This is a genomic window from Mycolicibacterium sp. lyk4-40-TYG-92 (assembly GCF_030209435.1).
Classification (GTDB): domain Bacteria; phylum Actinomycetota; class Actinomycetes; order Mycobacteriales; family Mycobacteriaceae; genus Mycobacterium.
The window spans coordinates 57,672-110,204 of sequence record NZ_JARVRX010000008.1; the positions used below are offsets into that span (position 1 = coordinate 57,672).

Genomic DNA, 52,533 nt, shown 5'->3' on the forward strand with positions numbered 1-52,533 from the left:
TGATCGCCTTTGTCCATCGCGAAGAACACCTGGGTGTCGTTGAGCGCCGCAACAGCCTGGGCGGTGACATAGTCCGGGTCGCCGGCGCCGATACCGATGACATGGATGGTGCGCATCAGCGAAGGCTAGCGACCCGCGGCGGCCCCACTTTTATCCAGTACCGCAGGTATTGACTACCTCTGGTATCGGACGTAGCTTCGGATTACAGACACTTTCGAAGGGATGTCAACGATGACAGCTTCGGTCAAGGGCCAGACCACGCGCGCGGAATTCGCCGAGCGCCTGCTCAAAGGCTCAGTGCGCAAGTCTTACGCGCCGATCGTCGATATCGACTGGGATGCACCGATCGACCCGGACAAATACTTCCTGCCACCGAAAGTCGTCTCGCTGTACGGCACCCCGATCTGGGAATCGATGAGCCGCGCCGAGCAGATCGAGCTGTCCCGCCAGGAACTCGTGAACACCCTGTCGGCGGGCATCTGGTTCGAGAACATCCTCAACCAGGCCCTGCTGCGCAAGGCGATGCATCAGGACCCGACCGCGAGCGCCACCCACTACGAGCTGACCGAACTCGGCGACGAGACCCGGCACATGGTGATGTTCGGCAAGGCCATCGAGAAGGTCGGCGCCGACCCGGTGCGGCCGAAGTGGTACCAGCGCACGATCATCAACATGCTGCCGTTCGCGTTCCAGGGCTCGGTGCTGTGGGTTGCCGCGTTGATCGGCGAGGAGATCTTCGATTCATTGCAGCGGCAGATGATGGACGACCCTGAGCTGCAGCCGATGGTGCAGCGACTCATGCGCATTCACGTCACCGAAGAGGCCCGGCACATCCAGTTCGCCCGCGACGGGTTGCGCAAGCGCGCACCGGAGATGTCGTGGCCCAAGCGTTTCTGGATCGGCAACCTCAACGGCATCGGCGGTCTGTTCTTCCGGTTCCTGTTCACCAACAAGGTGCAGTACCGCCGCGTCGGCCTGGACGCCCGCGCGGCCCGCCGGATGGCGCGGACGTCCCCGCACCGGATCGAGACGCAGATCGCCGGCTTCGCGCCGCTCGCGTCGTTCCTGGAGGAAGTTGGACTCCTCGGCCCCATCGCGCGGCGGATGTGGCGACGGAGCGGGTTCCTGCCTGGCGGCCCTGTCGCGCCCGCGGCCCGGGCGGAGATCGCCGAACCCGAAGACCTGTACGACGGGCCCGCCACCATCGACGGCCGCGAGGTCCGGGTCCGGCTGGCCGGCCACCTCGATCCGATCGACGGCCAGTACCACTGGCGTGGAACGGTTTTCGAGGCGCTCGAGGAGCTGCCCCGCGGCACCGTCACCGTGACGGTCGGCGAACGCTCCGCGACAGCACGCGTCACCGAACGCAGCCAGCAGGGCGGCTACGCCGTCAGCGGCGTCGGCTTGCCGCCGTTCCCGCTGGCCTGACAACCACTGAATGGGCCATACCCATTCCACAAAACTAGAACACGTTCTAGCATCTGGGTCATGAGGTTCACCTACGCCGAAGCGATGACCGACCCGAAGTACTACATCCCGCTGGCCAAGGCGGCTGACGAAGCCGGCTACCACGCGATGACCATTCCGGACAGCATCGCGTACCCCTTCGAGTCCGACTCGTCGTACCCGTACACCGCCGACGGCAGCCGCGAGTTCCTCGACGGCAAGTCGTTCATCGAGTCGTTCTCGCTGATCGGCGCCCTATCGGCCGTCACGACGAAGCTGCACTTCAACATCTTCGTGCTGAAGCTGCCCATCCGGCCGCCGGCCTTGGTCGCCAAGCAGGCCGGGTCGCTCGCCGCACTGTTCGACAACCGCCTGGGCCTGGGCGTCGGCACCAGCCCGTGGCCAGAGGACTACGAGGTCATGGGCGTACCGTTCGCCCGCCGCGGCAAGCGGATGGACGAGTGCATCGACGTCATCCGCGGCCTGACCTCGGGTGACTACTTCGAGTACCACGGCGAGTTCTACGACATCCCGAAGACCAAGATGACGCCCGCCCCGACCAAGCCGGTGCCGATCCTGGTCGGTGGCCACGCCGACGCCGCGCTCAAGCGCGCGGCGCGCAATGACGGCTGGATGCACGGTGGCGGCGACCCGGCCGAGCTCGACCCGCTGCTCAAGAAGCTCGCGCAGTACCGGGAATCCGAGGAGCGCATCGGGCTGTGCGACGAGTTCCAGATCCACGTCATCTCGATCGACGGCTTCACCGTCGACGGTGTGAAGCGCCTCGAGGACAAGGGCGTCACCGACGTCATCGTCGGCTTCCGCGTGCCCTACATCATGGGTGAAGACACCCAGCCGCTCGACGAGAAGATCAAGCACCTGGAGATGTTCGCCGAGAACGTCATCGCCAAGGTCTAGTCACCTCGCGAGCCGCGCCCTATTCGTCGACGATGTGGACCGCGGCCTCTTCAGCGGAGGCCGCGCTCCCGTCGATGCCGACGTCGCCTGCGAGCAGCTCACCGTCCTGTTCGCCGGCCACGAGTCGGCCGGACCGCTGGTCACCGACCTCGTCGTCGCCCCACTGCTCGTCGGGGTCGTCCACCGGGTCCAGCTGCATGGCCGGGTCAGGCTCTTCCTCGGCGAGGAGTTCATCGAGAGTCTCTTGATCGCGGGGCTCGCGCCATTTGTCCGACGGCACGTAGCCCTCGTCCAGCAGGTCATCGACCCCGCGGTCGATCAGCATGTCTTCCTGCGTCAGCTGGTCGTCGTCGTCGACGCTGTATTCGTCCGAGCCAGTCATGTCATCACCTTGCCACGGATCGCCGAGTCTGGCGAGCAGTCCCGCAGAGGGAGATGCCCCAAGTGAAAACCCCCAAAACCTGACGGTTCTGGGGGTTTTCGCGACTGTTCGCGCAATGACTACAGCGTGCGGCTGATGATCTCTTTCATGATTTCGCTTGTGCCGCCGTAAATCTTGTTGACCCGCGCGGCGGCGTACGCCCGGCCGATCGGGTACTCCATCATGTAGCCGTACCCGCCGAAGAACTGCACGCAGCGGTCGACGACGGCCACGGCCCGGTCGGCGGCGATGAGCTTGCCCATGGACGCGATCGCCGGATCATTGTCGCCGTCGATCAGCGCCTGCACGCAGTAGTCCACCGTGGTCTTGATGGACAGCACCTCGGCCTTGAGTTCGGCGAGCTGGAATCGGTTGTGCTGGAAATTGATCAGCGGCTTACCGAACGCCTCACGCTGCTTGGTGTACTTGATGGCCTCGAGCACCGCGGCCTCGGCCATGCCGGCGCAGATCGAACCGATGACGAGCCGCTCACGGGCCAGCTGCGACATCAGCTGGTAGAAGCCCAGCCCCTCCTGCTCACCGAGCAGGTTGGCGACCGGAACCCGCATGTCGGTGAAGAACAGCTCGCGGGTGTCCTGGCCGTGCTGACCGACCTTCTCCAGCACCCGGCCGCGCTCGAAGCCCGGCAGGTCGTTGACCTCGGCGACGATCAGCGACACGCCCGCCGCCCCCTGCGTGGGATCGGTCTTGGCGACGATCACCACCATGTCGCACAGAGACCCGTTGGAGATGAAGGTCTTTGAGCCGTTGATGACGTAGTGGTCGCCGTCGCGGATGGCAGTGGTGCGCACGGCCTGCAGGTCCGACCCGGTCCCGGGCTCGGTCATCGCGATGGCGAGCACCGTCTCGCCGCTGATGATCTTCGGCATCCAGCGGGCCTTCTGCTCCGCGTTGCCGTAGGTGTCGATGTAGTGCGCCACGATCGGCGAGTGCACCGACCAGCCCGAGGCCGAATCATGGGCCAGCGCAAACTCTTCGGCCACCACAGCCGAGAACCCGAAGTCGCCGCCCGCGCCGCCGTACTCCTCGGGCAGGTCCAGGCCGAGCAGACCGGCGTCGCCGAGCTTGTTCCAGAACTCGCGGTCGACCTGGTGATTCTTGGCCCACCGCTCCTGGTTCGGCGTGGCCTCCTTGGCCAGGAACGCCGCCGCGTGCTGCCGCAGCTCGCGGTGCTGATCGGTCTCCCAGCTGGCCCGGTACTTCGGGAAGAGCTCTGACATTGGTCCACCTCGCTAGATTTCCGCGCGCTATACAACTGTATAGGCCCCTGTTCATGTGTACAGTACATTGATCCGGTTGCCGACGGGAGGTCTGATGGTTGATCCGAGGGCAACTGTCGACGACCTGACCGCCAAGGCGCGCATTCGCAACACCGCCCTGGACCTGTACGCCACCCACGGCGAAGACCGAATCTCGTTGCGCGCCATCGCCGCCGAGGCGGGCGTCGCGGTCGGCCTGGTGCAGCACCACTTCAAAACCAAGGCCGGCCTGCGCAACGCGGTGGACCAGCTGGTGGTCGACTACTTCGCGGGCGCGCTGGCCGAGGTGCCCGAGGATGCCTCCACGGCGGTACGCGACGAAGCCGTCCGCAACATGCTGCGGGCCAATCCGGCGGTGGTCGACTACGTGCGGCGCGCCCTGTTGCAACCCAACGTCGCCGACAGCCATCTCGTGGACGTGATCGTCGACCTCACGCAGCGGGAGGTACGGGCGGCCCGCAAGACCGGTCGCGCCTCGACCACCCGCCGCGAGAGCACCCAGGTCGTCGCCGTGCTGGCGCGGCAGATGGGCGAACTACTGTTGGCCCCCATGGTGGACGCGGTGTGGGCACGGGTGGCGCCGGATACGAAACCGCCACGGCTGCGGGTGACAGTCGACGAGACCGGGCAATGACGGTCACCGTCGACGAGTTCGAGGTTGCGGACGCCGCCGATTCGTGGACCGCTGCCGGCTTCACCGTCGACTCGAACGACGTATGCCGGATCGGCGGTGTCCGGGTCCGGTTGGCCGGACGCGGGCGCGGCACGGGCATCGTCGGCTGGTCGCTGCGGGGCGTGCCGGCAGACCAGCCCCTCGACGGGATCCCCACCACTCGCTCGGAAGTGCCCGCGCCAACTCCGGCGGAGCACGCGAACGGGGCGCTCTCCATCGACCACGTGGTCCTGCTGTCGCCCGATCTGAATCGGACCGCCGCCGCGCTGGCGGCTGTCGATGTCCACCCGCGCCGGGAACGGGACGGCCAGCTCGGTGGCCGGCCGATGCGCCAGATCTTCTTCCGGCTGGGTGAGGTGATCCTCGAGGTCGTCGGCTCGCCCGAGACGACAGCCGACGGCCCGTCCACCTTGTGGGGCCTGACGTACGTCGTAGCGGACATCGACGCCACCGCCGCGTTCTTCGGCGACCGCACCACGCCGGTCAAGCCGGCGGTACAACCCGGACGCCGGATCACCACGCTGCGTCATCAAGAATTCGGAATGTCGGTCCGCACGGCGATGATCTCCGGGCACTGAGTCCTGACGCAATGTCGGTCTGAGAGCGCCGATAAACGTATATACGGTTAACGACGCGCTCAGACCGACGTTGTGATCGAGCCGGCCCGGGACGCTAACCTCACACCATGACCGACCGCGGCTCCGTCTTCGACGGCATCTCGATCGGCCAGCCGGCGACCGGCGCCCTGATCGACGCGGGGTACCGCACCACTGCGGACCTGCCCGCTGATCTCGACGAACTTCTCACCCTGCACGGTGTCGGCCCGAAAGCCGTGCGGCTTCTCAAGGAGGCACGCCAGTAATGACCGACGACGTCGTGGTCATCCACACCGACGGCGGCTGCCGCCCCAATCCCGGCCCCGGTGGCTGGGGCGCGGTGCTGCGCATGCGCCATCACGTGCGGGAAATGTTCGGTGGCGAGCCCGGCGAAACCAGCAACAACCGCATGGAGCTGACGGCGCCCATCATGGCGCTCGAAGCACTGACGCGGCCCGTCGTGGTGCACCTGCACACCGACAGCACCTACGTCCGCAACGGCATCACCAAGTGGGTCCACGGCTGGGAACGCAACGGCTGGATGACGGCGTCGAAGCAGCCCGTGAAGAATGTCGACCTCTGGAAGCGGCTGCAGGCCGCCTGTGCACGGCATGAGGTCGAGTGGTTCTGGGTGAAGGGACACAACGGCGTCGCCGACAACGAGTTGGCCGATCAGCTGGCGACACGCGGCCTGGAAGAGGCCGTCGCCGGGGCACTCACTCCCATGTGACCTCGGCGGGCGTTTTGTCCGGCCGCAGACCCCGCCAACTGGGCTGACGCAACCGATTGTCCGTCGTGCGCTCGCTGTACCGCACCTCGCCCACCAGCTCGGGTCGCACGTACGTCACACCTTTGGCATCCACAGTGGAAAGTGGTGCGGTGAAAGGGGATTCGCCCGTTTCGAGCGGCTTCAGCATCGCCTTCAGATCACCCAGCATCTTGTCGGTGAACCCGGTCCCGACGCGGCCGACGAACTGCAGGCCATCCCCCTCCGGTACGCCGACCAACAGCGCCCCGATACCGCTGGTGCGGCCGCCCTCCCCGGCACGCCAGCCGCCGATCACCACCTCCTGGGTGCGCCAGAACTTGTCCTTCACCCAGGCCTCCGACCGCCCGGGCCGGTATCCGGAGTCCCACTTCTTCGCGACCACCCCTTCGAAGCCGCGCTCATCCGCGAACTTCAGGGGGTCGTCCGCCGGCAACAGTGGCGGCACCGTCAACGCACCGTCAGAAGCCAGTGTTTCCAACAGCTTTCGCCGATCCCGGTACTTCGCGCGCGTCAGGTCACGTCCGTCGAGGGACAGGATGTCGAAGCACCAGAACTCGATGTGACTGCCGGAACCGCGATTCTGCATGGCCTGAAAACTGGGTACGCCGTCCTGCAGGGCCACCACCTCGCCGTCCAGGATCACGTGATGATCGGCGAGATCTGCTGCCAGCGACTGCAATTGCGGAAACTCCCCCGTGATGTCGCGGCCGCTGCGTGCGGTGAGCCGGACGCGGCCGTGGTCGGCGTCGACCAGGAGCCGGTAGCCGTCCCACTTTCCCTCGAAAGCCCAGTGGTCCGGGGATAGTCGTCCCACTGATCCGTGGGTGGCCAGCATGGGTTGCAGCCGTTGCTCTTTCATCCGGCGTACCAGCCAGTTCTTGCCTTCGGTCTGGATCAGCACGTACCGCCCGGAGACCCGGCTACCGTGGAGATTGACGATGACCTCGCCGTTTTCGCCTGAGTCCCGGAACTTTTCGGTGTCGTAGGTGCCCGAGTCCCAGATCGTGACGTGTCCGCCGCCGTATTCACCCTTGGGAATGTCGCCCTCGAAGGTGGCGTATTCCAGCGGGTGGTCTTCGGTGTGCACCGCCAGGTGGTTGACGGTGGAGGTCTCCGGAAGGTTCTTCGGCACCGCCCAACTGACCAGCACGCCATCGCGTTCCAGCCGGAAGTCGTAATGCAGCCGGCGGGCGTGGTGTTCTTGGATGACGAACGTGTTGTTCTGCCCCGTCGCGGGCTGGGCCGCGGGCACCGGTTCCGGTGTCCTGCCCGGGTCCCGCATGCTGCGGTAGGTGGTGAGCCGATCCGCCACCGGCGCGTCGCCATCCATTCCCGCGAGCAGGTCGCCGTCGCGAGCCAAGCGGGCCAGCACCTCATCGAACCGCAGCTGGTGCAATTCCGGGTCGTCGAGTTCCTCCCAGGTACGCGGCGCAGCGACCGTCGGCTCGTCGCGGCCGCGCAACGAGTACGGCGCCACCGTCGTCTTGGCCGAGGAGTTCTGACTCCAGTCCAGGAACACCTTGCCGGCCCGCAGACTGCGGGTCATGGTCGCGGTGACCAGCCCACCCATCGATGATTCGAGCTGCTGGGCAACACGTTTGGCGACAGCCGACGCGCCGCGGGAACTGACGGGCGACGGTAGCGGCACATACAGATGCAAACCCTTGCTGCCGCTGGTCACCGGATGGGCCTGCAGGTCCATGCCGGCGACGAGTTCGCGGACGGCTCGCGCCACCTCGCACAACTGGGTCATGGTGACACCCTCGCCGGGATCGAGGTCGAACACGATGCGCGTGGCGGGTCCCGGAACTGGGGCCTCGCCTGCCCCGCCGCGCCCGCCCGCATCGACAAAGCGCCATTGCGGCACATGTACTTCCAGGGACGCCTGCTGGGCGATCCAGGCCAGCCCCTCGGGGCTGTCGATGATCGGGTAGACGGTGGTCCCGCTGCGATGTGTGATGGCGCCGCGCGCCAGCCACTCCGGTGCCGACGACGCCAGCTGCTTCTCGAAGAACGGCTGCTGTGCAACACCATTGGGCCACCGTTTACGGGTGACCGGACGGCCCGCGATGTGCGGCAACATGGCGTCGGCGGCGGCGAGGTAATAGTCGAAGACGTCGGCCTTGGTCGTGCCGGTCGCCGGATAGAGCACTTTGTCGGGGTTGGTCAGCCGCACCCGCCCGAATTGCTCCACACCTCAAGTATCCAAGCCGCGGCGCGTTCATGGGCCATACTGGGGTATGCGGTCCATCTGGAAGGGGTCAGTCGCCTTCGGACTGGTCAATGTGCCGGTGAAGGTGTACAGCGCCACCGAGGATCACGACATCAAGTTTCATCAGGTGCACGCCAAGGACAACGGCCGCATCCGATACAAGCGGGTGTGCGAGGTCTGCGGCGAGGTCGTCGAGTTTCGGGATATCGCCAAGTCTTTCGAATCGGAGGACGGCCAGACCGTCATCATCACCGACGAGGACATCGCCACGCTGCCCGAAGAGCGCAGCCGCGAGATCGAGGTCGTGGAGTTCGTCCCGGCCGAGCAGATCGATCCACTCATGTACGACCGGAGTTACTTCCTGGAGCCCGACTCGAAGTCGTCGAAGTCGTACGTGCTGCTGGCCCAGACGCTGGCGCAGACCGACCGCGTGGCCATCGTGCACTTCTCGCTGCGCAACAAGACGCGGCTTGCGGCCTTGCGCGTCAAGGACTTCGGCAAGCGCAACGTGATGATCGTGCACACGCTGCTGTGGCCCGACGAGATCCGCGACCCCGACTTCCCGGTGCTGGACAAGGAAGTCGAGATCAAGAAGGCCGAGCTGACGATGGCCGGCCAGGTCGTGGACTCGATGACCGAGGACTTCAAGCCAGAGCAGTTCCACGACACCTACCGAGAGCAGATGGAAGAGCTCATCGAAGCCAAGATCGCAGGCGGCGAGGCGTTCACCACCGAAGAAGCGGCGACCGAACTGGACGCGACCGAGGACGTCTCCGACCTGCTGGCCAAACTGGAAGCCAGCGTGAAGTCCCGGAAGTCCAGCACGAAGTCGCGGAAGTCCTGAGCCGCCGTAGGCCTCTGGCGATGGGCGTCCCGCGGCCCTACGACGAACGTGTCGCTTTGGCGCGCATGCTCCGCGGGATCCGTCGCGAACCTGCACACTCGCCGTAGCACCCTGAGCGGCAGCCACCGGCCGGCCAGGTCGCCGTGCCCCCAACGGCAATTGCAACGTGTTCTAGAAATCCGTTCCCGCGGCGCCTCAAACTTGCTAGCGTGCCTAACAACGACCACGACGAGGCGAGTGAGGCACACGTGATTCTGGACAGATTCCGGCTCGACAACCAGGTAGCGGTGGTGACCGGCGCGGGCCGCGGCCTCGGCGCGGCCATTGCCGTCGCATTCGCTGAAGCGGGTGCTGACGTGGTGATTGCCTCTCGTACCGAGTCGCAGCTGCAGGAGGTCGCCGCGCAGGTCGAGGCCACCGGCCGCCGGGCGCACGTCATTGCCGCCGACCTCGCCCACCCGGACGAGACCGCCAAGCTCGCCGCCGCGGCGGTCGAGGCGTTCGGCCGACTAGACATCGTCGTCAACAACGTCGGCGGCACCATGCCCGGCCCGCTGATGTACACCTCGCCGCAGGATCTCAAAGACGCCTTCACGTTCAACGTCGCCACTGCGCATGCACTGACGCAGGCGGCCGTCCCGCTGATGCTCGAGCACGCAGGTGGCGGCAGCGTCATCAACATCACCTCGGCCGTCGGCCGGCTCGCGGGACGCGGATTCGCCGCGTACGGCACCGCCAAGGCGGCACTGGCGCACTACACGAAGCTCGCCGCCATGGACCTGTGCCCGAAGATCAGGGTCAACGGCATCGCGCCGGGTTCGATCCTCACCTCGGCGCTGGACATCGTCGCCTCCAACGAGTCGCTGCGCGACCCCATGGAGAAGGCCACTCCGCTGCGCCGCCTCGGTGACCCGGAAGACATCGCCGCCGCGGCGCTGTACCTGGCCTCACCGGCCGGCGCCTACGTCACCGGCAAGGTGCTGGAGGTCGACGGCGGCCTCACCTTTCCCAACCTTGATCTCCCCATCCCGGACCTGTGAGGAACGTCTGCATGCCCATCAAAGTCGCCGCAGTCGGCACTGGCAACGTCGGCCGCCATGCCCTGACTCAGCTCATCAATGACCCCGCCTACGAACTGACCGGCGTCTGGGTGTCCTCGGCCGCCAAGACCGGCAAGGACGCCGGAGAGCTTGCCGGACTTGACATTTCGACCGGAGTCACGGCCACCGACGACCTCGACGCCATCTTGGCCGGTAAGCCCGACTGCGTCGTCTACACCGCCATGGCCGACAACCGGCTGCCCGACGCACTGGAGGACTACCGGCGGATCCTCGCCGCCGGCGTCAACGTGGTCGCGAGTGCGGCGGTGTTCCTGCAGTATCCCTGGCAGGTGCTGCCCGCGGAACTGATAGCGCCGCTCGAAGATGCCGCCAAACAAGGCAATTCGTCGCTGTTTGTCAATGGCATCGACCCCGGCTTCGCCAATGACCTTCTCCCTCTTGCCCTCATGGGCACGTGCCAGAGCGTCGAGCAGGTCCGCTGCATGGAGATCGTCGACTACGCGACCTACGACAGCGCGACGGTGATGTTCGACGTGATGGGCTTCGGCAAGCCCATCGACGAGCTGCCGATGCTGCTGCAGCCCGGCGTGCTGAGCCTGGCCTGGGGTTCGGTGGTGCGCCAGCTGGCGGCGGGCCTCGGCATCGAACTCGACGAGGTGACCGAGACACACACCCGGGTGCCGGCGCCGGAGGACTTCGACATCGCGTCGGGCCACATCCCGGCAGGCACGACGGCAGCGATGCGGTTCGAGGTGCGCGGCATGAAGGACGGCCACCCGGCCGTCGTGCTCGAGCACATCACCCGCCTGCGTGACGACCTGTGCCCCGACTGGCCGCAGCCCGCCCAGGAGGGCGGCTCATACCGCGTCGAGGTGACCGGCGAGCCGTCATACGCCCTGGACCTGTGCCTGAGCAGCCGCAAGGGCGACCACAACCACGCCGGGCTCGTTGCCACCGCGGCACGTGTGGTGAACGCGATCCCGGCGGTCGTTGCCGCCGAGCCGGGCATCCGCACCACGCTGGATCTCCCGCTCGTCACCGGGAAAGGCCTGTACCGCCGCATCTGACGCCAAGGAGCAATCGAATGTCGGCTTGTGGTCGGGAATCCCGAGAATTCTCGACCACAAGCCGGCCCACCGTGAGCTAGCTTGGCGCCGCCTGGATCAACATGTCCGCCAGCGCCGCGGTGGCCGGCGTCAGACGGTCCCTGGGCTGCGACGCCAGATAGACCTGCCATGTGACGGTTTGCCGCAATTCGATGGCGCGCAGATCCTCGAATCCCGCGCATTCGGATGCGGGCATGAAAGTGGTCCCGAGCCCCTCGCGAACCAGTTCACCGATGACGGAGAAGCCGGCAGGGATCACGTGGACGGGCCGCGACTGGACGCCCGCAGCCAGAAAGGCGTTGTCCAGCAAGAGCCGAAAACCCCAGTCGGGCGGGAACCCGATCAGGTCCTCCTCCGCCAGATCGAGCAGACCGACGACCGACTCCGCTGCCATCGGGTGATCGTCGCGGCACACGAACAACATCGGCTCCTCGAACATCAGCCGCATCTCGAGCTGTGGCGGCAGCCTGTTGGGCACCGATACCAACGCCAGATCCAATGAACCGTCAACGAGCGCCGAAAGGTACGACGAGGCACCGGATTGATTGAGTTGCAACCGAAGCCGGACAAGTGGGTGCGCTCGATGAAACTCGCCGAGTACCTGGGCGACATTCATCGGGCCGTACGAGATCAACGATCCGAACTCGACGGTACCCATCAACCGGCCGCGGCTGGACGCCACCGATTCAGCGGCCGAACCCGCGACGCGCAACAGTTCGTGCGCCTGGGCGAGGAATCGTTCGCCGGCAACCGTGAGCTCGATCTGCTGACGGGAGCGATCGAACAATTGCACACCGAGCTCACGCTCCAGCTTGGCGACCGACGTCGAGACGGCCGACTGCACGACGTGGACGCGGCGTGCCGCTCGGGTGAAGCTCCGCTCGACAGCGACCGCCACGAAGTGCTCGACCTGTCGTAGCTCCACGTGCCAGATTATCTACGGCATAAATGGGGCATCTCAATATCAGTCAGTGAATATGCTGACCGACCACTGACCGCGTTGCCAGAATCTTGAGATTTCGGCTAACCTAACTTTTCTATTCGCAAACCCGGATAGAGAGTGAGTGCATGCTGACCGAGACCCGCGTACCGGCGCGCTCGTCGCGCCCGACCTGGTCCCTGCTGGGCCCGGCGTTCGTCGCTGCCATCGCCTACGTCGATCCGGGCAACGTCGCGGCCAACATCAGCGCGGGCGCGAAGTTCGGTTTCCTGCTGGTGTGGGTGATCCTGCTGGCCAACGTCATGGCCGGCCTGGTGCAGTACCTGTCCGCCAAACTGGGCCTGACGACCGGTCGGTCCCTGCCGGAGCTGGTGGCCGAGAACTGCCGCACCCCAACCCGGCTCGCCTTCTGGGTACAGGCCGAAATGGTCGCCGTGGCAACCGATCTCGCCGAAGTGGTGGGCGGCGCCATCGCGCTGCAACTGTTGTTCGGGCTGCCCATGCTGGTGGGCGGCATCATCACCGGTGTGGTCTCCATGTGCCTGCTGTCGGTGCAGAACCGGGGCGGCCAGCGGGCGTTCGAACGGATCATCGCGGGACTGCTGATGGTCATCACCATCGGCTTCCTCACCAGCCTGATCGTGGATCCGCCCGCGCCCGGCGCCGTGCTCGGCGGCGTGGTGCCCCACTTCGCCGGACCCGAGAGCCTCCTGCTGGCCACCGCGATCCTGGGTGCGACGGTCATGCCGCACGTCGTCTACCTGCACTCCGGCCTGGCCCGCGACCGGCACGGGAAGCCGGAGGCCGGCGCGCCACTGCGCCGCATGCTGCGTGTCACGCGCTTCGATGTCGCCCTGGCGATGGTGGTCGCGGGCGCAGTGAACCTGTCGATGCTGCTGGTCGCGGCGACGCACCTGCAGGGCGTCGAAGGCACCGACACCATCGCGGGCGCGCACGCCGCTGTCGGCCACGCCCTGGGCCCGGCGGTCGCGCTGTGCTTCGCCGTGGGCCTGTTGGCGTCGGGCCTGGCATCCTCGTCGGTCGGCGCGTATGCCGGCGCGATGATCATGCAGGGCCTGCTGAACCGGTCGTACCCGTTGTTGCTCCGGCGCGCCGTCACGGTCATTCCGGCGCTGGTGGTGTTGGCCGTCGGATTCGACCCGACGCGTGCGCTGGTCATCTCCCAGGTGGTGCTGTCGTTCGGCATCCCGTTCGCGCTCGTCCCGTTGGTCCGCCTGACCAGCAACCGCGCCGTGATGGGTGAGAACGTCAACCACCGCCTCGTCACGGCACTGGGATGGGCTGTGGCCGTTCTGATTTCGGTGCTGAACGTGGTGCTGATCTACCTGACCGTCACGGGCTGATCGCCGCCGCGATCTCGCCGCTGCGCACGGCCACGTTCGACAGCAGCGTCGCGCCGAGCCCGTGGCTGTGTTCGACGGTCGCGCCGTTGAGGTAGATGTCCCCGGGCGCGCCCCGCTTGGCCACCAACTTGTAGTCGCGGGTGGCCAGCGGACGGCCCTGCGCGTCGAATTCATAGCAGGGCGCCAGCTCGCCGAGGAATGCCGGCACGTCCATCGGCGCGTAGCCGGTCGCGTACACCACGGCATCGCAGCGCAGCGTCTCGGTCGTGTTGTCGATGCGGTTGCGCACGCCGAGCCGGACCTCCGCGTCGTCTTCGTCGGCGCCGGTGACGCTGCAGGCGCGGTGCAAGAACAGCCGGCGGGCCCCGCTCACTCGTTCGCCGTACTCGCGTTCATACAGTTCGGCGATGAGGTCGACGTCGACGGCCGAGTAGTTGGCCGAGCGGTGGTAGTCGAGCAGCCGTTGGCGCTCCGCACTGTCCGCGCCGTAGAACTCATCGACCGCGGCGGGATCGAAGATGCGGTTCACGAAGGCACTGTCGTCGGCGAGGCTGTACCCGTACCGACCGAACACCGCGTGCACCTCGGCGCCGGGGTAGGTGCGGTGCAGGTAGGAGACCACCTCGGCGGCGCTCTGCCCCGCGCCCACCACGGCGAACCGGCCGCGTTCCACCGGGCCGAGGGCGGCCATGGCACTGAGCAATTGGTGGCTGTGCCACTGGCGCGGGCTGGGCCGCGTGCCCGGTGGCAGCACCGGGTGCAGGCCCGTGCCCAGCACCAGGGTGCGCGCCGGGACGACCTCGCCGCGATCCAGCTGAACCGCGAATCCGGTATCGCTTCCGGTCACTCCGATCACTCGGCGGCCGTACCGCACGTCGGCGGCGAACTGGTCCGCGGCCCACTGCAGGTAGTCGTGGAACTCGTGTCGGCTCGGAAACACGTCGTGGCGACCGATGAAGTCGACGAGCCTGCCCCGAGCACCCAGATAGCTCACGAACGTGAATGCGCTCTGCGGATTACGCAGCGTCACCAGGTCTTTGAGGAACGGGATCTGCATCCGCGTGCCGGGCAGCAACATGTCGCGGTGCCAACCGAACTGCGGCTGGGCATCGACGAAGCGACCGTGCACGCCCCGCTCGGCGAGGGCCACCGCCAGCGCCAGGTTCGACGGCCCGAACCCGACTCCGAGCATGCCGGGAGCTTCAGGTCTGGACATGGTTGCGGGTGAGCCGAGCGAGGTAGAGCTGATGCACCATGTCGCGGTTGATCAGCACCACGAAATCGGCCATGTCGAATTCCGGGTCGTACGACGGTTCCCCACAGATCACGCCGCCGATCCGCAGGCTGCCGGCCACCATCGGCGGAATCCGCACCCGACCTGGATCGGGCAGGTCGACGAGCGGTATTCCGTTGACCTGCACCGGGTTTCGTGGTGTTACGTGAAACTCCGGCGGCGCCGGGTGCTGCCGGTACGCGCGGTCGAGAACGCCACGCACCAGCGCACCGCGCGAACCGCCGTCTGCCATGCGCACCGACAGACTGCCGATCGCCCACTGGTAACCGGTCAGTTCCTGATAGCGCAGAATGCCGGCCCACAGCATCGCCATGACCGCGCCGCTGCGATGGTCGGGATGCACGCTGGCACGGCCCAACTCGACCAGCGACGGCCGCAACGCATCGATGCCGGCACTCATCTCGAAGTTGGTGTCTGTGAAGATGCCGCCGGCCGCCCGGGCACCGTCCGGGGGCAGCAGCCGGTAGCACCCGACGATCGCCCCGGTCTGTTCGTCCCGGGCCAACAGGTGGTCGCTGTACGCGTCGAAGCGGTCGACATCGATCATCTCGCCGGTGCGCGGTCCGCGAATCGCCTGCGGGAGTGCGGCACCCAGCTCTTCGGCGAACGTCTGATACCGCAGTCGCTGCGCTGCTTCGATCTCATCGGGGTCGTCGGAGATGACGATGCTGTAGCGGCCGGAATCGGTCGCTGGGATGAGAACAGCAGCGCCGACCATAAGGTCTGAAAGTATCCGCATCAAGGCGCGGCGGTAGCAACTTCGGCTAATCCACAGACTCGGCACAGTTTGTTTGCCGGGCACCCACCCGGATGAGCAGCGCCACGATCAGCGTGGCCGTGGTGGCAGCCAGCGCGGCGGCCGTCAACGCGGATTCCATGCCGGCCGCGCCGGCTTCCCGCGCGAGCGTCACAACTGCGGGACGCAGCCGGTCGGGCACGACCTCGAGCGCTCGCAACCCGGCGCCGGCGGCCAGCCCGTCACTGAGCTGCCGGGCCGCTTCGGTCCCCAGGCCCGGTACTGCGGAAAGCCGCGAGGTCGCAAGGTCGCCCGCGTGCCGGCTGAACAACGCACCGAGCCCGGCGACGCCGGCCAGGATGCCGATCTGGCGGGCCGCGCTGACGGTTCCCGTGGCCATGCCGGCGTCGGACACCGGCACGAAGCGCAGCGCGGCGTCAGAGGTCAGCGCGGACAGCCCGCCGAGCCCCAGCCCGGCCACGACCGATCCCGAGATGAAGTGTGTCCAGGTCGTGTTCGCGTTTACTGCGGTCATCATCCACATGCCCACGGCAATCAACGCGACTCCGGCGGGAATGGTCGCCACCACCGGGATGCGCCGCGCCGCCAGCATTGCTGTGGGGGCACCGACGACGATGGCCAACGTGAGCGGCAACGCCCGCAGCCCGGCGCCGAAAGGGGTGAATCCCAACGTGTTCATGAAATACAACGCGAGGTAATTGGTCGACGCGATCAGCGTTCCGGTGGCGGCGAATGCAGCCAGGGAGACGCCGGCGAAACCGGGGCCGGCGAGCAGCCGCACGTCGAGCATCGGCTCGCGCAGACGCGACTCGCGCCGGCCGAAGACGGTCAGTGCGACCACACAGAATGCGCTCAGCCCCAACATGATCGGGCTGCCCCAGCCGAACCGGTTTCCCTCGATCAGCACGTACACACCCGCGAACAGCGCTGCCGTCAACACCACCGTGCCCCCGACGTCGACGGGGCGGGACTCTGCGACGACGCTTTCCGGGACGGCGAAGATGACGATGTACAGCGCGAGCACCCCGACCGGCAGATTGATCAGGAAGATCGACGGCCACCCGTACGCGGTGACCAGCGCACCACCCAGCAGCGGCCCCACGGCACCGCCGCCCCCCATCGCCGCGCCGTACGCGGCGATGGCGCCCGCCCGCTGTCGCGCATCGGGGAAAGCCGCCGCGAGCATCGGCAGCGACACCCCGAGAAGCACCGCACCGGCCGAGCCCTGCACCGCCCGCAGTCCGTTGAGCACGTCGATGTTGTGGGCCAGCGCGCATCCGGCCGAGGCGAACATGAACGCCACCAGGCCGCCGAGGTACAACCGCCGCCGTCCCAGCCGGTCCCCCACCGTCGCTGCGGTCAGCAACAAACCCGCCATCGGGAGGGCGTAGGCGTCGACCACCCACTGCAGCCCCGACAGGGGCGCGTGCAGGGAAGCCTGGATGTCGGCCAGCGCCGCGGCGACGATCGTCATGTCGAGCAGCAGCATGAACACCACCACGCAGACCGCGGTCAAGGTCAGTCTGGCGCTCACACCTGCAGTTTGCACCGGCGGGCAGGTCCCGCGCGTCCGTAAGGTCGAACACATGACGAGAGATTTCCGGTTCGGCGTCGGCCTGCGGCACACCGACAGTAAGTCAGCGGTCCACGACGCGGCGCGCCGCGCCGAGGACCTCGGCTATGACGTCCTCCTGGTGCCCGACCATCTGGGCGCTCCGGCCCCGTTTCCCGTGCTGGCGACCGCCGCTGCCGCGACCAGCACGCTGCACCTCGGCACGTTCGTGTTCAACGCATGCTTCTACAAGCCCGCGCTGCTGGCCCGCGACATCGCGGCCATGCGCGACCTGACCGAGGGGCGTTTCGAGACGGGCCTCGGCGCCGGGTACGTCAAGGAAGAATTCGACGCCGCCGAGCTGCCGTTCCCCAGCGCCGGGAAACGGGTGGAGTACACCGCGCACGTCACCTCGTATCTGCGCACCCACCTGCCCGACGTGCCGGTGATGATCGCCGGTGCCGGTAACAAGCTGCTGACGGTCGCCGCCCAGCAGGCACAGATCATCGGGTTGACCGGCGGCGGCCCGCGTACCGACGAGCATGATCCCCTCGCCGAGCGAATCTCGTTCGTGCGCAACGCCGCCGGTGACCGATTCGACGAATTGGAGCTGAACCTGGCCATCACCGCGGTGCCGACCGACGACTCCGGCATCCCGAACCTGTCGATGACCCGGCACTTCCAGCCAGAGCTCAGCGACGCCGAATTGATGGCGACGCCCGGTGTGCTCAGCGGCAGCACCACCGACATGGCCGCCCGGATCCGTGAGCTACGGGATCGCTATGGGGTGAGTTACTTCATTGTCCAGCAGCAGCATTCGGAGGCCTTCGCGAAGGTCATCGCAGAACTGCGCTGACAGCGCGAGCCGGGCTCGGCTGCGCCATGGGCTCGTAAACGGCCAACTGCAGCACGGCGTTCAGGATGAGCTGCGCGATGCCGTCCCACGGCGTGGCCTGCACGGGCTGAGTGGAAGCGAACGGCAATGCCACCGCGGTGGCCGGACCGGCTTTGGTGTCGATCGTGATGGTCTGCCGCGGCGCCCCGTAAATTCCGGTCTGGGTACCGGCGAACATGTCGTTGATCCAGCCGATGGCGAGGGTCTTCTCCGCTGCGATGTTGGGCGACCGTGAGAAGCCGGCCACGACGTATTCGGCGAATTGCAGCACGGGGTTCGCGCCCTGCAGTCCATCGATGTGCCGGCCCCCGACCAGCATGACCCCGTTGAACTGCCCGGGCCGGGCCGTTTCGAGTTCCCGCCCGACCAGGCCGTCGATGTTCCACACGTACGGTTCAGATGAAATGTCGTATATCGGGCGGTAATCGGCGCCGCTCAGCTTCTGCAGCGCGGCGGGTACGACACCGTTGAGATCGACCGAGTCCATCAGCACCACTCCCTGCAGATTCGCGGCCGCGCCGTTGCCCACCATGCGGCCGGCGGCCGAAGTGACCAGCGCGCCGCCGAGCGAATGGCCGACCAGGACGAACTTCGTGGGCAGCGTGACCTGGTATCCGGCTGCGGCGCCGGCACTTTCGGTCAGCGCCGAGCGGTCACCGGCGAACAGGTCGGCCACCGCCTGCTGGTCTGCCGAACCGCCGATCCACCGCGCCTTGGAGTCAAACGCGTTGGAGGACAACGTCGGAGCCACCACGATGCTATTGGTGCCCTGCGCCAGCGCGGCCAGCGTGTAGCTGTACATCGGGGCGACGGCCATGAAGCCGTGCTGGAAGTAGATCATCCGGGTCGCCGTATCCGCGTGCTCCGGGAAATACCAGTTCGCCTGGACCTTCTGCCCGGTGTCCGGCATGGTCAGGCTCGACACCTTGACCGTGACCGTGCTGCCCCGCGGCAGCACGGGCGGACCGGCGAACGCGAGCATAGCGCCGCCGACCACGTTGAACACGAACGATCCGATGACGTTGATCAGGCTGGGCCGTGCGGTTTTGACGGCCGTGGTCGTGGTGCCGGCGGTTGTGGCGCTGGTGGTCGTGGCTGCGACGGCTGCCGTCTTGACCACGGTGCTCGGCTGCGACGCCGTCGTCGTGGCCGCTGCCACGGCGGCGCCGGCCGGAGCCTGGGACTGCTTGGGCGGCACCGGGTTCGGAATCTTCACTGGCGGCGGTGCCGACTTGAGCCGAGCCGTCTGCGCCCGAACCGCTTGCTCCGGGCTGCTCGGTCGGGCTGTCGTGTCCTTCTCAGGTCCGCTTTTGTCGGGCCCGGTGGCGTCTGTGGCGTCTTTGGCCTTCTTGGTGCGCGGCGCATGGCCGGCGGACTTACGCCCCTGCCGATCGGTCGCGGCGTTCGACTTCCCGGTCTGCGAGGCCGTCGTCTGTGATGGCGTCGTTTGTGATGCGGTGTGCGACGCGCCATGTGGGGCGGCAGAAGCGTCGTCGGCCCACGCCGGCGCAATCGGCAGCCACAGCGCCAGACATCCCGAAGCCAGCAACACCCAAACCGCTCTGGACCACCCCGTCATCAACCGCACGCTAGCCCGCAGCTCGGCGCACGGGAGGTAAATGAACAAAATAGTTCTGTTGTTTCATTATGTCTGGCGCACCTGCGGCATACTGGTGAACCCATCGCTCTCATCCCCCGGCAGGACAGTCAAGTGTCAGCACCGCAGCGCAGGTCCCGAGGGCGCCCGGTCGGCGGCGGTAACAACACCGAGCAGGCCCGGCAGGTGTTGCTCGACGCCGCGGAGCAGTTCTTCATCGATGGCGGCAGCGGGAACTTCACCATGGAGGTCATCGCCGCCGAGGCGGGCTACTCACGCAGCGCGATCTACCGGCAGTTCGCCAACCGGCAAGAACTCATCGGAGCGTTGGTGCAACGCACCACCCAACGGCACATGCTGGCGATGCTGCAGCAGGTGGCCGCCGACGCGACAGCGGTCGATCTGCTGATCGACAGCCTGGTCATCGTCGCGACTCAGCTGGTGCACGATCCACTGCTGCAGACCATCGCCGCCCAGACCCCCGACGGCACCGTCGCCACCCTCATCGCCAACGATGACTCGCTGACCCGCATGGTCCAGTCGATGGTCGAAGGCTTGCTCGCCGACAGCACGTCAGGTCAGTTCCGGCCCGGCCTGCATCCGCATGACCTTGCGCAGTTCATCATTTCGACGGCACTGAGCCTGCTGTTGGACGTGGTGCCCGGCAGCAGCGATCCGGCGGTGGCGCGGAGCTACCTCGAGACCTTTGTGTTGCCGGCGATCGTCGACCGGCCGCCACCGCCGACGCGCGTGTTTCCGGAGTAGCGCACACGGGTAGCCAACCCCGGTGCTCAAGGAACTACAAGGCCGCCGGATCGCCATCCTCGCCGCCGACGGGGTCGAGAGGGTCGAACTCGATGAACCGCGCGCCGCGGTCGAGGAGGCCGGCGGCGCCGTCGAGGTGTTGTCGATCAAGGCCGGCGAAATCCAGGCCCGCAATCATGACCTCGAGCCGGCGGGCAGCATTGCGGTGGACCGCACCGTCGGCGAAGTGAGAGTCGACGCGTTCGACGCGCTGATCCTGCCCGGCGGCACGGTGAACCCCGACAAGCTGCGGGTCGACGCGACCGCAGTGGCGTTCGTGGGCGACTTCGTGCGCTCCGGCAAGCCCGTCGCCGCGATCTGTCACGGACCGTGGACCCTTGTCGAGGCCGATGTCGTCCGCGACCGCAAGGTGACCAGTTATCCGAGTGTCCGCACCGATCTGCGTAACGCCGGAGCCACCGTCGTCGATGAAGCAGTGTGTATCGACGGCAATCTCATCACCAGCCGTTCGCCCGCCGATCTACCGGCGTTCTGCGAGGCCATCACCGAGGCATTGGCGAGCAGTCCGGCACAGACCTGACATCGGCCGGACCATGGCAACCATGACCACTCATCCGCCTGCCGATGTAGCGGACGCGGCACCCAGCATTCGGCAGCGCAACTTCGTCTTCCTGGCCGTCGTGCTCGGGATGCTGCTGGCCGCGCTCGACCAGACCATCGTGGCGACAGCGCTGCCGACGGTCGTCGCCGACCTGGGCGGCGCCGGCCACCAGTCCTGGGTCGTCACCAGTTACCTGCTCGCCTCGACGATCGTGACCGCGGTGGTCGGCAAGCTCGGTGACATCTTCGGACGCAAGAAGGTCTTCCAGGTCGCCATCCTGCTGTTCCTGGCCGGCTCGGTCCTGTGTGGACTCTCGGAATCGATGGGCATGCTCGTCGCGTCGCGGGCGCTGCAGGGCCTCGGTGGTGGCGCGATCACCGTCACGGCCGTCGCGGTGATCGGCGAGGTCATCCCGCTGCGTGAGAGAGGCAAGTACCAAGGCGCTCTGGGCGCGGTGTTCGGCGTCACAACCGTCGTGGGCCCGCTGCTCGGCGGGCTGTTCACCGACCACCTGGGGTGGCGGTGGGCGTTCTGGATCAACGTGCCGGTGGCGGTGGTGGTCATCGGGATTGCGGCAGTGGCCATTCCCGAACTGGCGCGCGCCGGGCGCCCCATCGTCGACTATGCGGGCATCGTCCTGGTCGGACTCGGCGCTGCCGGCCTGACGCTGGCGACCAGCTGGGGTGGCACCACCTATGCCTGGGGTTCGGCGACGATCATCGGGTTGTTCGTCGCTTCGGCGCTGGCACTCGTCGGCTTCGTCATGGTGGAACGCCGTGCGCCCGAACCGATTCTGCCGATCCGCTTGTTCGCGAACCCGGTCTTCACGGTGTGCTGTGTGCTGTCGTTCGTCGTCGGGTTCGCGATGCTCGGTGCGCTGACGTTCCTGCCGACCTATATGCAGTTCGTCGACGGTGTCTCGGCAACCGCGTCCGGGCTGCGCACGCTGCCGATGGTGGCCGGCCTGCTCGTCACCTCACTGGGCAGCGGCGCGATCGTCGGCCGCACGGGGCAATACCGGATTTTCCCGATCGCCGGCACCGCCATCATGGCGCTGGGCTTCGTGCTGCTGTCACGGATGGACGCCGGTACCTCGACGCTCACCCAATCACTGTTCCTGCTGATCCTCGGTACCGGGATCGGGCTCAGCATGCAGGTGCTGATCCTGGTGGTGCAGAACACCGTCGACTTTTCCGATCTCGGGGTGGCCACCTCCGGCGTGACGTTCTTCCGAACCATCGGAAGTTCCTTCGGCGCCGCGATTTTCGGCTCGATGTTCGCGAACTTCCTGGGCGACCGTATTCCGTCGGCGATGCGAGCCAGCGGCGCACCGCCCGAGGCGGCGACGTCTCCGAAAGTGCTGCACGGCCTGCCGCACGACATCGCCGCCCCGATCATCAGCGCCTACGCCGATTCCCTGAGCCACGTGTTCCTGCTGGCGGCGCCCGTCGCGGTCGTCGGCTTCGTCCTGGCGCTGTTCCTCAAGCAGGTGCCGCTGCGCGACGCTGCCGCCAGCGGCAGCACCGACATGGGCGAGGGTTTCGGTATGCCGACCACCGAGTCGCCGGAGAAACTCATCGAAGTCGCCGTCGGCCGGTTATTGCAGCGCAGCAACGGCATTGACCTCGAGGCGGTGGCCCGCGCCTCGAACAGCCGACTGGGGACCGCGCAACTGTGGGCCCTGATGCTGATCTACCGGTACGCCGCAGTGACCGGGGCCGCGGACCTGCTCGACATCGCCGACGACCGGCGGGTGCCGCCACAGGTCCTCGAACCGATCTTCGATCGTCTGGTCGCCACCGGATTCACGACGCGCTCCGGAACCGAATTCTCGCTGACCCCGGCCGGTTCCGCCGAGGTGGGGGCGGCCCGCAACGTGATATCGAGCTGGATCACCGAGACCCTCACGCAGTCGGACGAATTCCAGGGTGTGCCCGAGCGCATCCATGTGCAGAGCGCGTTCGACCGCATCGCCAGCGGCCTGCTCGTGGAGCGGGAGTCGGCTCGGCGCCAGAGCCCACCGACGAAACTCGGTCCACCACATCGGTTTGTCGCCGAGCAACCCACCACCCGGATGCGCGCGGCGCGGCCGGAAGAGCCCCCGACGCGACCGTTCCGCCCCCACGCCACGCTTCCGCGCGGCTGACACGGTGGCCGGGACGGCCCTGTTTGCGGCTGGACCGTCCCGGCGGTGCCAATGCGGACCGACCGGACGCCCGGATCTGTGGAACCGGAGAGAAGCGACGGCGATGTCGGAGCAACTCCAGCGGACGTCGAGATCGGAATCCACCTGACGGTGGCTGAATACCCGTTCCCGCGTTTTGAAACACGCAATGTGGATGAGAGACAGCAAAAGCCGGGTGGATTGAGATTCGGGATCGCGGGTATATGACGACCGGTGCCGGGAGCCGTGGGCGAGCCACCACTGGCGGACCCGCGGCTCCCGGCAGCGAAACACAGAGGAGGACATCCCATGAAACTTTCAACTCGAATCACGGGCCTGATCCCAGCGCTGGCCGCGGTACCGGTGTGCCTGAGCGTCATCGCGCCCACGACGGCCCTCGCAGAGACTGACTGCACCCCGGAATCGGTTGCGAATACCGTCAGTTCGGCCACCGGCGCGGCCAGCAATTACCTGACTGCGCATCCTGATGCCAATCAGGTTGTGGTGGCGGCATATTCGCAGCCGCGGCCAGTGGCATCGGCCAATCTCCGGGCATATTTCACGGCCCACCCCCAGCAGTATCAGGACCTGCGCGGCATCCTGGCGCCGATCGGTGACACTCAGCAGCGGTGCAACATGACGGTGCTGTCACCCGAATTGGCGACCGCCTACACCGAATTCATGGCCGGCTGAGCATGGCGATGACCGGACCTCCGCAAGGCTGCCACCAGACGTCGTTGTGGTTGGCCGACCGCGAGATGTCGCCGGCCACGCCACCGGCGCCGGAGTCGACAGACTTGGCGTCGCCCGCCGACGTCGTCGTGATCGGCGCCGGCATCACCGGGCTGACCACCGCCGTGCTGCTGGCCCGGGCGGGCAAGAACGTCACGGTCGTCGAGGCACGGCACGTGGGCGCGGGCACGACCGGAAACACCACCGGCAAGCTGAGCGTGTTGCAGGGCAGCAAGCTGGCACGCATCGCCGCAAAGCACAACGCGGACATCCTGCGCGACTACGTCCGCGGCAACGCCGAGGGACGTGACTGGCTGGTGCGGCATTGCGAGAACCATGCGATCCCGTGGCAGTCCGAACCCGACCATGCCTACGCCCAGACGTTCTCCGGCATCGCAACCGCGCGCGACACGCTCAGCGCCTGCCGGGAAGCAGGATTGACGCAGGCCGAGTGGATCGACACCGCCGACGTTCCGTTTCCGTTCCACGGCGGCGTCCGGCTACGTGATCAGGCACAGCTCGATCCGATGCCCCTGCTGAACAGCCTGGCGGTCGAATTCGAAACCCACGGCGGCACACTGCTACAGGGCGTCCGCGCGGTGTCGGTCGCCGACGACGGACTGGTGCGCGTGGCGTTGCAGGCGACACACCCCACCGTCAATGATGACGGGTCCCACATGTCGGTCACCGCGCACCGGTGCATCCTGGCGACGGGGACGCCGATCCTGGACCGCGGCGGATTCTTCGCGCGGTTGACCGCGAAACGCTCCTACTGCATGGCATTTGACGTCGCTCGTGAGGCGACGGGCGGCATGTTCATCTCGGTCGACTCACCCACCCGGTCGATGCGCTACGCGCCATCGGCGAGCGGCGAGAAACTCGTGGTCGGTGGTGCCGGCCATCCGGTGGGGCGTGGCCACTCGCCCGCCCATGGCGTGACCGAGCTCGCCAAGTGGGCGGCACTGCACTATCCGGGAGCCCATCCGACCCACTTCTGGTCGGCGCAGGACTATTCGCCCGTCGATGAGTTGCCGTACGTCGGCCCACTGCTTCCAGGCTATGAAAAAATCCGGGTGGCAACGGGTTTCGACAAGTGGGGCCTGACCAACGGCGTTGCGGCGGCGCTCGCCCTCTCGGCGCAGCTGCTCGGCGGCCATATCGAATGGGCTCGCGCGTTCTCCAGTTGGAGTCCGCACGAACTACGTGGGGTGACTGCCGCACTGCGCGCGAACCTCGAGGTCGGCCTGAATCTCGCCAAAGGCTGGATCACTCCGATCTCCGCGTCGCCGAACAGGCTCACCGAAGGCGCCGGTGTGGTCAGCGGCCCCCCGTGGCAGTTACGTGCCGACAGCCTGATCGACGGCGAACAACGCACCGTGTCGGCGATCTGCCCGCACCTGGGCGGCGTGGTGCGGTGGAATGACGCCGATCGGTCCTGGGAGTGCCCGCTCCACGGTTCGCGGTTCGCCCCTGACGGGCGGCTTCTGGAGGGGCCCGCCACTCGAGGGCTCGCGGAGAAATCCCGACACTGTTGACCGCTGGTCAGTCGGTCGTCACTTCGACCGGTTGCGCCGGTCGGCAGCCCTGCGCAGCGCGCTGTTGTCATCCTCCAATTCGAGGATTCTGCTGATTCCCGCGATGTTGACGCCCGAGGCGACCAGCGCGACGATCCGCTCGATCCGGGCCACGTCGTCTGCGCTGTAGCGGCGGGTGCCGCCGTCGGTGCGCGCCGGCGTGAGAAGCCCGTGTCGCTCCCACAACCGCAGTGATTGCGTTGGCGCACCGGAAAGTTCAGCAGCCACCGTAATCCCGTACACCGCATGATCAGATGCCGGACCCGCGGCAGCGGGTCCTGCGCTCGGCGGCACCAGCCGGCGATCTGCATCGTTCATGAGATTTCCTGTTCCACTACTTGCATTGAATCATGTCTCGGTGCTATATAGAAATCTATGTCGAATGACATAGATAAGCTACCTTGAGCCACAGAGGTAGTAAATGGCGGAACGATACGGGCGTCAGCCGTAGGAACGCTTGGAGCACAACAGATGTCAGGAGAGAAGCAGGAATTGCACCTCGCGTACATCGAGCGCATCAGCGTGGCTCATCAGGCGCTGCGCGCCGCCCAGAGTGAACTGCGCGAGGCCGTCGAGGCGGCACATGCCGCCGGTCACACCTGGGACGTCATCGCGACAGCGCTGAGCACCACCGCACCTGCCGCGACCGACGCGTTCGACGACGTCCCCAGTATCGATGCCGTCGTTCAATCAGTTCTCGGGATTGACAAGGACACCGGCCCATCGGACGGCGAAAAGGCGTCGGTGGCCGGTCTGCAGTGACAGCGGGCCACCGGCCGATCAACCCGTGTGATGCAACGATGTCGCCTCGAGTTTGTGGACGAAGTCGCTGATATCCGCCGCAGTTGCGACGTCGACGGTTTCCCAACCGACCGCGACATCATGCGCGGCGCGCAGCAGTGCGGGCCCCTCGTCGATGAGGAGCCGACTCAGCCCAAGCGCAGCACAGGTTTTCAGCGCCGGCGCCAGGACCCACCGAGCTTTTTCATCCTGCCCCGCCGCCGCCAGACACCGGGCATATTGAAGACTGGCCTGCAGATGCGCCCGTGGTCGCTGCGGCTTGTCGATATGGTCGAGCCGGACCCGGGCCCGTTCGCACGCCGAAGCCGATGCCGCCGCCTCCCCGTCGAGCAGTAGCAGCCTGATTTGCGCGTCTTCCCTGAATTCCGCTGTCAGATTGCCGCTTTCATCGAGACCCTGCACGCCGTGCGCCATGACGCGGCGCACCAGCGCCTTGTCGATCTCCGTCCCGGATAGGGCCGCGACACGGATGCGTGTCAGCGTCAGTCCCGCCTCCAACCGGGGCAATCCCAGGGCCCGGGCGTGCCCGATACCCTCCGACAGCCGGAGCTCAGCACCGGCTGCGTCGCCGTGGGCACTCTTCACGTACGCACCCGCGCGGTAGGTCGCGAGCATCACGTCCACGATGCCGCCCTCGGCCCCGAGGGTGTACGCGTCGTCGAGCAGAACCTCCGCCTCCTCGAGTTGCCCACGCTCGTAGAGCAATTCACCCAGCAGCGCCCCGGCGAGTTTGGCGATGTACGTCGGGCGCCCGGACGGCAGCAGGGCGATCCTGATCGCATGACGCAGATGCGCCTCGGCGCCGGCGACATCAAGCTGCTCGTTGGCGGCCAGGGCGGCGATGAGGTAGCCGTAGCCGACGGTCATCGACCCCGCGATGGACCGACGATATTTGTGCCCCCACCGGTGCCAGCGCAGTGCCGCATCGAAGTTGAACTTGCGCAGCTCGACGTAGGAGAGGGTGTACGCCGCGCGGCACAGCACGAACGGCGCCAGGGTGTCTGTGCGGGCCACGCACGCCTGCGCCGCGGTCTCGGTGAACGCATCGATGTGGTCGGCATGCCCGGCCATCACCACCCGCAGCAGGTCCAATTCACAACGGACATCGTCGATTTCGTCGTCGCTCAGCAGGTCGACGTTGTCCTCGGCCAATTGCAGCGCATCGGCCACGGCGGCGGGCCGGCGGAGAATGACGTTGGCCCACGCCAGATTGGTCTGCAGCCGCGGCCGCTCCTCGGCCAAATTCGGGGGTAATTTGGCCGCCAGACCGAGCAGCGTCATGAGTTCGCATTGTTCGAGGAGATCCGCGGACACCTGCTCGACGGCGTCGACGGCTTGCTCGTCGTCACCCGCAGCCAGCCAATGATCGACGGCATCGTTGTACATCCGGTGCTTCATGAACCATTGGGCAGCCGTTCGGTTCAACTCCACGACGCGGTCTTCGTCGTCGCGTATCAACCGGTGCCGCAGGTAGTCCGCGAACAGATTGGCGTACCGGAACCACGTCCCCTCCGGGTCGGTGCGCCGCAGGAACAGATCCCGCCGCTCGATGTCCTCGAGGATTTCGCGGCCGCGCGGGCGGCCCGTCAGCGCCGTCGCCAGGCCGCTGCAGATCTGTTTCGTGATGCACGTCGCCGACAGGAACTCGACGAGCTCCGGCTCCAGGCTGTCCAGCACGTTGGACGTCAGATAGTCGCCGATGACCTTGTCCGAGCCGGAGAGCCGACCGACGAGGGCGCCGGCGTCACAGCCGTCCCGCAGGCTCAGCGAGGCGAGTTGCAGTGCGGCCGGCCAGCCGTCGGTCGACTCTTCGAGGTCGGCCACGACGGCCCCGGAAAGCTCCAGTCCGCACCGGTCGACCAGGAGCGTCCGGGCCTCTCCGAGATCGAACCGCAGCTGCGACGCGTCGATCTCGACCAGTTCGCCCTGCACACCCAAAGTGCCCACCGGCAGGCCGGTGCCGGTCCGGCTGGCCACGATCACATGCAGGTGGTGGCAACCCTTCTCGAGCAGATAAGCCAACGTGTCCACGCTGTCGGCGCTGGTGACCCGGTGCCACTCGTCAAGCAGCAGGGCCAACGTCTGCTTGCGGGAGTGCAGCCAGTCGATCAACACGTTGGGCACCTGCCGCAGTGCGGAGTCCGGCCGTTCATCGAATTCCTGCTGCAACGAATCCGCCAGCTCGGGCAATGCGACACGCACCGCCTCGATCAGGTGCGCCACGAACCAGAGGGCATTGTTGTCGTCGGCATCGACGGTCAGCCAGGCCGCCGGGAGGCCGGCACGGAACAGAGTCTCGCCCCACTGCGCCGCCAACACGGTCTTGCCGTAACCGGCCGGCCCGTGGATGAGCACCAGCTTCGGCCGGCGCCCGGAGCCGAGACGGTCCAGGATGCGGCGGCGCGGCACCGGCGGGCGGCTGAACGTCGGCGGCCGAAACCTGGCCGGCGAACTGGGCGGATAGGTCGACCGTCCCGAACCGTCGGTGCGCAGTCCGATCCCTCCGGTGGAGCGTCCACCGGTGTCCGGCGACGATTCCACCCCGTCGTACTCGACTTCCGGCAGCTCCAGTGGGACGTCCGCGACGTTCAGTCCGATGCGCGCCCCCGCCGCCCGCAACAGCTCGCCGAACTCCGCGGCCGTTGCGGGGCGCTGCGCCGGGTCGACGTTCAGCCCCTGCTCGAGCGCGGCGCAGACGGGGTCGGCGACCCCGTGCGCGCGAAGGTCGGGCACCGGTCCGGCGAGGACCCGCCGGGCGAACGCGATGGGGTTCTCCCCCTTCTGGAACTGAAACGGGGGCTCCCCCTTGATCAACGTGAAGACGGTCGCGGCCAGCCCGTAGGTGTCCACGGCAGCCGTCGGTATCGCGCCCTCGAACAACTCCGGCGCGGTGTACGACGGTGATCCGACGAACACGTTCATGGTGGCTTCGCGCCCGCCCGCGATACGGGCGATGCCGAAGTCGCACAGCTGCGGCTCCCCGTACGCCGAGAGAAGTACGTTGGGCGGCTTGACATCTCGGTGCAGCACGCCGGCGCGGTGCGCGGTCTCCAGCGCCCCGGCCAGCCGGACCCCGACCGTCAACGCCGCACCGACGGCCAGCGGGCCGTGCTGCCGGATCCACGCCGACAACGTGTTCCGGCCGAGGTACGGCATGACGATGAACGGGCGCCCCGTGAACGTCAGCCCGCTGTGCAGCACCGGCACGATGTTCGGATGCCCTGACACCCGGCCCATGGCCCGCTGCTCACGCTCGAAGTTCTCGAGATCGACGTCGTCCGAGTCGGCGTTGAGTACCTTGACGGCGACGACCCGGTCCAGCGACGGTTGGCGGCACCGGTAGACGACGCCGAACCCACCGCGCCCGACGGGCTCGGCGCCGTAGAAGCCCTCAGCCTCGAGCTCCGCGACGATGCCGGTCGCGACGCCACGTTGCGTTTCGTCGGGTTCTGACACGTCGGAGGCCTTCGGTTCGGTTGCTGTCGTCACCATCAATTGTCGGCGCGGCAGGCCGGATTGGGGGCCACCCACGGAAATTGAGGGCCCTTTGTTTCTTCCGGACAACGATTCGGGGCGAGATCGGCAAAACATTGTCTCGGCGGTACCTGGGTCGCCGCGCGGCCGCGCCGTACCGTTCTGGTATCAGCTTCCCCGTTGAGAAACGCCAAATATCAACGGATCAAATACATTTCACAAACCTCGGGAGTACTGCCATGTTCGAACCCACCTTCATCATCGACGCCGTCGTCCTCTTCTCCATCGGCCTGTGGCCGCTGCTACTGGTCGTCGCCGCCGCCGGTGTCCGCTGGTTCAACGCCCGCCGCAGCGCCGCCGCTGCCGCCGTCCACTCGGTCGCGCTGCCGCACGTCAGCGCGCCGGCACGCGCGCGCACCCTGGCCTACGCCGGCCAGTGACAAATTGACGATTCAGTCAGTTGCGGGGTCCCGCCCGCATTCTCAGATGGGCGTGTCCGCAAGGTCATAGAGTCGGGCCATGGCCCGCAGTCACGACACCGGTGTGCTCCCCGCCGACACCGCCGCCATGATCGTGGATCGGTTGAGCGACAAACTGCCGGCCATGTCCCAGTCTCTGCTGGAGATGCTGGTCCAGGAGCGCGCGGAAATGGCCGGCGACGGCGAACTCAAGGCACTGCTATACGACGCGGTGCAGGGCAATCTCGAAGCGTTCTTCCCCGCGATCCGCCATGGGATTCCGATCGATCGCATCGAGCCACCCACCGCGGCGCTCGAGCATGCGCGCCGGCTGGCACAGCGCGGCACCAGCGTCGACGAATTGGTTCGGGCCTACCGGCTCGGCCACCACGGCGTCCTCAAGGTGATCCTCGACGAGGTCCGGGCAGCGCACCTCGACTCCGAGCTCGGACTGCAGGTCTTCGAAGAGATCGCCGCCAGCTCATTCACCTACATCGACCGGGTGTCGCACCAGGTCGTCAACGCCTATCAAGCCGAACGCGACCGCTGGCTGAACAGCCAGAACCAGATGCGCGCACTGCGGGTACGCGAGGTTCTCGACGGCGGTGACCTCGACATCGACGAGACCACCGACCTCATCCGTTACCCCCTGCACCGGGTGCATCTCGCGCTCATCGTCTGGTGCGCCGAGCAGGCCGAGGGCGATGAACTGGCCGACATGGAGCGGTTCGTCGCAGATCTAGCGGCTGTTCTGGGTGCTCGCGAGCGCCCCTTGTTCGTCGCATCGGATCGGACGACCGGGTGGGCGTGGATTCCGTTACCTGCCGGCACCGACGATCCGGTGGGCCAGATCCGGGAGTTCGTCCGGTCACGCCCTGACGCGCCATGGGTGACCACGGGCACCGCGCTGGATGGGCTCTCCGGATTCCGTCGGTCACACCGTCAGGCCGTCGCCGCCCGGACGGTCACGATGGCACCGAGCGCGCCACCGCGGCCGGTCACCGCCGCCGATGAACCGGGACTCATCGTCGCAGCGCAGTTCAGCTCCGATCTGGACAACGCTCGCTCCTGGGTTTGCCACGTCCTCGGTCCGCTGGCGACCGACAGCGACAGCGACGAACGGCTCCGGGAGACTCTCCGCGGGTTTCTGCGCAACAGCTCCAGCTTCAAATCCAGCGCCGACGAGCTGCACCTGCACGTCAACTCGGTGAAGTACCGCGTGCAGCGCGCCATCGAGCGGCGCGGCAAACCGATCGACACCGACCGCATCGATGTGGAAGTCGCTCTGCTGCTTTGCCATTGGTTCGGCACCGCCGTGCTCGCTCCTTAACGCAACCTGTGGATTCCGGCAAAGTCCATACACCACGCGCGTCGACAAGGGACGCTGTGGGGAGAACCAGCAGTGCCACAGGGTGCTGCCGCCAACCGAGGAGCGCCTGGTGTACGCACGCTCAACCACGTTTCAGGCCGAGCCGGCGTCGATCGATGCCGGCATTGCGTACATGCGCGACACCGTGCTGCCGGCTCTGGAGGAGCTGGGGGCGGCCGGGATGTCGCTGATGGTGGACCGCCGACTTGGACGGTGTATCGCCACCAGCGCCTGGGAGTCCGAGGCGGTCATGCACCTGACGGCGCACGCCGCGCGGCCCCTCGGAGAACGCGCCGCGGAGCTGCTGAACGGCACCCGCAAGGAGATCAACGAGTGGGAGGTCACGGCGCTGCACCGCGACCACCGTTCGCCGGAAGGTGCCTGCCTCCGGGTCGCGTGGTTCTCGGTCGAACCGCATCAGGCGGACCTGCTCACCGACTTCTACCGCACGCTGGTGCTGCCGTCGTTGGAGAAACTCGAGGGGTTCTGCAGTGCCAGTCTCCTGCTCGACAAGCCGTCCGGACGCGCTGTGTCATCGGTGACGTTCGACAACGCCACCGCGCTGGACAACAACCGCGAACAGGCCAGCGCGCTACGGACCGAGAAGCTTTCCCAATTGGGCGGCAGCCTGATCGAGATCTGTGAATTCGAGCTGGCCATCGCTCACTTGAGGGTGCCCGAGCTGGTCTGATCGATCGCGCGATAGACCATCTGCTCGTATTCGTTGAAGACCCGGTTGAAGTCCTTGCGGGTCACCGGTGATCGCCACTGTTGCAAACCCACGAGCAGGGTGATGCCCATGATGGCGAGGGTCTCGGCGTGCCGGCGGGTTCCGACGGCCGGTCGGTACAGCTCCGTCAGAATTTCCACGCGCCGGGCATCGACGGCCTTTTGCGCTTGTGCGACTTGCGGATTCGCGTGCGCCCAGCCGCGGATGGCGGCCTCGGCATCATGCGGCAGTTTCCCGGCGAGGGTTTTCAAGAGATGGACTCGCGCCGTCAGATCGCTTGGCACTTTGGACAATTCGGCGAGCCGTTCGGTCTGGGTCTGCTCCCAGAACGCGAGGAACTCCGTGACGAATCCGTCCATGCTGCCGAAGTAGCCGTAGAACGATCCCGAGGTGACGTTGAGTGACTTGCACAGCGGGGCGATCTTCAGGCTGGCCGCGCCGCCGGAGGCCAGGAGCTCCATCGCGGCGTTGAAGTAGTCGTCGCGCGTCACCGACAGCCGCAATTGTCACACCTTCCGTTTGCCCCGGCATATTGTAATGGAACCTATGTTTGGTGTGCCCTGACCATGGTTTCGAACTGCGCGAAGAGGCTGTCGCGCGCCGCCCCCGCGGTCTCGGCATACAGATGCTGGTAGCCGATGAGCAGTGCCATGGCGACGTCGGACAGCACGCCGCTGCGCTCCGCCGGCACGATCCTGCACAAGATCGCCGCCAGGGCCGCCCGCCGTTCCCTGTCGAGCCGGTGCTGCAGCCGGGCTGCGGCGCCCCGCCGCGATGCCCAGGCTCGCAGCGCCGTCTCGGCGTCGTGCGGGACGACGTCCAGCAGCTCACGCAGTCGAGCGATGAGCATCTCAGGCGCATCGTCGGAGTCGGCGAGTTCGAGCAGACGGCGATTGGGCTGGGACAACCGGGTGGTCAGGAGCCGGGCGACGTAGTCGTCCAGGCCGGTGAAGTACCCGTAGAACGAGCCGGTGGTGACGCCCAGTGCAGCACAGAGAGTGCCGACCTTGATGCTGCCCGGCCCCTGGGTCACCAGAAGGTCCACGCCGGCGTCGAAGTAGTCTTCGACGCCCACGATGCGTCTCATCGACGTCAGCCGGTCGGTGCCGCGGCGTACCGCTGCACCAGCGTCCGCTTGACCAGCTTTCCGGTCGGGGTGCGGGGCAGGCTCTCGACAAAGTCGACGGTCTTGGGTGCCTTGAACGCGGCGACCTTCGTGCGGGCATGGGCGATGAGTTGCTCACCGAGCTCCCCGCTGGGCTCGACGCCATCGCGCAGTTGGACAACGGCTTTGACCAGCTGGCCCATGGCCGGGTCGGGGACTCCGATGACGGCCACGTCGAACACCGCGGGGTGCATGCTCAGGGCGTCCTCGACTTCCTGCGGATAGATGTTGACGCCACCGGAGATGATCATGAACGACTTGCGGTCCGTCAGAAAGAGATAACCGTCGGCGTCCACGTACCCGATATCGCCGACCGTGGTCCAGGTGCCGTGGTCCGGGTGTTCGGCTTCCTTGGTCTTGGCAGGGTCATTGTGGTACTCGAACGGCCGGATGTCCCGCTCGAAGTACACCAATCCTGCTTCGCCGGTGGGTAGTTCGGCGCCGTCGTCGCCGCAGATGTGTACCGGCCCCAGCATGCTGCGGCCCACCGAGCCCCGCTTGGTCAACCACTCCTGCGAGTTGATGACGGTGAACCCACAGGCCTCCGTCGAGGAGTAGTACTCGACCAGAATCGGTCCCCACCAGTCGATCATCGCCTGCTTCACATCCGGCGGGCACGGCGCGGCGGCGTGAATGGCGATCCGCAGACTCGACACGTCATAGGCGGCCCGCGCTTCCTCGGGTAGTTGGAGCATCCGCACGAACATGGTCGGTACGACCTGGACGGCGGTGGCACGGTACTGCTCGATCGCGGCCAGAGTGGTTTCTGCCTTGAACCTTTCGAGCACCACGACGGTGCCACCGAGTGCCTGGACGGCGCCACACCAGCGCAGCGGCGCGGCGTGATAGATCGGCGCCGGTGACAGATACACGTCGTCGGCGGTGATGCCGAACGCCGAACCCAACAATCCGGTGATGGGGTCGCCCGGCTCGTCGACCTGAATCGGCAGCAGCGGCGGCTTGATCCCCTTCGGCCGGCCGGTCGTGCCCGACGAGTAGAGCATGTCACTGCCGCGCGGCTGGTCGGCCAGGGTTCGGTCTCCAGCGGAGGCCAAAAGGTCTGCATACGAATCGAATCCATTCAGGGACCCGTCGAAGCTGAAGGCATGCTCGACGCCCGGCGCCAGGGCCCGCACCTCCTCGGCCAGTTCCCCGAGCCCGCCTGAGGCGAGCAGGACCCTGGCGCCGCAGTCGTTCACGATGTAGGCGACCTCGTCGGCAGTGAGGTGGAAGTTCACCGCGGTCAGGTACAGACCTGACCGCACTGCCGCCCAGTAGATGGTGAAGCACTCGGCGGCATTGTCGCTGAGCATCGCGATGACGTCGCCCTTGACCAGCCCGAGGTCAGCCAGCGCGACCGCGAGTTGCCTTGAGCTGTCGTCGAGTTCGCGGTAGGTCAGCTTCCGTCCGGAGCCGGCCATGATCACCGCGGGTTTGCCGGGTGTGGACAGGGCGTGGGTTCCCGGGAACATGTCAGCTCTCCCGCCGTCCGGGGCTGAAGGTCACCGGCATCGAGGTCAGCTCATTGGAGAAGCTCGACACCAGCCGCGCCACCGGTCCGGAGATCTCCATGTCCGGGATGCGCCGCACGAGCTCTTCGAACAGCACCCGCAGTTCCAGCCGGGCCAGCTGGTTACCCAGGCAGAAGTGCGGCCCGCCGCCACCGAAGGCTTGGTGCGGCATCTTCCCGCGCGACACGTCGAAGGTCTCCGGGTTCGCGTTCTTCTCCGGATCCCGCGAGCCGGCGCCATACCACATGGCAACGCGCTCACCTTCTTTCAGTGCGTGCCCACCCACGACGGTGTCGGCGGTCACGGTACGGGTGAAGTACACGACGGGGCTGACCCAGCGCAGCATCTCCTCGACGGCCCCGGGAATGAGTTCGGGATCGTCGATCAGCTTCTGCCGTTCGGCGGGGTTCTCCATGAGTGCCCGCATGCCGCCGGATGCGGTATTGCGGGTGGTGTCGTTGCCGGCGAACATCAGGATCGCGAAGAAGAACGTGACCTCCTGTTCGGACAAGCTCTCCCCGTTGACCTCGGCGGCCAGCAGCCGGGACAGCAGATCGGGTCCCGGGTTGGCCTTGCGCTCGGCGGTGAGCGCCGTCAGGTAACCGCCGATCTCCATCAGCGCGCCCAACCCCATCTGCGCGTCGCCGGTGGCGGCTGCCCGCGAGAGCTGGTTGGTCCACTCGAATAGCTGGCGGCGGTCGTCCTGCACCACGCCGAGCAAGTCGGCGATCACGATGAGCGGCAGTTCGACGGCGATGTCCTCGACGAAATCGCATGCGCCCTTTTCGATCACGTTGTCGATGAGCGTCGTGACCGTCGCCCGGACCTCTGCTTCCATCTGGCGGATCATCCGCGGCGTGAACACGGCCTGCACCACGCCGCGCTGATGGGTGTGCCGCGGCGGGTCCATGCCGAGAATCACTTCGCGCAACACCTCAACCGGTGTCGCGCCCATCGTGGCGGTGAAGAACACTCCTCCGCGCGCCGAGGAGAACAGCTCGGGATTGCCGCTGATGGTCGCGATGTCATCGAATTTGGTGAAGGACCAGAAGCCCGGTTCGTCCGCGTTCGTGAGGGCATTCCAGTGCGGGCCGGGCTCTTTGCGCATGCGGGCGAACAACTCGTACGGCGGGCCGTCCTGAAAGTACGACAGGTCGCTGAGGTCGACGGTGGCGAGGTCGACGGTGGCCAGGTCGATGTCGGTGAAGCTCTCGGTGGTCATGGTGGACTCCTTTGTCTACTTGTGGGCGGTGCGGGTGTTCAGAGGTCGAGAACCAATTTCTCGGAGCGGGAGTGAGAAATGCAGGGCAGGATGACATTTCCCGAAGCACGCTCGGTTTCGGTGAGAAGCGAGTCACGGTGGTCGGGGGTACCTTCCAGCACGGTGGTCCGGCAGGTGCCGCAGACACCCTCGCCGCACGACGACATGATCTCGATGCCGGCGTCTTCCAGTGCGTCGAGCATCGGCACACCTTCGGACACCTCGACGGTGACGCCCGACTGCCGGCAGATCACCTGATAGGTGTCCAACGCCGCAGCCAGGGTTTCCTCCGACGGGACCTTGGCCGCGAACCGCTCGACGCGCAGGCTGCCTTCAGGCCAATGGGCGCAGTGCTTTTCGACGGCCTCGAGCAGCGGCTCCGGTCCACAGGTGTAGATCACCGTGTCGTCCGATGGTTCCGCCAGTGCGGCGGCGAGGTCGAAAAAGCCGCCGCGCTCGTCGTCGGCCCAGATGGTGACGCGCGCACCATGAGCGTCGGTCAATTCCTGGTGGAACGCCATCGTCGACCGGGTACGGCCGAGGTAGATCATGCTCCACGCCAGGCCCGCGCGCTCCGCGCTTTCGGCCATGGCCTTCATCGGGGTGATGCCGATGCCGCCGGCGATGAACAGGTACCTCGGTGCGTCGACGAGTGCAAAGTTGTTGCGAGGACCGCGAACCCGGACGGTTGTGCCCTCGTGCAAGTGTTCATGGACGTGCCGCGAGCCGCCGCGAGTGTTCGGGTCGAGCAGGACCCCGACACGCCAGGTGCCGGCGTCCTGCGGGTCGCCGCACAGCGAGTACTGACGAACCAGGCCGTCCTCGAGGAGCAGGTCGATGTGGGCCCCGGGCTCCCATGCCGGCAGCTCGGCCCCGGTCGGGTCGACGAGGTCGAGTGCCACCACGCCGTCCGCGGCGGTCTCGCGGCGCCGCACCACCAGCTCGGTGGTGAACTCGTGAACTACAGACATCAGTTGGAACTCCTTTCCGCATGGGCCAAGGTGGTCAGCTCTTCCAGTTCGCGGCGGAAATCGGTAATCAGCTCCCAGGCATCCGGCAAAGCCTTTGCGTCGCCGACGATTCCGATGTCGAGACCGTCCTGGTAGCTGACCACGGTGATGTTGAGGGCGAAGCCGTCGAACACGAGGCTTCCGGGGAATGTCGCCCGCAGCGGCGCACCCGAGGAAGTCATCGCGGTGGGCGAGCCCGGGACGTTCGAGATGACCATATTGATCGGCGGCCTGGCGAATCGCGACGACGCAATCTCCATCAGGCCGCGAGCGGCGATGCCGAATATCGGTACTGGGATCGGATCATTCACATCACTGAGCAACGTGTCCGGCGCCGCACTCGTCCGCCGTTTGGCGTCCGTCATGGTCTGGTGCGCAAACGTCAGGCGGTCAACAGGTTTCGCCAGATGCGTCGGCACCGGCGCGATGATGGAGCTGATCGCGTTGCCGAAGCGGTCCGGCGCATCGGCCGACCGCTTCGAGACCGGGATATATGCCACTAGCGGATCGGCGGGAAGGTCTCCGGTCGCGATCAGCCTGCGCCGCAGCGCACCTCCGCACAAGGCGATCACGACGTCGTTGACGGTGATTCCGTAATGCGCCTTGAGCGCTTTGATGTCATCGAAAGGAACCGTCCCGAAGGCCACCGTCCGCGCGCCGGAAAGTTTCACGTTGAACCGTGTGCGCGGCGCCTTCAGTGGCGTCGCATCACCGTCGCGGCGCACAACCTGAGCCAGGGTGCGCACTCCCGGCAGCGCGCGGACGGCCGGGACCTGGTCCAGATGCGCCAGGGTCCGCGGGGCCGCAAGTAGGGCACGTGCGCCCCGGACAGGTAGTGCGGCAAGCCCACGAACAGCCAGGCCCACGGGATTCGGCTCGGCTTCAACTCGAGCGGGCGCGGCCCCGCTGGGTTGAGAGCGATCAGTGTCGAGAATCGCGGCGAGGACTTCACTTGCCGCAATCCCATCGGCGACAGCGTGATGCAGCGTGATGACCACCGCGGTACGACCCGGTAGTCCGTGGATCACGTCCAACCGCCACAGCGGCTTGTCCCGATCCAGCCGCTTCGACAGGATGCCGGCCACTGCCTGCCCCAGCTTTTCGTCGTCGGCCGGGGCCGGCAGCGTCGACTCGAAGATGTGGTCGCTCAGCTCGACCTCGGTCTGGACGAACACCGGATGGTCAAGCGACAGCGGAACGGTCACCACCTTCCAGTGCAACGGCGGCAGCTCATCAAGGCACGCCGACACACGCTTGCGCATCGTCGCGGCGGTGATGGTGGTGCTGTCCTCGGTCTCGAAAATAGCCAGCCCGCTGTAGTGCCCGCCGAAGTTGTCGTGTTCGGCCGCTAGAAACTGGGCGTCCAGGCTCGAAAGGCGCCGCATCAGAATATCTTTCGCATCAGCTTGACGGCGAGGCGGGAGTACGGCGGGTAGAACAGCTTCGGATCCGGGCTGCTGCTCTTGGCCAGTACCGCGCGACGGTGGCTCAGCGCTTCGAAACCCCAGCGGCCGTGGTACGCACCCATGCCACTGGCGCCGACACCACCGAACGGCAGTTGCGAGACCAGCACATGCATCGCGACGTGATTGACCACCGCGCCCCCGGACGGGACGGCGTCGATGACGGTCTGCGCGAGCTCCGTCGACTCGGTGAACACATACAGCGCCAACGGTTTCGGCCCGGCATTGACGTACCGGATCGCCGCGTCGACCGAGTCGACCGCGACCACCGGCAGGATGGGACCGAAGATTTCCTGGGTCATGACGGGATCGTCGGCCGCAGGGTTGACGATGACGGTGGGCTCCATGAGCAGCGCCGGCCGATCCGAACGGCCGCCGGCCACCACGGTGCCGGTGGTGGAGCTGATCAGCTCGGCCAGCCGGTCGAATTGGCGGCCGTTGACGATCCGCTGCGATCTGATCTTCTCGCCCGATCGGAAGCGGTCGAGATTCTCGACGATCTTGGCGACCAGTTCGTCGGCGATCGCCCGGTGTGCGAGAACATAATCCGGGGCGATGCAGGTCTGGCCCGAGTTGAGGAGCTTGACCCACGCGATCCGCCGGGCGGCGACATCGATGTCTGCGTCCACCGACACGATGACCGGGCTCTTGCCGCCGAGCTCCAGGGTCACCGGAGTCAACGTCGGCGCAGCGCCCGCCATGATCTTCTTCCCGACCTCGGTGCCGCCGGTGAACAGCGCATGGTCGAAGCCCTGGGTCAGCAGCTCCTGGGTCGTCGTGCCGTCGCCTTCCACCACGCGGACCGCCTCTGGGTCGAGGTACTGCGGCAGCAGCCGGGCCAGCAGCGCCGACGTTTCCGGCGCGAGTTCGGACGGCTTCATCACCGCGCAGTTGCCGGCGGCGACCGCGGCCACCAGCGGCGCCACGCTCAGATAGAACGGATAGTTCCACGCGCCGATCACCAGCACCACGCCGAGCGGGTCGTACTGCACCCAGCCCCGGGCCGGCCATTGGCTCAGCGGGAGTCCGACACGCTTGCGGCGCATCCACTTGTGAAGGTGCTTGCGCGCATAGGCCGCCTCGGTCCTCGTGGGGGCGACATCCGCCAGCCAGGCGTCGACCGCGGGCCGCCCGAGGTCTTTCGCAAGGGCCTCGACGATCTCCGACTCGCGTTCGTCGCACAGCCGCTCGATGCCGCGCAGCTGTTCGATCCGCCACGACAGTTCGCGCGTGCGACCGGTCGCGAAGACCGAGCGCAAGTCGGCCACCACCGCGGTCTCCTGCTGCGCCGTTGAACTCATCATCTGCTTCACGATTGAAACATAACTTACGTTATATCTGAGCGTCAAGACTTCTTGCGGATGAAATGTATGTTGATCTACATTCAAATCATCACGAGCCGGCATCCGAGGAGTCACCTATGAGCGCCCCATCCCTACGCGGACGACGCATCGCCATCACCGGCGCCGGCCGGGGCATCGGCCTGGCCACCGCCAAAGCGCTGCGCGCCCGTGGCGCGACGATCATCATCGGCGACCTGGATATCGAGTCCGCGACCGCGGCAGCCGATCTGGTCGGCCCGGGGACCGAGGCCTATCCCGTCGACGTGTCCGACTACGAGTCGTTCGCCGCGTTCCACAAGGAGGCGACCGCCGACGCACCGATCGACGTGCTGATCAACAACGCGGGCATCATGCCCATCGGGCGCTTCCTAGACCAGTCGGCCGACAAGCACCGCCGTGCCGTCGAGATCAACGTCATGGGCTGCATCAACGGCATGCACCTGGCGCTGCCGGCCATGGTGGAGCGCGGCCGCGGCCACATCATCAACATCGCTTCGTCGGCGGGCAAGACTCCGGTGCCCGGTGGCCTCACCTACTGCGGCACCAAGGCCGCCGTCATCGCGCTCACCGAAACCGCGCGCGTCGAATACGCCGGCACCGGGGTGCAATTCACCTGCGTCATGCCGTCATTCACCAACACCGAACTGATCGCGGGGACCTCCGGCCTGAAGTTCATCCCCACGGCCCAGCCCGACGACGTCGCGCACGCGATCGTGGACGCGGTATCTCATCCCACCGCGGATGTGTTCGTCCCCAAGATCATCGGGCCGATCCTGCGCACGCAACCCCTGATCGGGCGGCGACTGCGCGACGCCATCAACACGCAGTTGGGCGCCTACAACACCTTCCTGGACTTCGACCCGAAAGCGCGTGCCGAGTACCAACACCGCATCGACGAGTCGTAGTTCAGCGGATCGTCAGACCGGTCACCGCTCGCGAGATGACCAGCCGCTGAATCTCGCTGGTGCCTTCAAAGATGGTGAAAATCTTGGCGTCGCGGTGCATCCGCTCGACCGGATAGTCACGGGTGTAGCCGTTGCCACCGAGAATCTGGATCGCCTCGTCGGTCACGTACACGGCAGTCTCGCTGGCCACCAGCTTCGCCATCGAGCCCTCTGCGTTTTCGAACGGCACATTGTTGCGCGCCATCCACCCGGCCCGCCACACCAGCAGCCGGGCGGCGTCGATACGGGCCTTCATGTCCGCGAGCTTGAAAGCGATGGCCTGGAACTCTCCGATCTTCTTGCCGAATTGCTCACGCTGGCAGGCATAGTCGAGGGCGTACTCGTAGGCGGCGCGGGCCACGCCGACCGCCATCGCGCCGACCGTCGGACGGGTCCGCTCGAACGTCTTCATCGCGGCCTGGCCACCCGCGGACGCACCCGACTTCACCCGAGCCACCCGGGCCTCGAACTTCTCCCGGCCACCGAGGATCGCATCCTCCGGCAGCCGCACGTTGTCGAGCACGACCTCTGCGGTGTGCGACGCCCGGATGCCGTGCTTCTTGAACTTCTGCCCCTGGGACAACCCCTTGGTGTCCGGTCCGATGACGAAGCTGGCCTGGCCGCGCGAGCCGAGTTCCGGGTACACCGACGCGACCACGATGTGCACGTTGGCGATGCCACCGTTGGTGGCCCAGGTTTTGGTGCCATTGAGCACCCATTCGCCGGTGGCCTCGTCGTAGCGCGCCCGGGCCCGGATGGACCCGACGTCAGAGCCGGCATCGGGCTCAGACGAGCAGAAGGCCGCGACCTTCGGATCGGCCGCCGAGCCGAACATCTCCGGAAGCCATCGACCGATCTGTTCAGGAGTTCCGTTGCCCGCCAAGGCCGCCGCGGCCAGACCGGTGCCCATGATGGACAGCGCGATTCCGGCGTCACCCCAGAACAGTTCCTCGAAAACGGTCAGCATGCCGAGCCCACTCGGTTCGGCGGCCTGGGTGCCGAACAGCTCGGGCGAGTACAGCCCGATCTTCGCCGCTTCCTGGATGATCGGCCACGGAGTCTGCTCCCGTTCATCCCATTCCGCGGCGGCGGGGCGGATGACCTCAGCGGCGAACTGGTGCACCCAGTCGCGCACCTCGATGACGTCATCGCTGGGTTGTAGTGAGAATGTCATGTCACTCCTGTTGATAGTCAAAGGGTTTCAGTTCCGTCATGGATCAACTACTCCGCCACGCGGTGGCACCGACGTACAGGTACCGAATCTGGCGCTCCAGCATCGCGGCGGCTGCGTCCAGATCGCGCGCCGTGGTCTCGTCGTCGAGCCCGCGGGCGATGACCTCGAGCATCGAGTCGATACCGGCGAGAATGGTGGCCATCAACATGCTCGACAGCATCTCCACATCACCGACGCTCCACGACCGAATGGGCTCGAACCGGGCCATGTAGGTGGCCAGTTGACTGGCGTACAAGCGGATCTCCGACCGGATCTCGCGCCGGAGTACCGAATGACCGGCCGCGCGTTGGCGCGCCAGGAACGCCAGGTGCGCATGGTCCCGCGCCACCACCCCCCGAAGCGCCTGCACGCCGACATGGATGGCGCCGCCGGATGCATCGATGTCCAGAGTGGCCATCTCTCCCATGATCTCGCGCAGCGTGCGAAACGTCTCATGGATCACTGCCAGGCCCAGGTCATCGAGCGACTGGAAGTAGCGGTAGAACGCTGACGGCGCGACGCCGGCCTTGCTGGCGAGCTGCCGCAGGCTCAGCGCATCGAAGCTCGAACCGCCACCGGTGAGCTCGAGTGCCGCCGTCATCAGCGCGCGGCGGGTGTGTTCGCGGCGCTCCTGCTGCGTCCGGCGCCCATGCCGGTCCCGCCCGTTGCGGGAGTCCGCCTCGACAGATAGAGAGCGTTTGTTCTCTGTGTTGCCCGTCACGAAACCAACTATAGCTATTGACCTCGCCATATCGACAACCATATCTTACAGAACATTCGTTCTCTAACTTGAATGGAGAGATCATGGCACGCATCGCAACCCGCCTACCTGGCGAGCGCAACCTAGCCGAGGAAGACCGCGACCGGATCGCCGCAATCCGGGGCGAACTCATCCGCATCGGCAACGACTGGCGCGAACGCCATCCGTTCCTGGCCGCCCATCAGGACGCTGTCGGAATGGCGATCTTCCTGATGTCCATCGCCGGCGTACTCGTCGACGCCGCGCTCTACGCCGCCGGCATCCTGCCCTGGTACGCGACCATCCTGATCACCGCATTCTGGCTGTCATTGCTGCACGAACTGGAACACGACCTCATCCACTCGATGTACTTCCGGCAGAACCGCGTGGTCCACAACGTGATGATGTTCGGTGTCTGGTTCTTCCGGCCGAGCACCATCAACCCCTGGATCCGGCGCACGCTGCACCTGCACCACCACGAGGTCTCGGGCACCGATTCAGACCTCGAGGAGCGGGGCATCACCAACGGAGAGGGCTGGGGCAGCCATCGCTTGCTCAGCCTGATGGACTCGATGCTCGGCATCTACTCCAAACCGCTCCGACAGCGCGCCATCGTCACCGCCTACATCAAGCACGAGGCCCGCTCCCCCGAAGAAGCGCGCCAGCTCGCCGCCAAGACGCTCGCGCTGTACTTCCCGCTCGGAACCATCCACTACACGTTGTGGCACCTGTTCATCGGCGTGCACGGGTACGAATTCGTCTCCGGTAACACTGTTTCCGGCTCCTGGGTGACCGCGTTGAACTTCGTCGCCGTCATGCTGCTGGCGCCGAACGCGGTGCGCACGTTCTGCCTGCACTTCGTCAGCTCCAACATGCACTACTACGGTGACGTCGAGGAGCACAACGTGATGCAGCAGACGCAGGTATGGACGGCCAAGTGGCTCAAGCCGTTCCACGCCCTGTGCTTCAACTTCGGCGAGACGCACGCGATCCACCACTTCCTGGTCCGCGATCCGTTCTACCTACGCGAAGCGATCAAGCACGACTGCCAGAAAGTGCTGCGCGACAACGGCGTCCGCTTCAACGACTTCGGCACGTTCCAGCGCGCCAACCGTTTCAGCCTCGCCCCGGCGCACGTCGAGCCCTGACCACACCGCTACCCCGAACGGAAACACCATGACCGAGACCCAAACCGCCCAGCTGTGGATCTGCGTGCGCTGCGGCATGATCTACGACCCTGCCGACGGTGACCCCGACAGCGGAATCGCCCCCGGCACCGCGTTCGAGGACATCCCCGACAACTGGGTATGCCCCGTCTGCGGTGTCAGCAAGGACGAGTTCGTCCCTTACGAGGACTGAGCACCCCAGGCGCCACGCCGGAGCAGCCGCAGTCCGTTGAGCCCGACGATGATCGTCGAACCTTCGTGGCCCGCCACACCCAACGGCAGCGGCAATGTGCCGACGAGGTCCCAGACCACCAGCACCGCAATGAAAGTCGCCGCGATGCCCAGGTTGGCCGCCACCACGCGGCGGGCGCGCCGAGACAGGGCGATCACCGCGGGGATGGTGCGCAGATCGTCACCGACGACGACGGCATCTGCGGTCTGCAACGTGAGATCCGAACCGGCGCCGCCCATCGCGATGCCCAGGTGGGCGGCCGCCAGCGCAGGCGCGTCGTTGATGCCGTCGCCGACCATGACCAGCCGGGCGCCATCGGCCTGCAGGTCCCGGACCGCCGCCACCTTGTCGTGCGGCAGCAGGCCGGCGCGCACCTCGACGATACCCACCCGACCGGCCAATTGCCCTGCGGCAGCAGCATTGTCGCCCGTCAGCAGGACCGGAGCCTGCCCCGTCAGGGCGGCGACGGCGGCGACCGCGCCGTGGGCGTCGGGACGAAGTTGGTCGGTCATACCGAACACCGCGACGGCGCGCCCGTCGACCGCCATGACCACCGCGGTGCAACCGCGCCGCTCCATCTCCGCCGCCGCCTCAGCGCTCGCGAGCGACGGCGAGGACACGGTGACCGTGCATCCGTCGACAGCGGCCCGCACGCCGCGACCCGGTTCGGCGGCGAAATCGACGACGCGCGGCAGGACCAGTCGACGCGCCGTCGCCGCGCGAACGATCGCCGCGCCCAGCGGGTGCTCGCTGGGATGCTCGGCGGCCGCGGCCAGCGTCAGCGCCTGATCCTCTGTGAAATCTCCTGTGAGCAAACAAATCTCGGCGAGTTCCGGAGTTCCGCGGGTCAGCGTCCCGGTCTTGTCGAACGCCACGCGGGTCGCGGTGCCGAGCTGCTCCATCGCCACAGCCGACTTGACGAGCACGCCGCGGCGTCCGGCATTCGCGATCGCCGCCAACAACGGCGGCATCGTCGCCAGCACCACTGCACACGGCGACGCCACGATCATGAACGTCATGGCCCGCAGCAGCGCCTCCCGCGCGGTGTCGCCCGCGAGCAGCGGGATCACGAACACCCCGAGGGTGACGGCGACCATGCCGACCGAGTAGCGCTGCTCGACCTTCTCGATGAACAGCTGCGTGCGGGCCTTGGTCTGCGACGCTTCCTCCACCAGCGCCGCGATGCGCGCCACGACCGATTCGGCGGCCCGTCGGTCGACCCGGATCCGCAGAGCCCCGGTGCCGTTCAGCGTGCCGGCGAAGACCTCGTCGCCGACGGCCTTGTCGGCCGGCAGCGGCTCACCGGTGATGGTCGCCTGATCGACCTCGCTGGCGCCGTCGATCACGGTGGCGTCCGCGGAGATGCGCTCCCCCGGCCGCACGAGCACCACGTCACCGACCGCCAGTTCGGTGGCCGGCACCACGCGCTCACCGTCGTCGGACAATCGGGTCGCCATGTCGGGCGCCAGGTCCAGGAGCCCACGCACCGAGTCCGCTGTCCGCGCGGTGGCCAGCGCTTCCAACGCGCCGGAGGTCGCGAAGATGACGATCAACAGGGCACCGTCGGTGACCTGGCCGATCGACGCCGCACCTATCGCGGCGACGACCATCAGCAGATCGACGTCGAGGGTCTTCTCGCGCAGCGCCCGCAGCCCGGCCAGCGCCGGTTCCCAACCGCCGGTGACGTAGCACGCGAGGTACAGCGCCCACCAAACCCAGGCCGGACCACCGGCCATCTGCAGCACCAAACCAGCGAGGAACAACGCCAAAGCCGCTGCCGCCCAACGCATCTCCGGCAGATCGAACCACCCGCGGCGCGACGGCGCCACCGCCACACCGGCCGTCACCGACCGGGCAACCTGAGTCACCGTCGCCATGACGCACCTCGCAGATTCATGCAGTCAACGTTATCAGAACAAATGAATACATCTTCATGTGTGCGCTCTAGTACACTACAACGGTGGGACATGGTGTCGAGGGGCGCGACCGCCCGACCGGGCGTCTCGACGCTGACGCCGCGGCTCAGGTCGCCACGACTCTGCAGGCTCTCGCCACTCCGAGCCGATTGATGATCCTGACCGAGCTACGCCAAGGGTCTCGCTCCGTCACCGACCTCGCTGATGCGATCGGCCTCGAGCAGTCCCTCGTCTCCCATCAACTCCGGCTCCTGCGCAATTTGGGACTGGTGACCGGCACCCGGAGTGGCCGCAGCATCGTCTACAGCCTGTACGACAACCACGTCGCGCAACTGCTCGACGAAGCCGTGTATCACAGCGAGCACCTGAGACTGGGGCTGGCAGACCGCACCGGCGACGCGGGCTGAGCGCCGGGTGGTCTCGTGAACCGTTGCGCCACATCGCAAGGAGGGTCCATGTCCACGACACCCACGAGCACGAATGTCGCGACCTTCGAGCGGTTCCACTGCAGTTGCAACAGCGGAGACATCGACGACATCGTGGCGACGATCGACGACGTCCTCCTCCCCGACGCCGTGGTCCACTCACCGCTCGCGGCAGGTTCCGGGCCGGACACCATGAAGCTCATCTGGACGCTGCTCCTGCGCGCCTTCCCCGACATCCATGTCATGGTCGACGACATGGTCGTCGACCATGACAAGATCGCGTCACGACAGACGGTGACCGGGACGCACCTCGGCGAGTACCGCGGACTGGCCCCGACCGGCAAAACCGTTGTGTACGAGGAGATGTTCATCATTCGCTTCGCCGACGGAAAGATCGCCGAGGTCTGGGGTGTGGTCGACACCCTGTCCCAGCTCCAGCAGCTCGGCGCCGTCGGCAGGATCTAGCGCGCGGGGTAGGCGTGGACCAACGCGGTCGTGAGCTTGGGCACCGCGTGCACCAGATGATGCTCGGCGTCGTGGGCGATCTGATGGGCCTGCGCCAGGCTCAGCTCGGGATCGAGGTCGAGTTCGACGTCGGCATGCAGGCGGTGGCCCATCCAGCGCATGCGCACACTGTGCACCGACCGCACTCCCGGTTCGGCCGCCAGCGACTGCTCGGCGGTGTCGACGAGCGCCGGGTCGACGCCATCGAGCAAGCGGCGGAACACATCTCGCACCGCGGTGCGCAGCACCGCCAGAATCGCCAGGGTGATGATCAACCCGACGATCGGATCGGCGAGAGGATATCCAAGGGCAACGCCGCCGGCGCCGAGCAACACGGCCAGTGACGTGAAGCCGTCGGTGCGCGCGTGGACGCCGTCCGCGACCAACGCCGCCGACCCGATCTGCCGCCCCACCCGGATGCGGTAGACCGCCACCGTTTCGTTGCCGAGAAATCCGACGAGCCCGGCCAGTGCCACCCAGCCCACGTGGTCGATGACGTGCGGGTGGATCAACCGCTGCACTGCCTCATAACCGGCGATGAGCGCCGACAGCGCGATCATGCCGACCACGAACAACCCCGCCAGGTCCTCCACCCGGCCGAAGCCATAGGTGTAGCGGCGGGTTGCGGCCTTGGCGCCCAACGCAAATGCGATCCACAGCGGGACCGCGGTCAGGGCATCGGAGAAGTTGTGAATGGTGTCGGCCGCGAGGGCGACCGATCCGGACGCCACCACGATGGCGATCTGCACCACGGTGGTGAGGCCGAGCACCAGCAGGCTGATCTTCACGGCCCGGATACCGGCGGCGCTCGATTCGAGCGCGCTGTCCAGACTGTCCGCCGCGTCATGGGAATGGGGCGCAAACAGACCTTTGATCGCGCCCCAGCCACCATGGGAGTGGCTGTGATCGTGCGCGTGTTCATGGTGGTGGTGCCCGCTCATCGCCGGCCGCCCGTGCGCGCGGCGGTGTCGGCATCGAGGCTCCGCACGCCGGGATCCTGACGGTGGTGGGCCGGCACCCCGGGACCCGCGTGTTCGGCGTTGTGCACCGCGTCGACCACCAACTGACGCACGTGCTCGTTCTCGAGGCTGTAGAAGATCGTCGTCCCGGCACGCCGGGTCTGGACCAGCCGCGCCATCCGCAGCTTCGCCAGGTGCTGCGACACCGACGGCGCGGGCTTGTCGACGCGCCCGGCCAGTTCGTTCACCGACAGCTCGCACGCGCTCAACGCCCACAGCAGTTGGACGCGGGTGGGGTCGGCGAGCATCCGGAAGACTTCCACCACCAGACGCACCTGGTCGTCGGCGAGCGGCGCCGGCACCTGGTTATCTGCATTCATACGCAGATAATAGACCGTTGAACGGCGGGGCGATCCGGGAAGCGACGGTCAGCTGCCGCGGTCCACCATGTCGAACACCTTGACCGCATGCGAAAACGGCTGCGGCGTAACACCTATCGGACCGAATGGATGGTCAAGGGTGTAGATGACGTACAGCAGCAGCGACAACAGGATGGCGACCGCTCCGACCAGGATCGCGTGGGCGCGGGCGTTCTCCAGCCGCATGAAGCAGGTCAGCAGGATCAATACGGTCCCGCCGAAGATCAGGGCACTCCAAAGGAGCGCCGGGATGCGCTGATGGGAATTGAGGATGCGCTCGCTGCGATCCGAGGCCAGCACCGTCAGCTCGCTCAGGAACTGCGAATCGATCGGGCTCACGGTCGCTCCCGAACCATGCGTTCCCACAACGCGATACAGCTCGGTGAGCGCGACGCGGCCGTTGTTGCTGATGTCGGCGAATTCGTCCATACCCCAGGCGGGTCCCTGCACCGCGGCGGCGTACTTGCGCAACTGCTCACGCACCTGTGCCTGCTCGGGTTGCGGCATCGCGACGGTCTGGCGGTACAGCGTCGTCAACGTCGATGCTTCGTTGGCGACGTTTGTCTCAGCACTGAGGAACTGCTGCCAACCAACGACGACGGTGAACCCCAGGAGCGCCCCGTAGACCAGGCCGACAACAGTGAGAAACGGCGACAGGAACGAGTTCTGTTCGGGGCGCGCATCGCGCGCGATGATGCGGCGCGTCACGAACACACAGCCGATCGCCACGCAGACCGCCCCGCCGACCACCATGGCCAGCATCAGCCATGCGCCGAACACTCCGAGATCACCCATAGTTGATCAAGCATGCCAATCGCCCCGCGGCGCTGCCAAGCATTCCGGCAAACTCCTTCGAGCACGAAACCGCACAACACCGCTCGGTTGCCGGGTGCGCCGGCAACGTCCGGCCCGGCCGGCACCACAGTCAACGCCGCAGCACAGAGCTGACGCCTCATCGGCCCCGGACCGGGCCGCCACAGAAAATGTCGGCGGGGTCAATCCGCCTGCTACAGTCCGGCTGTATCCGGTGGTCGATCGACCCGGACCTGGCAGCGTGGAAAGGGATACGGCAATGGTCTTCACCAAATCGGTCGCCCAACGGGCGGTCGTGGCTGCCGCAGGAGCCGCCATGGCCATCATGGCCGTCGCCCTGCCGATGTCGGGTCCGGCGCTGGCCGCTCCGACGGCGCCCAACTGCACACCCGCGGATCTCGCAGGGGTCGCTTCGGGTGTCGCCGCGGCGGCCTCGGCGTACCTCTTCACCCACCCGGACGTCAACGACTTCTACGGCAGCCTGCAGGGCAAGCCGCGCGACGAGGTCGCCAACGACGTCCGCACGTTCTTCAACGCAAACCCGCAGGCGCACAGTGAACTTCAGGCAATCCGTCAGCCCATGACGGATTTCCGTGACCGCTGCGGCCTCGAGCAGCCCGACCGTCCACTGTTGGGCGACTGATGCGTACCTCGCCACGTCCCCACCGCCGGCTGATCGCCGCCGCACTGGCCGCGGCCGCCGTACCAGGATTGATCGCTGTCATCCCCGCGGGCACCGCCAGTGCCGACGTCTGTTTCGGTGCCGGCCGGCGCATCACCGTCAGCGGCTGCACCGACTTCGGCGCCGTCGCGCCGTACGCACCGCCGCCCGCCTATTACGCGCCGCTGCCCGAGGACATGCCGCCGCCACCGCCACCGCCGCCGGTTCAGGGCTGCGTCGGCTGGAACGGCCGCTGGGTCAGCGCCAACACCTGCCGCTGAGCCCGTACCCGCCTCGGACCACGCCGGTCAGTACGCTCCTGCGGCGGCCGGCTGGTCCGCGGCGTCGGTCCGGCCGCGCAGTGCCCAGTGCAGGCGTCTGGCCGCGGTCAGTGCGCCGCTGGGCTCGTGCGGCTGGCCATAGTGGATGAGCAACGTGACACGCCGCTGCCCCGAGGCGATCGGCATGTTGGCGTGCAGACTGCGGTAACCCCAAAACAGGTACACATCACCGACATTCATGTCGACCACAGTCGGGCCACCGGCACGGCCGAGGCTCTCCAAGATGCGCCGCCGGAACGTCGCACTCTGGTGGACGATCTTGTCGAAGATGTTGACCAGCACCGACCGCCGGAACGGCCGCTTGTTGAAGTAGCCCACCAACTCCCCCGAACGGCCCGGTTCCGCGTCGGGGATGAACAGCGGAACCACCATCGTCACGACGCTGGCGTCGTAGTGGAACCACCAGGCATCGCCGTCGGCATGCGGCCCCGCCACGATGCGGACCGCGGTGCCGGCCATTTCATGCGCACGGTCCGGGAATCGCTGACGGACGACATTGTCGAGAAATGTGCGCACCGAATCGCTCGCCATGAAAGCGTGAATCGATTCCAGGTGCCCGTCCTGCGGCGATAGGATGAAATGGTCTTTTTCGCCGTACTCGGCCAGCCAGCGGTCGATTTCCGCCCGGGAATCAATCACCCAATCCCATTGCACGGCGTTTGCTACCCGTGCGACGCCGGTTGCGTCCAACTGGTGCGCCACATCGACGGGATCGCACGCGTTCATGTCAAATTCACACATTTGGACGGAAGTGTAGACAACCAGAGAACGCCATTACCACGATTGCTGCGATTTGACATTTGCCCGGTAATGACCATGCAATTCGCCGATCGGGAGGTCGATTCTGCGATGGCGTAAATATTGCCGAATTTCCGCACTTCACGCGGGTACGGATCGCCCCCCTTGTCGCAACGGAAGAGGATCAACCTGTGTTGCTTCCCGTCGATCGGCGTAAGTCCTAGAACCGAAATTTGTCGGGTGGCCTTTGTCCGATACTCGGCGAAGTTCTTGAAGCGGATGGTGTCGCCATCGACTTCCAACCCGCGAACACACTGCACGATATATACCCCCAGGGGGTATAGTGGAACTGACCGCCACCGCCGCTTGATTTGGACGACGAGGAACGACACCATGGCCAGCGAGTCCCACGACCACCACGCCAACCACCACGACGGACATGACCCCAGCTCTCACATGGATCATGCGCACCACGGCGGCAGCATCAACGCGATGGCAGTCAGCGCAACACTGCACTGCCTCACCGGTTGCGCCATCGGGGAGATCGTCGGCCTGATCATCGGCACGGCCCTCGGCCTGACCAACCTGGCGACCATCGGCCTGGCCATCGCGCTGGCCTTCGTCTTCGGCTACACCCTGTCGACGCTGCCGCTACTGAAAGCCGGCTTGGCGATCGGCACGGCGCTCAGCGTGGTCCTCGCCGCCGACACCCTCTCGATTGCGACCATGGAGATCGTCGACAACGTGGTCATGGCAGTGATCCCGGGTGCGATGAACGCCGGTCTGGTCAACCCGATCTTCTGGATCGGGATGATGATCGCGCTCACTGTCGCCTTCTTCGCCGCCTACCCGGTGAACCGGTACCTGCTGCAAAAAGGCAAAGGCCACGCACTGACGCACAAGTACCACGGAGGCGGCGGTCCCGCCGTCACGGGAGCTCGACGATTCATCCCCAGCCTGAGCACGCCGACGCTGACCGCGGCAATCACGGCCTTCATGCTCGGTGGCCTGGTCGTCGCCGTCGCAGATCAACTCGGCGCACCCGAGACCGCGCCGCACAGCCAAGCAGCATCGTCCGCACACCCGGCACCGTGACCGGCATCGGAATCCCGATGCCAGCAATGCGGCGCCCGGCGTTTAGCATGAGTCGTCCCTATGGGTCTCTATCTCGATAGGTCCCGCCCCCGTAGCTCAGGGGATAGAGCACGGCTCTCCTAAAGCCGGTGTCGCAGGTTCGAATCCTGCCGGGGGCACTCTGGTGTTGTATGACGTCGGGTGATGCTTGACGTTTGGTCTTCGGGTGATGGGCGACAGTGT

General features: G+C 66.6%; 53 protein-coding genes and 1 tRNA gene (1 of these 54 cut by a window edge). 29 read left to right on the forward strand and 25 right to left on the reverse strand.

Annotated features, from left to right (window positions below; all coding sequences use genetic code 11):
* Positions 1-116 carry the 5' portion of a precorrin-6A synthase (deacetylating) gene (gene cobF / locus QRN63_RS14280; RefSeq protein WP_285031410.1) on the reverse strand. The gene continues 631 nt to the left of window position 1, outside the view, so 116 of the gene's 747 nt are visible here — the first part of the coding sequence; its start codon is at positions 114-116; its stop codon lies off the left edge, out of view.
* 115 nt (positions 117-231) lie between these two features.
* On the opposite strand from cobF, the gene QRN63_RS14285 reads away from it, so the two are divergent.
* Together QRN63_RS14285 and QRN63_RS14290 are read left to right on the forward strand one after the other, a co-directional pair.
* Complete coding sequence (locus QRN63_RS14285) at positions 232-1,428, forward strand: diiron oxygenase (RefSeq protein ID WP_285031411.1); 1,197 nt, start codon at positions 232-234, stop codon at positions 1,426-1,428.
* A 60-nt stretch (positions 1,429-1,488) separates the two neighbouring features.
* Complete coding sequence (locus tag QRN63_RS14290) at positions 1,489-2,364, forward strand: LLM class flavin-dependent oxidoreductase (RefSeq protein ID WP_060999358.1); 876 nt, start codon at positions 1,489-1,491, stop codon at positions 2,362-2,364.
* Between the two features lie 19 nt (positions 2,365-2,383).
* Here the strand turns inward: QRN63_RS14290 and QRN63_RS14295 are convergent, their stop codons facing one another.
* The gene (locus tag QRN63_RS14295; RefSeq protein ID WP_267315678.1) at positions 2,384-2,746 is read right to left on the reverse strand and encodes a DUF5709 domain-containing protein; all 363 of its coding nucleotides are present in this window, start codon (positions 2,744-2,746) and stop codon (positions 2,384-2,386) included.
* A 119-nt stretch (positions 2,747-2,865) separates the two neighbouring features.
* Positions 2,866-4,026 carry an acyl-CoA dehydrogenase family protein gene (locus QRN63_RS14300; RefSeq protein WP_064860750.1) on the reverse strand — a complete coding sequence of 387 codons (1,161 nt, stop codon included), beginning with the start codon at positions 4,024-4,026 and terminating at the stop codon, positions 2,866-2,868.
* Positions 4,027-4,120: 94 nt separating this feature from the next.
* Between QRN63_RS14300 and QRN63_RS14305 the strand changes: the two genes are divergently transcribed.
* The 4 genes from QRN63_RS14305 to rnhA all read left to right on the forward strand — a co-directional run bounded on the left by QRN63_RS14305 (position 4,121) and on the right by rnhA (position 6,064).
* Positions 4,121-4,699 (forward strand): TetR/AcrR family transcriptional regulator, encoded by a 579-nt coding sequence (locus QRN63_RS14305; protein ID WP_267315679.1) that lies wholly within the window; start codon positions 4,121-4,123, stop codon positions 4,697-4,699.
* Positions 4,696-5,316, forward strand: coding sequence for a glyoxalase (locus QRN63_RS14310; RefSeq protein WP_285031412.1), 621 nt, complete (start codon positions 4,696-4,698; stop codon positions 5,314-5,316). The genes QRN63_RS14305 and QRN63_RS14310 overlap by 4 nt, the downstream gene beginning before the upstream one ends.
* 107 nt (positions 5,317-5,423) lie before the next feature.
* The gene (locus QRN63_RS14315) at positions 5,424-5,600 is read left to right on the forward strand and encodes a helix-hairpin-helix domain-containing protein (RefSeq protein WP_285031413.1); all 177 of its coding nucleotides are present in this window, start codon (positions 5,424-5,426) and stop codon (positions 5,598-5,600) included.
* Positions 5,600-6,064 carry a ribonuclease HI gene (gene rnhA / locus QRN63_RS14320; RefSeq protein ID WP_285031414.1) on the forward strand — a complete coding sequence of 155 codons (465 nt, stop codon included), beginning with the start codon at positions 5,600-5,602 and terminating at the stop codon, positions 6,062-6,064. Before QRN63_RS14315 ends, rnhA begins: the two co-directional genes overlap by 1 nt.
* Here the strand turns inward: rnhA and QRN63_RS14325 are convergent.
* Entirely contained in the window at positions 6,051-8,297 is a 2,247-nt protein-coding gene (locus QRN63_RS14325) for an ATP-dependent DNA ligase (protein WP_285031415.1), read from the reverse strand. The two genes, rnhA and QRN63_RS14325, sit on opposite strands and share 14 nt — an antisense overlap.
* A 46-nt stretch (positions 8,298-8,343) precedes the next feature.
* Here QRN63_RS14325 and ku point away from each other — a divergent pair, with 46 nt between their 5' ends.
* The 3 genes from ku (at position 8,344) to QRN63_RS14340 (ending at position 11,287) form a co-directional block, all read left to right on the forward strand.
* On the forward strand, positions 8,344-9,159 hold the full coding sequence (gene ku / locus QRN63_RS14330) for a non-homologous end joining protein Ku (RefSeq protein WP_267315684.1): 816 nt from the start codon (positions 8,344-8,346) through the stop codon (positions 9,157-9,159).
* Between the two features lie 248 nt (positions 9,160-9,407).
* Positions 9,408-10,199: an SDR family oxidoreductase gene (locus tag QRN63_RS14335; RefSeq protein WP_285031448.1), complete on the forward strand. Its 792-nt coding sequence runs from the start codon at positions 9,408-9,410 to the stop codon at positions 10,197-10,199.
* Between the two features lie 11 nt (positions 10,200-10,210).
* Complete coding sequence (locus tag QRN63_RS14340) at positions 10,211-11,287, forward strand: NAD(P)H-dependent amine dehydrogenase family protein (protein WP_285031416.1); 1,077 nt, start codon at positions 10,211-10,213, stop codon at positions 11,285-11,287.
* A 76-nt stretch (positions 11,288-11,363) separates the two neighbouring features.
* Here the strand turns inward: QRN63_RS14340 and QRN63_RS14345 are convergent, their stop codons facing one another.
* Positions 11,364-12,251 (reverse strand): LysR family transcriptional regulator, encoded by an 888-nt coding sequence (locus QRN63_RS14345; RefSeq protein ID WP_285031417.1) that lies wholly within the window; start codon positions 12,249-12,251, stop codon positions 11,364-11,366.
* A 143-nt stretch (positions 12,252-12,394) separates the two neighbouring features.
* On the opposite strand from QRN63_RS14345, the gene QRN63_RS14350 reads away from it, so the two are divergent.
* Positions 12,395-13,630, forward strand: coding sequence for an Nramp family divalent metal transporter (locus QRN63_RS14350; RefSeq protein WP_285031418.1), 1,236 nt, complete (start codon positions 12,395-12,397; stop codon positions 13,628-13,630).
* Here the strand turns inward: QRN63_RS14350 and QRN63_RS14355 are convergent.
* The 3 genes from QRN63_RS14355 to QRN63_RS14365 are packed head-to-tail and all read right to left on the reverse strand — an operon-like array spanning position 13,620 to position 17,203.
* Entirely contained in the window at positions 13,620-14,822 is a 1,203-nt protein-coding gene (locus QRN63_RS14355; RefSeq protein ID WP_285031419.1) for a lysine N(6)-hydroxylase/L-ornithine N(5)-oxygenase family protein, read from the reverse strand. The genes QRN63_RS14350 and QRN63_RS14355 overlap by 11 nt on opposite strands.
* 10 nt (positions 14,823-14,832) lie before the next feature.
* Positions 14,833-15,642, reverse strand: coding sequence for a GNAT family N-acetyltransferase (locus QRN63_RS14360; RefSeq protein ID WP_267315689.1), 810 nt, complete (start codon positions 15,640-15,642; stop codon positions 14,833-14,835).
* A gap of 46 nt (positions 15,643-15,688) precedes the next feature.
* Entirely contained in the window at positions 15,689-17,203 is a 1,515-nt protein-coding gene (locus tag QRN63_RS14365) for an MFS transporter (protein ID WP_350224446.1), read from the reverse strand.
* A 64-nt stretch (positions 17,204-17,267) separates the two neighbouring features.
* Here QRN63_RS14365 and QRN63_RS14370 point away from each other — a divergent pair, with 64 nt between their 5' ends.
* Positions 17,268-18,089 (forward strand): LLM class F420-dependent oxidoreductase, encoded by an 822-nt coding sequence (locus QRN63_RS14370; RefSeq protein WP_285031421.1) that lies wholly within the window; start codon positions 17,268-17,270, stop codon positions 18,087-18,089.
* Here QRN63_RS14370 and QRN63_RS14375 read toward each other — a convergent pair.
* On the reverse strand, positions 18,070-19,707 hold the full coding sequence (locus tag QRN63_RS14375; RefSeq protein ID WP_285031422.1) for an alpha/beta fold hydrolase: 1,638 nt from the start codon (positions 19,705-19,707) through the stop codon (positions 18,070-18,072). The genes QRN63_RS14370 and QRN63_RS14375 overlap by 20 nt on opposite strands.
* 132 nt (positions 19,708-19,839) lie before the next feature.
* Between QRN63_RS14375 and QRN63_RS14380 the strand changes: the two genes are divergently transcribed.
* From QRN63_RS14380 to QRN63_RS14400, 5 genes are all read left to right on the forward strand, one after another.
* Positions 19,840-20,490 (forward strand): TetR/AcrR family transcriptional regulator, encoded by a 651-nt coding sequence (locus QRN63_RS14380; protein WP_285031423.1) that lies wholly within the window; start codon positions 19,840-19,842, stop codon positions 20,488-20,490.
* A 22-nt stretch (positions 20,491-20,512) separates the two neighbouring features.
* Entirely contained in the window at positions 20,513-21,070 is a 558-nt protein-coding gene (locus QRN63_RS14385; RefSeq protein ID WP_285031424.1) for a type 1 glutamine amidotransferase domain-containing protein, read from the forward strand.
* Positions 21,071-21,092: 22 nt separating this feature from the next.
* Positions 21,093-23,237 (forward strand): MDR family MFS transporter, encoded by a 2,145-nt coding sequence (locus QRN63_RS14390; protein ID WP_285031425.1) that lies wholly within the window; start codon positions 21,093-21,095, stop codon positions 23,235-23,237.
* A 327-nt stretch (positions 23,238-23,564) separates the two neighbouring features.
* The gene (locus QRN63_RS14395; protein ID WP_285031426.1) at positions 23,565-23,948 is read left to right on the forward strand and encodes a heme-binding protein; all 384 of its coding nucleotides are present in this window, start codon (positions 23,565-23,567) and stop codon (positions 23,946-23,948) included.
* Between the two features lie 2 nt (positions 23,949-23,950).
* Positions 23,951-25,522, forward strand: a complete 1,572-nt coding sequence (locus QRN63_RS14400) for an FAD-dependent oxidoreductase (RefSeq protein WP_285031427.1) — start codon at positions 23,951-23,953, stop codon at positions 25,520-25,522.
* A gap of 18 nt (positions 25,523-25,540) precedes the next feature.
* Here the strand turns inward: QRN63_RS14400 and QRN63_RS14405 are convergent, their stop codons facing one another.
* Positions 25,541-25,879, reverse strand: a complete 339-nt coding sequence (locus QRN63_RS14405) for a MerR family transcriptional regulator (RefSeq protein WP_285031428.1) — start codon at positions 25,877-25,879, stop codon at positions 25,541-25,543.
* Between the two features lie 153 nt (positions 25,880-26,032).
* On the opposite strand from QRN63_RS14405, the gene QRN63_RS14410 reads away from it, so the two are divergent.
* Positions 26,033-26,323 carry a hypothetical protein gene (locus QRN63_RS14410; protein ID WP_285031429.1) on the forward strand — a complete coding sequence of 97 codons (291 nt, stop codon included), beginning with the start codon at positions 26,033-26,035 and terminating at the stop codon, positions 26,321-26,323.
* Positions 26,324-26,341: 18 nt separating this feature from the next.
* On the opposite strand, the gene QRN63_RS14415 is transcribed toward QRN63_RS14410, so the two are convergent.
* Positions 26,342-29,818 (reverse strand): serine/threonine-protein kinase, encoded by a 3,477-nt coding sequence (locus QRN63_RS14415; RefSeq protein WP_285031430.1) that lies wholly within the window; start codon positions 29,816-29,818, stop codon positions 26,342-26,344.
* Positions 29,819-30,075: 257 nt separating this feature from the next.
* Here QRN63_RS14415 and QRN63_RS14420 point away from each other — a divergent pair, with 257 nt between their 5' ends.
* The 3 genes from QRN63_RS14420 to QRN63_RS14430 all read left to right on the forward strand — a co-directional run bounded on the left by QRN63_RS14420 (position 30,076) and on the right by QRN63_RS14430 (position 32,354).
* Complete coding sequence (locus QRN63_RS14420) at positions 30,076-30,276, forward strand: hypothetical protein (protein WP_267315697.1); 201 nt, start codon at positions 30,076-30,078, stop codon at positions 30,274-30,276.
* A 79-nt stretch (positions 30,277-30,355) separates the two neighbouring features.
* Entirely contained in the window at positions 30,356-31,624 is a 1,269-nt protein-coding gene (locus tag QRN63_RS14425) for a PucR family transcriptional regulator (RefSeq protein WP_285031431.1), read from the forward strand.
* Between the two features lie 109 nt (positions 31,625-31,733).
* On the forward strand, positions 31,734-32,354 hold the full coding sequence (locus QRN63_RS14430) for a hypothetical protein (protein WP_267315699.1): 621 nt from the start codon (positions 31,734-31,736) through the stop codon (positions 32,352-32,354).
* Here the strand turns inward: QRN63_RS14430 and QRN63_RS14435 are convergent.
* From QRN63_RS14435 to QRN63_RS14465, 7 genes are read right to left on the reverse strand one after another with little or no spacing between them, the layout of a single operon-like run.
* Positions 32,327-32,896, reverse strand: coding sequence for a TetR/AcrR family transcriptional regulator (locus QRN63_RS14435; protein ID WP_285031432.1), 570 nt, complete (start codon positions 32,894-32,896; stop codon positions 32,327-32,329). The genes QRN63_RS14430 and QRN63_RS14435 overlap by 28 nt on opposite strands.
* Positions 32,897-32,937: 41 nt before the next feature.
* On the reverse strand, positions 32,938-33,480 hold the full coding sequence (locus QRN63_RS14440; RefSeq protein WP_285031433.1) for a TetR/AcrR family transcriptional regulator: 543 nt from the start codon (positions 33,478-33,480) through the stop codon (positions 32,938-32,940).
* 5 nt (positions 33,481-33,485) lie between these two features.
* A complete protein-coding gene (locus tag QRN63_RS14445) occupies positions 33,486-35,030 on the reverse strand; it encodes an acyl-CoA synthetase (RefSeq protein ID WP_285031434.1) in 1,545 nt (514 codons plus the stop codon).
* 1 nt (position 35,031) lies between these two features.
* Positions 35,032-36,291, reverse strand: coding sequence for a cytochrome P450 (locus QRN63_RS14450; RefSeq protein ID WP_285031435.1), 1,260 nt, complete (start codon positions 36,289-36,291; stop codon positions 35,032-35,034).
* Between the two features lie 38 nt (positions 36,292-36,329).
* Positions 36,330-37,301: a PDR/VanB family oxidoreductase gene (locus QRN63_RS14455; protein ID WP_285031436.1), complete on the reverse strand. Its 972-nt coding sequence runs from the start codon at positions 37,299-37,301 to the stop codon at positions 36,330-36,332.
* Positions 37,301-38,725, reverse strand: a complete 1,425-nt coding sequence (locus tag QRN63_RS14460; protein ID WP_285031437.1) for a wax ester/triacylglycerol synthase family O-acyltransferase — start codon at positions 38,723-38,725, stop codon at positions 37,301-37,303. Before QRN63_RS14460 ends, QRN63_RS14455 begins: the two co-directional genes overlap by 1 nt.
* Positions 38,725-40,107 carry an aldehyde dehydrogenase family protein gene (locus QRN63_RS14465; RefSeq protein WP_285031449.1) on the reverse strand — a complete coding sequence of 461 codons (1,383 nt, stop codon included), beginning with the start codon at positions 40,105-40,107 and terminating at the stop codon, positions 38,725-38,727. The genes QRN63_RS14460 and QRN63_RS14465 overlap by 1 nt, the downstream gene beginning before the upstream one ends.
* 116 nt (positions 40,108-40,223) lie before the next feature.
* Here QRN63_RS14465 and QRN63_RS14470 point away from each other — a divergent pair, with 116 nt between their 5' ends.
* Positions 40,224-41,051 carry an SDR family oxidoreductase gene (locus QRN63_RS14470; RefSeq protein ID WP_285031438.1) on the forward strand — a complete coding sequence of 276 codons (828 nt, stop codon included), beginning with the start codon at positions 40,224-40,226 and terminating at the stop codon, positions 41,049-41,051.
* A 1-nt stretch (position 41,052) separates the two neighbouring features.
* Here QRN63_RS14470 and QRN63_RS14475 read toward each other — a convergent pair whose 3' ends face one another.
* Together QRN63_RS14475 and QRN63_RS14480 are read right to left on the reverse strand one after the other, a co-directional pair.
* Positions 41,053-42,264 carry an acyl-CoA dehydrogenase family protein gene (locus QRN63_RS14475; protein WP_267315707.1) on the reverse strand — a complete coding sequence of 404 codons (1,212 nt, stop codon included), beginning with the start codon at positions 42,262-42,264 and terminating at the stop codon, positions 41,053-41,055.
* A 43-nt stretch (positions 42,265-42,307) separates the two neighbouring features.
* Entirely contained in the window at positions 42,308-43,024 is a 717-nt protein-coding gene (locus QRN63_RS14480) for a TetR family transcriptional regulator (protein ID WP_285031439.1), read from the reverse strand.
* 83 nt (positions 43,025-43,107) lie between these two features.
* On the opposite strand from QRN63_RS14480, the gene QRN63_RS14485 reads away from it, so the two are divergent.
* A complete protein-coding gene (locus QRN63_RS14485; protein WP_285031440.1) occupies positions 43,108-44,190 on the forward strand; it encodes a fatty acid desaturase in 1,083 nt (360 codons plus the stop codon).
* A 28-nt stretch (positions 44,191-44,218) separates the two neighbouring features.
* A complete protein-coding gene (rd, locus tag QRN63_RS14490; protein WP_020098970.1) occupies positions 44,219-44,401 on the forward strand; it encodes a rubredoxin in 183 nt (60 codons plus the stop codon).
* On the opposite strand, the gene QRN63_RS14495 is transcribed toward rd, so the two are convergent.
* On the reverse strand, positions 44,389-46,317 hold the full coding sequence (locus tag QRN63_RS14495) for a heavy metal translocating P-type ATPase (RefSeq protein ID WP_285031441.1): 1,929 nt from the start codon (positions 46,315-46,317) through the stop codon (positions 44,389-44,391). The genes rd and QRN63_RS14495 overlap by 13 nt on opposite strands.
* 83 nt (positions 46,318-46,400) lie before the next feature.
* Between QRN63_RS14495 and QRN63_RS14500 the strand changes: the two genes are divergently transcribed.
* Positions 46,401-46,763, forward strand: coding sequence for an ArsR/SmtB family transcription factor (locus QRN63_RS14500; RefSeq protein WP_267315711.1), 363 nt, complete (start codon positions 46,401-46,403; stop codon positions 46,761-46,763).
* A gap of 48 nt (positions 46,764-46,811) precedes the next feature.
* Complete coding sequence (locus QRN63_RS14505) at positions 46,812-47,246, forward strand: ester cyclase (RefSeq protein WP_285031442.1); 435 nt, start codon at positions 46,812-46,814, stop codon at positions 47,244-47,246.
* Here the strand turns inward: QRN63_RS14505 and QRN63_RS14510 are convergent.
* From QRN63_RS14510 to QRN63_RS14520, 3 genes are read right to left on the reverse strand one after another with little or no spacing between them, the layout of a single operon-like run.
* Entirely contained in the window at positions 47,243-48,226 is a 984-nt protein-coding gene (locus QRN63_RS14510) for a cation diffusion facilitator family transporter (RefSeq protein WP_285031443.1), read from the reverse strand. The genes QRN63_RS14505 and QRN63_RS14510 overlap by 4 nt on opposite strands.
* Positions 48,223-48,624 carry an ArsR/SmtB family transcription factor gene (locus QRN63_RS14515; RefSeq protein WP_285031444.1) on the reverse strand — a complete coding sequence of 134 codons (402 nt, stop codon included), beginning with the start codon at positions 48,622-48,624 and terminating at the stop codon, positions 48,223-48,225. The genes QRN63_RS14510 and QRN63_RS14515 overlap by 4 nt, the downstream gene beginning before the upstream one ends.
* 48 nt (positions 48,625-48,672) lie before the next feature.
* Entirely contained in the window at positions 48,673-49,458 is a 786-nt protein-coding gene (locus QRN63_RS14520) for a bestrophin-like domain (RefSeq protein ID WP_285031445.1), read from the reverse strand.
* Positions 49,459-49,735: 277 nt separating this feature from the next.
* On the opposite strand from QRN63_RS14520, the gene QRN63_RS14525 reads away from it, so the two are divergent.
* Both QRN63_RS14525 and QRN63_RS14530 read left to right on the forward strand, forming a co-directional pair.
* The gene (locus QRN63_RS14525; protein WP_267315716.1) at positions 49,736-50,119 is read left to right on the forward strand and encodes a heme-binding protein; all 384 of its coding nucleotides are present in this window, start codon (positions 49,736-49,738) and stop codon (positions 50,117-50,119) included.
* The gene (locus tag QRN63_RS14530; protein ID WP_267315717.1) at positions 50,119-50,418 is read left to right on the forward strand and encodes a hypothetical protein; all 300 of its coding nucleotides are present in this window, start codon (positions 50,119-50,121) and stop codon (positions 50,416-50,418) included. Before QRN63_RS14525 ends, QRN63_RS14530 begins: the two co-directional genes overlap by 1 nt.
* A gap of 27 nt (positions 50,419-50,445) precedes the next feature.
* Here QRN63_RS14530 and QRN63_RS14535 read toward each other — a convergent pair whose 3' ends face one another.
* Positions 50,446-51,219, reverse strand: coding sequence for a hypothetical protein (locus QRN63_RS14535; RefSeq protein ID WP_267315718.1), 774 nt, complete (start codon positions 51,217-51,219; stop codon positions 50,446-50,448).
* Between the two features lie 390 nt (positions 51,220-51,609).
* Between QRN63_RS14535 and QRN63_RS14540 the strand changes: the two genes are divergently transcribed.
* Both QRN63_RS14540 and QRN63_RS14545 read left to right on the forward strand, forming a co-directional pair.
* The gene (locus tag QRN63_RS14540) at positions 51,610-52,311 is read left to right on the forward strand and encodes a DUF4396 domain-containing protein (protein WP_285031446.1); all 702 of its coding nucleotides are present in this window, start codon (positions 51,610-51,612) and stop codon (positions 52,309-52,311) included.
* Between the two features lie 85 nt (positions 52,312-52,396).
* Positions 52,397-52,469 (forward strand) — tRNA-Arg (locus QRN63_RS14545).
* Positions 52,470-52,533 lie beyond the last annotated feature (64 nt).

Bases quoted from the DNA above. Each gene is read 5' to 3' on its own strand.
- QRN63_RS14285 (WP_285031411.1), top strand. From the start codon at position 232: ATGACAGCTTCGGTCAAGGGCCAGACCACGCGCGCGGAATTCGCCGAG.
- QRN63_RS14290 (WP_060999358.1), top strand. From the start codon at position 1,489: ATGAGGTTCACCTACGCCGAAGCGATGACCGACCCGAAGTACTACATC.
- QRN63_RS14295 (WP_267315678.1), bottom strand. From the start codon at position 2,746: ATGACTGGCTCGGACGAATACAGCGTCGACGACGACGACCAGCTGACG.
- QRN63_RS14300 (WP_064860750.1), bottom strand. From the start codon at position 4,026: ATGTCAGAGCTCTTCCCGAAGTACCGGGCCAGCTGGGAGACCGATCAG.
- QRN63_RS14305 (WP_267315679.1), top strand. From the start codon at position 4,121: ATGGTTGATCCGAGGGCAACTGTCGACGACCTGACCGCCAAGGCGCGC.
- QRN63_RS14310 (WP_285031412.1), top strand. From the start codon at position 4,696: ATGACGGTCACCGTCGACGAGTTCGAGGTTGCGGACGCCGCCGATTCG.
- QRN63_RS14315 (WP_285031413.1), top strand. From the start codon at position 5,424: ATGACCGACCGCGGCTCCGTCTTCGACGGCATCTCGATCGGCCAGCCG.
- rnhA (WP_285031414.1), top strand. From the start codon at position 5,600: ATGACCGACGACGTCGTGGTCATCCACACCGACGGCGGCTGCCGCCCC.
- ku (WP_267315684.1), top strand. From the start codon at position 8,344: ATGCGGTCCATCTGGAAGGGGTCAGTCGCCTTCGGACTGGTCAATGTG.
- QRN63_RS14340 (WP_285031416.1), top strand. From the start codon at position 10,211: ATGCCCATCAAAGTCGCCGCAGTCGGCACTGGCAACGTCGGCCGCCAT.
- QRN63_RS14350 (WP_285031418.1), top strand. From the start codon at position 12,395: ATGCTGACCGAGACCCGCGTACCGGCGCGCTCGTCGCGCCCGACCTGG.
- QRN63_RS14355 (WP_285031419.1), bottom strand. From the start codon at position 14,822: ATGCTCGGAGTCGGGTTCGGGCCGTCGAACCTGGCGCTGGCGGTGGCC.
- QRN63_RS14360 (WP_267315689.1), bottom strand. From the start codon at position 15,642: ATGGTCGGCGCTGCTGTTCTCATCCCAGCGACCGATTCCGGCCGCTAC.
- QRN63_RS14370 (WP_285031421.1), top strand. From the start codon at position 17,268: ATGACGAGAGATTTCCGGTTCGGCGTCGGCCTGCGGCACACCGACAGT.
- QRN63_RS14375 (WP_285031422.1), bottom strand. From the start codon at position 19,707: ATGACGGGGTGGTCCAGAGCGGTTTGGGTGTTGCTGGCTTCGGGATGT.
- QRN63_RS14390 (WP_285031425.1), top strand. From the start codon at position 21,093: ATGACCACTCATCCGCCTGCCGATGTAGCGGACGCGGCACCCAGCATT.
- QRN63_RS14395 (WP_285031426.1), top strand. From the start codon at position 23,565: ATGAAACTTTCAACTCGAATCACGGGCCTGATCCCAGCGCTGGCCGCG.
- QRN63_RS14400 (WP_285031427.1), top strand. From the start codon at position 23,951: ATGGCGATGACCGGACCTCCGCAAGGCTGCCACCAGACGTCGTTGTGG.
- QRN63_RS14405 (WP_285031428.1), bottom strand. From the start codon at position 25,879: ATGAACGATGCAGATCGCCGGCTGGTGCCGCCGAGCGCAGGACCCGCT.
- QRN63_RS14410 (WP_285031429.1), top strand. From the start codon at position 26,033: ATGTCAGGAGAGAAGCAGGAATTGCACCTCGCGTACATCGAGCGCATC.
- QRN63_RS14420 (WP_267315697.1), top strand. From the start codon at position 30,076: ATGTTCGAACCCACCTTCATCATCGACGCCGTCGTCCTCTTCTCCATC.
- QRN63_RS14425 (WP_285031431.1), top strand. From the start codon at position 30,356: ATGGCCCGCAGTCACGACACCGGTGTGCTCCCCGCCGACACCGCCGCC.
- QRN63_RS14440 (WP_285031433.1), bottom strand. From the start codon at position 33,480: ATGAGACGCATCGTGGGCGTCGAAGACTACTTCGACGCCGGCGTGGAC.
- QRN63_RS14445 (WP_285031434.1), bottom strand. From the start codon at position 35,030: ATGTTCCCGGGAACCCACGCCCTGTCCACACCCGGCAAACCCGCGGTG.
- QRN63_RS14450 (WP_285031435.1), bottom strand. From the start codon at position 36,291: ATGACCACCGAGAGCTTCACCGACATCGACCTGGCCACCGTCGACCTC.
- QRN63_RS14455 (WP_285031436.1), bottom strand. From the start codon at position 37,301: ATGTCTGTAGTTCACGAGTTCACCACCGAGCTGGTGGTGCGGCGCCGC.
- QRN63_RS14460 (WP_285031437.1), bottom strand. From the start codon at position 38,725: ATGCGGCGCCTTTCGAGCCTGGACGCCCAGTTTCTAGCGGCCGAACAC.
- QRN63_RS14465 (WP_285031449.1), bottom strand. From the start codon at position 40,107: ATGATGAGTTCAACGGCGCAGCAGGAGACCGCGGTGGTGGCCGACTTG.
- QRN63_RS14470 (WP_285031438.1), top strand. From the start codon at position 40,224: ATGAGCGCCCCATCCCTACGCGGACGACGCATCGCCATCACCGGCGCC.
- QRN63_RS14475 (WP_267315707.1), bottom strand. From the start codon at position 42,264: ATGACATTCTCACTACAACCCAGCGATGACGTCATCGAGGTGCGCGAC.
- QRN63_RS14485 (WP_285031440.1), top strand. From the start codon at position 43,108: ATGGCACGCATCGCAACCCGCCTACCTGGCGAGCGCAACCTAGCCGAG.
- rd (WP_020098970.1), top strand. From the start codon at position 44,219: ATGACCGAGACCCAAACCGCCCAGCTGTGGATCTGCGTGCGCTGCGGC.
- QRN63_RS14495 (WP_285031441.1), bottom strand. From the start codon at position 46,317: ATGGCGACGGTGACTCAGGTTGCCCGGTCGGTGACGGCCGGTGTGGCG.
- QRN63_RS14505 (WP_285031442.1), top strand. From the start codon at position 46,812: ATGTCCACGACACCCACGAGCACGAATGTCGCGACCTTCGAGCGGTTC.
- QRN63_RS14510 (WP_285031443.1), bottom strand. From the start codon at position 48,226: ATGAGCGGGCACCACCACCATGAACACGCGCACGATCACAGCCACTCC.
- QRN63_RS14515 (WP_285031444.1), bottom strand. From the start codon at position 48,624: ATGAATGCAGATAACCAGGTGCCGGCGCCGCTCGCCGACGACCAGGTG.
- QRN63_RS14520 (WP_285031445.1), bottom strand. From the start codon at position 49,458: ATGGGTGATCTCGGAGTGTTCGGCGCATGGCTGATGCTGGCCATGGTG.
- QRN63_RS14525 (WP_267315716.1), top strand. From the start codon at position 49,736: ATGGTCTTCACCAAATCGGTCGCCCAACGGGCGGTCGTGGCTGCCGCA.
- QRN63_RS14530 (WP_267315717.1), top strand. From the start codon at position 50,119: ATGCGTACCTCGCCACGTCCCCACCGCCGGCTGATCGCCGCCGCACTG.
- QRN63_RS14535 (WP_267315718.1), bottom strand. From the start codon at position 51,219: ATGTGTGAATTTGACATGAACGCGTGCGATCCCGTCGATGTGGCGCAC.
- QRN63_RS14540 (WP_285031446.1), top strand. From the start codon at position 51,610: ATGGCCAGCGAGTCCCACGACCACCACGCCAACCACCACGACGGACAT.